This window comes from Burkholderia sp. IMCC1007, from assembly GCF_027257875.1.
GTDB lineage: Bacteria > Pseudomonadota > Gammaproteobacteria > Burkholderiales > Burkholderiaceae > Burkholderia.
This window is the reverse complement of sequence record NZ_JAPVQY010000007.1, coordinates 171,897-227,885: the sequence shown is the minus strand read 5'-3', so window position 1 is coordinate 227,885 and position 55,989 is coordinate 171,897. Positions and strand designations below refer to the sequence as shown.

Here is a 55,989-nt window from a genome sequence, read left to right as displayed (position 1 = left end):
CGTGGCCCCGGCGCGGCAGCCGCGTCGGGCTGGCGCACCTTCACGCCGTCGCCGACGCGCACGCTGACGAGCCCGTTCACTTCGAGCGCGATCAGCGCCTCGCGCACCGACGTGCGCGACACGCCGAACCGTTCGGCCAGTTCGCGCTCGGGCGGCAGATAACTGCCCGGCGGAAAATCGCCGGACTCGATCATGCCAGTGAGCTTGTCGGCGATCTGCTGGTACAGGCGGCGGTTCTGAATCGGCTGGATGGACATACGTTGATACTGGTGAGCGGTTTCGTTGCGAACCGTCTGCCGAATGAAGCGGCAGGCCGTTCGCGCCTATTTTATATGCCGGGTTTCGACTCGCCCGGCACCGCGTAGCAACGCGCGGCCGTGCCACCCCACAATGCGCCGCGCTCGGCCGTCGACAGCCGCGCCGCGGCCCAGCGCTCGACCAGCGACGCCACTTCGTCATACGACGCCGCGAGCAGGCACACGGGCCAGTCCGATCCGAACATCAATCGCTGTGGCCCGAATGCGTCGAGCGCCGCATCGAGGCACTGCTCGATGTGCCGGATGTCCTTCGCACGCAGGCCGCGCCGCCAGTCCGTCTCGGTCACGAGCCCCGACAGCTTGCACACGACATGCGGCAGCGCACCGAGCTCGCGCAATCCGGCACGCCAGCGCGCGAGCGCGGTAGCGTCGCGTTCGAACTCGGCGAGCGCGGGCTTGCCGGCGTGATCGAGCACGAGCCAGTGCGCATCGTGCCGCGCGCAGAACGCGCGCACGTCGCGCAACTGACGCTCGAACACGAGCACGTCGTACACGTAGCCGTTCGCCTGCAACCACGCGATGCCACGATTGAACGCGGGATCCGCGACGAACGCGGCGACGTCGGCTTCGTCCTGCACCTGATGGCGAAAGCCACGCAGCTTCGGGCTCGCCCATTCGGCGATGCGCTCGGCGAGCTCGGGCGCCCCCAGATCTTCCCAGCCGACCACGGCCGCGATGTGCGCGTCGTCGCGGGCGAGCTCGAGCAGGAACGCCGTTTCCTCGCGTCCGGCGCGTGCCTGCACCGCGATCGACGCGCCGAGCGCTTGCGCATGCAGTTGCGGCCACAACATGTCGGGCAGGTAGTCTCGCGCGAGCACGCCCATGCCGCGGCCGATCCACGGATAGTCGGCCGCGCGGTAACGCCAGAAGTGCTGATGGGAATCGATACGCACTGGGCTCATGGTGTCCTCGTTTCCGCCATTGCCCGCGCGTGACATCACGCCACGCTCAGTCGTACAACACCGCCGCGATCTTCGGATCGCCGATGTTGGTCTTGTCGTACCAGTAGAAGCCGGTATCGATGACCTTCGGCAGCTTCTCGCCCTTGACCGCCTTCACGGCCGCCTCGACGGTCCTGTAGCCGATTCCGACCGGGTTCTGCGTGATCGCGCCGGCCATCAGCCCGCTGCGGATCGCGTCCTTCTGCTGCTTGCCGGAATCGTAGCCGACGATCACGACCTTGCGCTTCATCTCCCGCACGCCGTTGACCACGCCGATCGCCGAGCCTTCGTTGGTCCCGAACAAGCCCTTGAGCTTCGGATACGCCTGCAGGATCGACTTGGTCACCTCGGTCGACTTCAGCTGGTCGCCTTCGCCGTACTGCACGGTCACGACCTGCACCTTCGGGTGCGCCGACTTCATCCGTTCGAGGAAACCGTCGCGGCGGTCGATGCCGGTGCGGCTCGTCTGGTCGTGCGCGACCACGGCCACCTCGCCTTCGTCGCCGATCAGCGCGGCGAGCTTGTCGGCGGCGAGCGCGGCGGCGGCCTTGTTGTTGGTCGCGGCGGTCGTGACCGGGATGTCGCTGTCGACGCCCGAGTCGAACGCGATCACCGGAATCTTCTCGGCCTGCGCCTTCTTCAGCAGCGGCAGCGCGGCCTTGCTGTCGAGTGCCGCGAAGCCGAGCGCGGCCGGCTTCTTCGCGATCGCGGCAGACAACATGTCGATCTGCTTGTCGACCATCGCCTCGGTTTCGGGGCCTTCGAACGTCACCTTCACCTTGTAGTCCTTCGCCGCCTGCGTCGCGCCGGCTTTCACGGCCTGCCAGAACTGATGCTGGAAGCCCTTCGAGATCAGCGGGATGTAGGTTTCCTGCGCGTGCGCGCCGGCCGTGACGCCGACGGCGAACGTCAGCCCGACGATCGCATTCAACACCTTGCTCCTGATCACTTCGCGTCTCCTTGGTTGGTATCGACTGAAATGCCGGCCCGGCCGGCGGTGAAGCAGATGCATGCAGGCCCGCGCGTCGACGTCAGCGGCGACGCCGGCGCAGGATGTCCACGTACACGGCGAGGATGATGATCACGCCGGTGACGACCGTCTGCCATTCCTGCGCGACCGACATGATGCGCAGGCCATTGGTCAGCACGCTCATGATGAACGCGCCGATGATGGTGCCGACGATGCTGCCCGCGCCGCCCGACAGCGACGTGCCGCCGATCACGACGGCCGCGATCGCATCGAGCTCGTAGCCCTGCCCGAGCGCCGGCTGCGCGGAATTGAGCCGCGACGCGATCAGCAGCCCGGCGATCCCGCACACCGCGCCGCTGAACGTGTAGACGGCGATCTTCCACGCATCGACGTTCACGCCGGACAACCGCAGCGCTTCCTCGTTGCTGCCGAGCGCGAACGTGTAGCGGCCGAAGATCGTCCGGTTCAGCACGATCGATGCGCCGACCGCGACGAGGAACAGGATCAGCACCGCGTTCGGGATCGGCAGCGCGGGAACCAGGTTGCCGATCAGCGAATCCTGCGCGATCGACGTGAAGCCCGGCGTGTCGTTGAAGTAGATCGGCCGCGTGCCGGAGATCACGAGCGACAGCCCCTTGAGCAGCATCATCATCCCGAGCGTCGCGATGAACGGCGGCACCTTCATCTTCGCGATCACGAAGCCCGACACGCTGCCCGACAACGCGCCGAAGCACAGCGCGGCCAGGATGCCGAGCGGCAGCGGCATCCCCCACTTCGTCAGCACGACGCCGGCCATCACCGCGCAGAACGTCATCAGCGTGCCGACCGACAGGTCGATGCCCGACGTGATGATCACGTACGTGCAGGCCACCGCAAGCACGCCGTTCACCGCGGTGGCCTGCAGGATCGCGACGAGGTTGTCGACTTCGAGGAAGTTCGACGACGCGAAGCTGAAGAACACGATCAGCAGCACGAGGCTCGCGAACGCGAGCAGCTTCTGCCGCGCGGCCGGGTTGAAGAAGCGCGACTTCAGGCTCGATGCGGCGGCCGTCGTGTCGCCGGTGGCAAGAGGCGGAACGGGATGCGTATCGTTGGACATGGTCGGGTAGGCGTCTGAGCGTCTGATTCAGGACAACACGGTCGACTCGCGCTGCGTCGCGAGCTGCATGATCTTTTCCTGGGTGGCGTCGGCCGCGCGCAATTCGCCGGTCACGCGCCCTTCGCACATCACGAGAATCCGGTGGCTCATGCGCAGCACCTCGGGCAGCTCCGACGAGATCATCACGATCGCCTTGCCGCTGGCGGCGAGCGCGTCGAGCAGCTTGTAGATCTCGCTTTTCGCGCCGACGTCGATGCCGCGCGTCGGCTCGTCGAAGAACAGGATGTCGCAGTCGCGCAGCAGCCACTTCGCAATCACGATCTTCTGCTGGTTGCCGCCGGATAGCAGCCGCACGGGCTGCCCCACCGACGGCGTACGGATCGCAAGCTGTCGCACATACGACTGCGCTGTGTCGCGCATCCCGCGGGCATCGAGAAACGCGCCGCGCCGCACGAAGCGGCGCATGCTCGACAGCGCGATGTTGTTCTGCACGTCCATCCCGACCGCGAGCCCGAAATGCTTGCGATCCTCCGACAGATAACCGATGCCATGCCGGACCGCGTCGGCCGGCGTGCGGATCGTCACGGTCTTGCCGTGCACGCGGATCTCGCCCGCATCGACCGGGTCCGCGCCGAATACCGCGCGCGCGACCTCGGTGCGGCCCGCGCCCATCAGCCCCGCGAAGCCAAGGATCTCGCCGCGCCGCAGCGTGAAGCCGACGTCGCGGATCGCGCGGCCGCGCGACAGCCCGCGCACCTCGAGCGCGACGTCGTTGCGCGATGTATCGGGCGGCGTGCGGAACGTCGTATCGAGCTCGCGGCCGACCATCATCGCGATGATCGCGTCCATCGACGTGCCCGCCATCGGCACGGTCGCGACGTACTTGCCGTCGCGCATCACCGTCACGCGATCCGCGATCTGCCGCAGCTCGTCCATCTTGTGCGAGATGTAGACGATGCCGACGCCGTGCGCGCGCAGGTCGCCGATGATGCGGAACAGCTCGGCGATCTCCGCGTCGTTCAGCGCGGCGGTCGGCTCGTCCATGATCAGCACGCGCGAATCGAACGACAGCGCCTTCGCGATCTCGACCATCTGCTGCTTCGCGACCGTCAGCCGACCGACCGGCGTGCGCGGATCGAGATCGAGCCGCATCCGCGCGAAGATCGCGGCCGCGTCGCGGTTGAGTTTCTCTTCGTCGACGAACACGCCGAAGCGGCCGCGCGGCTCGCGTCCGATGAAGATGTTCTGCGCGACGGTAAGGTGGTTCATCAGGTTCAGCTCCTGATGGATGATGCCGATGCCGAGCGCCTGCGCGGCACGCGGATCGTCGATCTCCACCGCGCGGCCGTCCATCCGGATCTCGCCGCCGTCCCGCTGGTACACGCCGGCGAGGATCTTCATCAGCGTCGATTTGCCGGCGCCGTTCTCGCCCATCAGCGCATGCACTTCGCCGGCGCGCAGGTCGAAGCGGCAATCGTCGAGCGCCTGCACGCCCGGAAAGCGCTTGCTCACGCCGGTCAACGCGATCAGCAGGGCGGCGGCGGTCGGGTTCGGATCGGGTTGCATGGCTCGCCGTCCTCAGCCGATCGCACGATCGAGATGCGTATAGCCGCCGTCGACGAACAGCCACTGGCCCGTCGTGTGCGACGCGCGTTCCGACAGCAGGAACACGGCCGTGTCGGCGATCTCGTCGGCCGTCGTGAAGCGCTTGCCGAGCGGCACCTTGCCGGCGATTTCCGCCAGCTTCGCGTCCGGATCGTCGAAACCGGCGATCCAGTGCTGATAGAGCGGCGTCATCACCTCGGCCGGGATCACCGCGTTCACGCGCACGCCGTCGCCGCGCAATGCGACGGCCCATTCGCGCGTCAACGCGAGTTGCGCGCCCTTCGACGCGCAATAGCCGCTCGTGTTGCCTTGCCCGGTCACGGCCGTCTTCGACGAAATGTTGACGATCGCGCCGCGCGTCGCCTTCAGGTGCGGCACGCAGTAATGCGCCATCGCGTAGTAGTGGATCAGGTTGCGCTCGAGCGATGCGACGAACGCGTCGCGCCCGGCGTCGAGGCCGACGCTGTCGTTGATGCCCGCGTTGTTGACGAGGCCATCGATGCGGCCGAAACGCGCGACGGTCTGTGCGACGGCGTCGCGGCATTGCGCATCGTCCTGCAGCTCGACGGACACCCACGCCGCGCGCGGCTGCTTCTGCGTGAGCGCATGCCAGAACGCGTCGTCCGGCGCGTGTCGCGCGAACACCACCGGAATCGCGCGTTCGTCGGCGAGCCGCATCGAGATCGCGGCGCCGATGCCCGATGCACCGCCGGTCACGATCGCGACCTTGTCTTGCAGATTCAGATCCACTTCGCGTCTCCGTCGTTGGTGTCGTCGCCGCGCAGGCCTCGCGCGGCGCATCGTACGTCGTGCTTCGTCGTGCCTCGTCGTACTTTGTGTTGCGTCGTCTTTCAGCCGCGGAACCGATACTGCTCGAGCGATGCGGGCTTCATCTCGATCGAAAAACCGGGCGCCGTCGGCGGCAGGTACGCCGCGCCGCGCACGACGCACGGCTCGACGAAATGCTCGTGCAGGTGATCGACGTATTCGGTCACGCGCCCTTCCTTCGTGCCGGAAATGCACACGTAGTCGATCATCGACAGATGCTGCACGTATTCGCACAGCCCGACGCCGCCCGCATGCGGACACACCGGCAGCCCGTACTTCGCAGCGAGCAGCAGCACCGCCAGAATCTCGTTCACGCCGCCGAGCCGGCACGCGTCGATCTGCACGACGTCGATCGCGCCGCGTTCGATGAACTGCTTGAACAGCACGCGGTTCTGGCACATCTCGCCGGTCGCGACCTGCACGGGCGCGATCGCCTCGCGGATCTTGCGATGCCCTTCGACGTCGTCGGGGCTCGTCGGCTCCTCGATGAACCACGGCTTCGCGAATGCGAGCGCGCGCACCCAGTCGATCGCCTCGCCGACTTCCCACACCTGGTTCGCGTCGATCATCAGCTTGCGGTCCGGGCCGATCACCTCGCGCGCGATCGTCACGCGGCGGATGTCGTCCTCCAGGTTCGCGCCGACTTTCAGCTTCACGTAGTCGAAGCCCGCGTCCACCGCTTCGCGGCACAGCCGGCGCAGCTTGTCGTCGCTGTAGCCGAGCCAGCCGGCGGACGTCGTGTAGCACGGGTAGCCGTCGCGCTCGAGCGCCGCGATCCGCGCGGCCCTGGTCGGCGCCTGCCGGCGCAGCAAGTCGAGCGCTTCGTCCTGCGTCAGGCAGTCGGTCAGGTAGCGGAAATCGACCGCGCGCACGATTTCTTCGGGGCTCATGTCGGCGACGAGCCGCCACAGCGGCTTGCCGACCGACTTCGCCCACAAGTCCCACACCGCATTGACGACGGCGCCCGTCGCCAGATGGATCGCGCCCTTGTCGGGGCCGATCCAGCGCAGCTGGCTGTCCGACGTCACGTGCCGCCAGAAGCGGCCCATGTCCTCGCGGATCCAGTCGAGCTCGAGGCCGACGACGAGATGACGCATCGCGTCGATCGCCGCGCAGCAGATTTCGTTGCCGCGCCCGATGGTGAACGTGAGCCCGTGACCTTCGAGCCCGTCGTGGTCGGTTTCGAGCACGACGTACGCGGCCGAATAGTCGGGATCCGGATTCATCGCATCCGAGCCGTCGAGCTGGCGCGAGGTCGGGAAGCGCACGTCGAGGACGCGCATCGATCGAATGATAGGCATGACGAACGTTCCGTTGAAGGGAATCAGGCCTGCACGGTGCGCTGGCGCTGCTCGCCGAGCCCGTCGATGCCGAGCGTGATCAACTGCCCGGCGCGCAGATAGACGGGCGGCTTCTGCCCGAGCCCAACGCCCGGCGGCGTGCCGGTCGAGATCACGTCGCCCGGCTGCAGGCTCATGAAGCGGCTCAGGTAGCTGATCAGGTGCGGCACGCGGAACACCATCGTCGCGGTCGTGCCGTTCTGGTAGCGGTGGCCGTCCACCTCGAGCCACAGCCGCAGCGCGTGCGGATCGGGCACTTCGTCGGCCGTCACGAGCCAGGGCCCAAGCGGGCCGAACGTGTCGTTGCCCTTGCCCTTGTCCCACGTGCCGCCGCGTTCGAGCTGGTATTCGCGCTCCGACACGTCGTTCACGACGCAGTAGCCGGCGACGTGCGACAGCGCATCGGCTTCGTCGATATAGCGGCCGCCCTGGCCGATCACCACGCCGAGTTCGACTTCCCAGTCGGTCTTCTCGGAGCCGCGCGGAATCTCGACGTCGTCGTTCGGCCCGGAGATCGCGCTCGTCCATTTGCCGAATACGACCGGCTCCTTCGGCACTTCCATGCCCGATTCGGCCGCGTGGTCGGAGTAATTGAGCCCGATGCAGATGAACTTGCCGACGCGGCCGACGCACGCGCCGAGCCGCGGCGTGCCTTCGACGAGCGGCAGCGACGACGGCGGGATGTCGCGCAGCCGCGCGAGCGACGCCGGGGTGAGCGCGTCGCCGGCAACGTCGTCGATCACGCCCGACAGGTCGCGGATCTTGCCCTGCGCATCGAGCAGGCCCGGCTTCTCATGGTGTTTGTCGCCAAATCTCAGCAGTTTCATGGGGTCGTCCGAACGGAAGCGGAAAGTAGTGGGGAGCTCTGTGAGTTTGAAAGGTCAGTTTGACCAGCCGCCATCGATCAGATGGATCGCACCGGTCGTGAACGACGCTTCGTCGGACGCGAGGTACAGCGCGAGCGCGGCCACTTCGTGCGCGCTGCCGATGCGGCCGATCGGCTGGCGCGCGACGAACACCTGGCGCACCTCGTCGGCGGACACGTGGCGCGTGCGCGCCTGGTCCGCGATCCGCTGCTCCAGCGACGGCGACTCGATCGTGCCCGGGCAGATCGCGTTGCAGCGGATGCCGCGCTCGACGAAATCGGCGGCCACCGCCTTGGTCAGCCCGATCACGGCGGCCTTGGTCGTGCCGTACACGAAGCGGTTCGGCACGCCCTTCACACTCGACGCAGCCGACGCCATGTTGACGATCGACGCGCCGCCCGCTTCGAGCATCGCCGGCAACAGCGCGCGGATCAGCCGGTACATCGACGTGACGTTCAGGTTCAGCGAGAACGCCCAAGCGTCTTCGTCGCAATCGAGGATCGAACCGTGGTGGACGGAGCCGGCGCAATTGAACAGCACGTCGAAGGCGCGCTCCTGCGCGGCGAGTGCCGCGATGTCGTGCGCGTCGGTCACGTCGAGCCGCCGCGTGGTCAACCGCGCGCCCGCGCGCTCGGCGTCGGCCTCGAGCCGCGCGAGCGCGGCTTCGTTGATGTCGGTCGCCAGCACGTCGGCGCCCTCGCTCGCGAACCGCAACGCGGTCGCCCGCCCGATGCCCTGCCCGGCTGCCGTGACCAGCGCGTGCTTGCCCTGCAATCTCATGCGCACCTCTCCGATGGAAGCCGGCGAGCCGGCCGATTGGCACAAAGGACCAAAGGTCCAACCAATCATAGGACAGATTCCGGATTTGTCACGGCCGCGCGATTCAGTATTTTCCCGAGCGGGAGAATCGGCTTCGCCGCGACCGATCGGGATGTAATTCGCGCCCCGGACGATCGCCGCCGGATCGCTCAAAGCCAATACCGGCGGGCGTTTCGGCCGGTGTCCGCGATCCATACCACGCCGGCGTGGGCGCGAACCTGACAGAAAAGTCATGTGGCGGTCAGGATCTCAACCGGATGCGCGCGCGATCATCGAGTAACCGGACCGCGCCTCCCGGCACACCGCACCCCGCCCGTCGGCGATCGTCGGCGGGCACTCCGTCCCCCGCGATGGGCCACGTGACTGAGCGAGCAGACACGGCGGCGCGTGCCGATTTTCCGCCCCGGGCGTACGCGTCCGGGGCGTTTTTGTCTGCCCTTTTCCAGGAAAATGCGGATTGATTGTTTCTAAATCGGCAAAAGGTAATTTGAGCCAGACAGGATGTTTTTTCCGGTCACAGACGCTTACATTTAGCGCACCACTCATGGAAACCGCTACGGATTCGCCATCGGGTAGTGACATCCACTGCCAAGGCCGAAACCGCACGAGCTTTAGGAAACGGCAAATGAAGGCCTCTAAATCCCTGCCTGCGCTCGATCCCGCCGACGTCCACGTCGAAATTCTCGAACGTTCCGATACGCTGCTCGTCGTCCGCTGGGTCGAACCCGGCCGCTGTCACTACGGCGAACAGCGCTGGCGCCGCCGCTTCGCGCAGCGCACCGGCACCTGCGCGCTGTCGCGCCAGGTCATCCAGCGCGGCGACGAAGTATTCCGCCCGGCCGAGCGCCCGGCACCCGCGAATGCGGCCGCGATGATCTCTGCCGCCGAAGTGCTCGGCATGGCCGGCGGCCGATAACGCGCACCGACCGCGCGCAGGCCGGCTGCGTAACCCGCAGGCCTGCCTGGAACCGCCGGTCTAATTCCCCTGCTTCGCGGCGTGCCGCGCGCGGCCCGCGACGTGGCCATGGCCGCGCTGCCGTGGGAAACGTCGCAAACCGCGACGGGCGTGCGTTTCCTGAGCGCCGACGCACACGCCGGGCGGCCGCTCGCGAAGCCGTTCGACGCAGCGGCCGGGGCACGCTGAGCGGCTTGCCGTCGGCCCGCCATTCTTCAGACTTATTACGCAGACGGAAATGAAAGGGCGTTGAAAGACTGATTCAAGCCGCCACTGTTACCAACCAGGAAACAATCTATCGTCGAATTCAGCGTTTACCCTGAAGCCCCCGGTGACTAAGATTTAGTCAATCGCTTCAGACATGGTGTCGAACGCGAACCCAATAAAACACCGGAGGTCATCATGAAATCGCTCGTTTCCGCAGTTGTTGCCGCTGTCGCCCTGTCCGCTTCGTTCAGCGCTTTCGCACAAAGCACCGTGACCCGCGCGCAAGTCCGCAACGAACTGGTTCAACTCGAACAAGCCGGCTACAAGCCGGGCCTGTCGAGCCCGTACTACCCGAACGACATCCAGTCGGCGGAAGCGCGCGTTCATGGTGCCGACGCCAGCGGCTACGGCGCACAGCCGGCTCCGGTCGTCCACTCGGGCGCCCCGGCTACCGCAGCGTCGTCGAACGCTCGCGACTCGGTCTTCTTCGGCCAGTAAGCCGACGCGCCCCCGGCGGGCGCACCGCGCATCGCGCAATGAAGCTGTAACCGGACGAGCCCGCTGTGCGGGCTCGTCTTTTTTCATGAAACGCATACCTCCGCCGCCCGGCAGCGGGTGGCTTCGCCCGGGCGCATCGCGTCCGGGCGCTTTTTCGTATTCAGGGAAATAGGGCGATCGGGCGTGAGCGCCCGGTCATCCGCGAGGGGCAAGCAGGAACGCGCCGACCATCCGGTGCATGCGCGCCACCTGCGGGCTGGTGCCGAGCGCGCGCCAGCAGCCGTGCACGAGCCCCTGCCCCATCCAGTAACGCGCGGCGCCGCCGGCCGCACGAATCCGTTCGACGTACACGCGCGCATCGTCGCGCAGCGGATCGTGCTCCGCGCCGATCGCGAGCACGGGCGGCAACGCGTCGAAACGCGATGCGGCAAGCGGCACCGATGCACGCAGCAGCGGATCGTCGTTCGACGCGGGGGCATCCGCATCCACGTCACCCCAGTACAACGCGCGATAGCGATGCACGTCGTCGAGCGTCAGCATCGGCGCGTGGGCTTCCGTTTCGCGCGCGGGTGATTGCGGTTCGAGCCCGAGCAGCGGATAGACGAGCGCGATGCCGTCGACGCTCCCTTCATTCGCATCGCGCAGCGCGGTTGCGACCGCTGCCGCGAGATTGCCGCCCGCGCTGTCGCCCGCGAGCGTCAGCGGTCGTGCGCAGGCGTCGAACGGCCAGTGCGATGCGTCGCGCGCGGCGCGCGTGACGGCCAGGCAATCCTCGAGTGCGGCCGGTACGCAATGCTCGGGCGCGAGCCGGTAGTCGACCGCGATCACGGCCAGCCCCGTGTCGGCGGCGAGTTGCGCGGTGATCAGCGTGTGACTGTCGAGCGAGCCGACGACGAAGCCGCCGCCATGAAAGAACAGCACGGTGCCACGCGGCGCACCGTGCGCGCGCGCATGACGCCGCAGTGCGATCGCGCGTCCGTCCGGCGCGTGCCACACCGCATCGTGCTGTACGACGCCGGCCGGCAACGCGGCGGGCGTCCATGCGGCGGCGAAGCGATCGTAGAGGCGGCGCTGTTCGTCGGGCGAGCGCGCCGCGATATCGGCCGGATACGCCGCATCGACAGCCGCGACGAACGCGGCGATTTCCGGTTCGAGCATCGGGCGCGCTGCCGGCGAAATCAACGGCGCGGCGGCAGGCCGATCACGCGGCCCGCATACGCGGGCGCCGCGCAATCGCGCTGCAACGCGTGAAGCTCGGCCACGCGCGCGGCGACGTCGTCGTCGAACGGCGCCGATTTCGCGCCGTCGCGCGTGTCGACGTGCAGCATCATCTGCTCGCTCGCCGACACCGCGCCGTCGCGCCCGTCCGCGAACAGTTCGAGATACAGGTGCAGCCGCTTCGCGTCATGCGCGAACATCCGCGCATCGACGCGCACGTGCGTGCCTTCCTTGATCTCCTGCAGATAGTTCACATGCGCTTCGAGCGTATAGACCGAGCGGCCCCGCTCGCGACGCGCGGCGTCGTCGAGACCGATGCGGTCCAGCAGCGCATCGGTCGCGAAGCTGAAGATCAGCAGATAGAACGCATCGCGCAGATGGCCGTTGTAGTCGACCCACTCGGGCCGTACGACGTCGCGGTAGATCGTCAGCGGGGTATCGCCGGTCATGTTGTCAGTCCTCGAATCGCATCCCGTGCCGCGCCTTCACCGCGGCGATCGCCTTCAGCACCTCGGTAATGCACTCGTCGCGATAGCGCTCGAGTTCCTTGATGCTGCGCGTGCCTTGCTGCGCGCTCGTGCCTTCGACGACGCTGTCGATCAGTTCGTCGGTGAGCTTCGGCGCGACCAGCTTCGTCCACGGCAGTTCGAGCGCGGGGCCGAACTGCTGCATGAAGTGTCGCATGCCTGCGTCGCCGCCGGCCAGCGTGTAGGTCAGGAACGTGCCCATGAACGACCAGCGGATGCCCGCGCCGAAACGGATCGCGTCGTCGATCTCGCCGGTCGTCGCGACGCCTTCGTTGACGAGATGCAGCGCCTCGCGCCACAACGCTTCGAGCAAGCGGTCCGCGATGAAGCCCGGCACTTCCTTGCGCACGTGCAGCGGCCGCATGCCGAGCGTGCGATAGATCTCCATCGCCGCTTCCACGGCTTCCGGCGACGTGCGAGCGCCGCCGAGCACCTCGACGAGCGGCAGCAGGTAGACCGGATTGAACGGATGGCCGACCACGCAGCGCTCCGGATGCGTCGCCCGCGCGTAGAAGTCGGTCGGCAGCAGCCCCGACGTCGACGACGCGATGATCGCGTCGGGCTTCGCCGCGCGGCTGATCTGTTCGTGCAGTTCGAGCTTCAGCGTCTCGCGCTCCGGCGCGCTTTCCTGGATGAAGTCGGCGTCGGCGACGCAGGCCTCGATCGTCGACGCGAAGCGCAGCCGCCCAGGGTCGGCGCCCGGCGCGAGGCCGACGCGCTCGAGCGCAGGCCATGCATTCGCGACGTTCGCGCGCAGCCGCGCTTCCGCGCCCGGCGCCGGATCCCATACGACCACGTCCAGGCCGTGCGCGAGCGCACGGCAAATCCACCCGCTGCCGATCACGCCGGTGCCGATCGCGGCGAACGTCTTGATGTCGGTCTTCAAAGCCATGTCAACGCATCCTTCAAATCAGGGGAATCGGACGGCGGCCGCGCTCGTGCGCGCGCCGCCGCAATAAAGCTGGATCAGTTGCAAACGCTCACGCGAATTCGGTCACCGCGCGGCGTTCGAGCGGACGCTCGCCGCGCGTCGGCAGGCCGAGCTTGCGACGCCCTTCGGCCGGCGTCAGCACGCGGCCGCCGAGCCGTTCGATGATTTCCCGTGCGCGCTCGACGAGCGTGCCGTTGGTCGCATGCACGCCGCGATCGAGCCAGATGTTGTCTTCGAGACCCACGCGCACGTGGCCCCCGAGCAGCATCGCCTGCGCGACCATCGGCATCTGCATGCGGCCGATCCCGAAGCCGGCCCAGTGCGCGCCCGGCGGCAGGTTGTCGACCATCGCCTTCATCGTGCCGGTGTCGGCCGGCGCGCCCCAAGGAATGCCGAGGCACAGCTGGAACAGCGGCGGATCGTCGAGCAGTCCTTCCTTCAGCAATTGCTTCGCGAACCACAGATGGCCCGTATCGAAGATTTCCAGCTCCGGCTTCACGCCGAGCTCCTGGATGCGCTTCGCACCGGCGCGCAGTTGCGCGGGCGTCGACACGTAGATGTAGTCGCCGTCGCCGAAATTCAGCGTGCCGCAGTCGAGCGTGCAGATTTCCGGCAGCAGTTCCTCGACGTGCGCGAGGCGCGTGAGGCCGCCGACGAGATCGGTGCCCTTGCCGAAGCGCATCGGATCTTCGCCCGGGCCGATTTCCAGATCGCCGCCCATGCCGGCCGTCAGGTTGATGATCACGTCGACGTCGGCCGAGCGAATGCGATCGACCACCTCGCGGTACAGGTTCGGATCGCGGCTGCCGCGGCCCGTCTGCGGATCGCGCACGTGGCAGTGCGCGACCGTCGCGCCGGCCTTCGCCGCTTCGATCGCGGCGGCCGCGATTTCCTTCGGCGTGACCGGAATCGCCGGATGCTTGCCGACCGTGTCGCCCGCACCGGTAACGGCGCAGGTGATGATGACTTCGTGGTTCATGCTGTGAGCCCTCGCTTGATTCGAATGGTGTCGCTCGATTTCCGTCGTACTGCAGATGATTCGTCGCTGCGCGCCGCATACATGCGGCGCGCACGGGCCGTTACAGGCCGAGATAAGCCTTCACGGCGGGCAACCCGTCCTTGCCGTCGAACGTCTTGACGCCGGCGAGCCACGCGTCGAGCACCTGCGGATTCTTCTTCAGATACGCCTTCGCGGCGTCGGCCGGTTTCGTCTTGTTCATCACCGACTGCATCAGCTGGTTCTCGAGCTGCGTCGAGAAACGCAGGTTCTCGACCAGCTTGCCGGCATTCGGGCAGCGCGAGATGAAGTCGGGCGCGGTCAGCGTGTACACGCGCGCTTCGCCGTAGTTCGGACCGAACGACGCGTCGCCGCCGGACAGGTAGTTCATGCTGATCTGGATGTTCATCGGATGCGGTTCCCAGCCGAGGAACACGACCCACTTCTTCTCGCGGATCGCGCGCTCGACCGTGACGAGCATCCCCGCCTCGCTCGATTCGACCAGCTTGAAGCCGCCGAGCCCGTACTGGTTCGTGTCGATCATCTTCTGGATCGTCGCGTTCGCGCTGCTGCCCGGCTCGATCCCGTAGATCTTGCCGTCGAGCTCCGCGCGGTGTTTCGCGATGTCCTCGAAGGTCTTCAGGCCGGCCTGGTATGCGTAGCTCGGCACCGCGAGCGTCGCCTTCGCGCCCGACAGGTTCGGCGGTTCGACGACGTTGATCGACTTGCTGTCGAGGAACGGTTGAAGCTGCTTTTGCTGCACCGGCCACCAGTAGCCGAGCGACACGTCGAGCTGCTTGCTCTTCAGGCCGGCGAACGAGATCGGCACCGACGCGATGGTCGTCGTCGGCTTGTAGCCGAGCCCTTCGAACACCGTCGACGCGAGCGCCGTGGTGGACGTGATGTCGGTCCAGCCGATATCCGCGAAGCGTACGTTGCGGCAGGTCGCGGCATCCGTTTCGGCCTGCGCCACGGTCGCGAATGCGCCGGTCGCCAGCACGGCCGCGACGAACGCGGCGATCTTTGTCGACTTCATGGTTTCTCCCGGTTGGACCGATGTGCAACGGTGCGCGGAGTGCGTCCCGGCCTGCATCGTGGGAGTAAAAGTAACGAGCCATATTGGTCGCAAGACGACCGGCGGCGACCTGTTCTTGACTATTTGCGACTATGGGTGGAAACCACTACGAACGGGCTATGGCTTGTGTGACGGGCGTTTGAGACGACCGTCGGCGGGGACGGGTTTGTCCGGATGCGGCGTGGGCGTTGCCGCTCCGGAGCGGGAGTGCGGGCGGATGGAATGCGGCGTCCGGTTCAGCGAGCGCGCGAGCGTAACGGCACGCACGCACCGGCGACCGAGCGCTATCGCGGCACGTCGACATAGGTCTCCTTGCAGATCTCGCGCAGCGCCTGAACGAGCAGATCCCGCGCCGGCGAATGCGATTCGGCGGAGCGCGTGAACAGCGCGATCGGCGGCAGCGTCCAGATCAGCGAGTAAGGCACGATCGCGACGCCGGCGATGCGCACCAGTTCCTCCGCGATATCGGCCGGCACGATCGACACGGCCTCGTCGCTCGACGCGATCATCTCGCCGATCAGCTTCGACGAGTAGCTTTCGACGATCGGCACCGGCGGCGCAATGCCCGCCGACAGAAACAGGTCGGCCACCTGCTCGCGCATCGGCGTGTGCGGCGCGCCGAGAATCCAGTCCAGCGCGTGCAGCTTCTCCCAGTCGAGCCGCGTGCGGGCCAGTTTCGCGGCGAGCCGCCGGCTCGCGATCATCCGCGGCTGCTGCTGATACAGCACCTCGAACGACACCTGCCCCAGATCGACCGCCGACGACGCACGCCCGATCACGAGATCGACGCTGTGGTCGCGCAGTTGCAGCAGCAACTGGTCGCTGGTGCCTTCGTGGATCGTCACCGTCAGGCGCCGCTCCATTCGCGATTGCAGCCGCTTGAGCGCCGCCGACAGCATCTGGCCCGAAATGAACGGGATCACGCCGATATGCAGGTGCGCCGCGTGGCCGGCCGCGACCGCCTCCATCTCGCGAGCGAGGTGATCGAGATCCTTCAGCATCGCCTTGGCCCGCTCGAGCACCACCGCGCCCAGCGCGGTCGGCCGCATGCCGCGCGACGAACGCTCGAACAGCGGCGTGCCGAACATGCTTTCCAGCTCCGACAGCGCGTTCGTCACCGCCGGCTGGCTGCTGGCCATGTGCTCCGCGACGCGCGTCAGCGACCCGTGCTGTTGGATCTGCAGCAGCAGCATCAGGTGGCGCATCTTCAGGCGGGCGCCGAGCCGCCTGACCACGTCGTTCGCGTCGAATGTCATTGCCTGGTCAACCATGCATCATAAAAAAGTGATGGACCGATAGTAAAACAAAATCATCTCCTTATAGCCGCTGCCTAGAATCACATCTCATGGATCGCGTCGGGACTGGCCTGGCGCGCACGCCCGGACCCGAGAACATGAAACAGACAGAGACTCAGCAACAGGCAGCGTTCGACTATCACGAGTTTCCGACCCCGGGGAAGATCTCCGTCGTCGCCAGCAAGCCGCTCGTGACCCAGCGCGATCTCGCGCTCGCGTACACGCCCGGCGTCGCGAGCGTCTGCGAGTCGATCGCCGCCGAGCCGCTGAACGCGCACCGCTTCACGAGCCGCGGGAATCTGGTGGGCGTCATCACCAACGGCACCGCGGTGCTGGGTCTGGGCAACATCGGCGCGCTCGCGTCGAAGCCGGTCATGGAAGGCAAGGCCGTGCTGTTCAAGAAGTTCGCGGGCATCGACGTGTTCGACATCGAGATCAACGAGACCGACCCGGACAAGCTCGTCGACATCATCGCCGGCCTCGAACCCACGTTCGGCGGGATCAACCTCGAGGACATCAAGGCGCCGGAATGCTTCACCGTCGAGCGCAAGCTGCGCGAGCGGATGAAGATCCCCGTCTTCCACGACGACCAGCACGGCACCGCGATTACCGTCGCCGCCGCGTTCATCAACGGGCTGAAGGTGGTCGGCAAGTCGATCAAGGAAGTGAAGGTCGTGACGTCGGGCGCCGGCGCCGCGGCACTGGCCTGCCTCGACCTGCTCGTCGACCTCGGGCTGCCGATCGAAAACGTATGGGCGACCGATATCGAAGGCGTCGTCTATCGCGGCCGCACCACGCTGATGGACCCGGCCAAGGAACGCTTCGCGCAGGAAACCGATGCGCGCAAGCTCGCCGATGTGATCGGCGGCGCGGACGTGTTCCTCGGGCTGTCGGTCGGCGGGATCCTGAGCGCCGAGATGCTGAAGGCGATGGGCCCGCGTCCGCTGATTCTGGCGCTCGCCAACCCGACGCCGGAAATCTTCCCGGAACTCGCGCATGCGACGCGCGACGACGTCGTGATCGCGACGGGCCGCTCGGACTTCCCGAACCAGGTCAACAACGTCCTGTGCTTCCCGTACATCTTCCGCGGCGCACTCGATGTGGGCGCAACCACCATCACCCGCGAAATGGAAATCGCCGCGGTGCACGCGATCGCCGGCCTTGCTCAGGAAGAGCAGAACGACATCGTCGCGGCAGCCTACGGTGGCGACGAAGTGTCGTTCGGTCCGCAATACCTGATTCCGAAGCCGTTCGATCCGCGCCTGATCGTGCGTATCGCCCCGGCCGTGGCCAAGGCGGCGATCGAAGGCGGCGTGGCGACGCGCCCGCTCGCGGATCTCGACGCATACGTCGAGCAGTTGCAGCAGTTCGTCTATCACTCGGGCGCGTTCATGAAGCCGCTGTTCGCGGCCGCGCGTCAGCTCGTGCGTGACGGCGGCAACGCGCGCATCGTGTTCACCGAAGGCGAAGACGAGCGCGTGCTGCGCGCGGTGCAGGTCATCGTCGACGAGAAGCTCGCGCGCCCGATCCTGGTCGGCCGTCCGGAAGTGCTGCTCGCGCGTATCGAGCGGTTCGGCTTGCGCCTGCGGCTCGGCGAGGACGTCGAAGTCACCAATCCCGAATACGACGAACGCTTCCCGCAATACTGGACGACGTACTGGGAACTGCGCTGCCGCGACGGCATTTCGAAGGAGATGGCGCGCGTCGAAATGCGGCGTCGGCTGACGCTGATCGGCGCGATGATGGTGCGGCTCGGCGACGCGGACGGGATGATCTGCGGGACCGTCGGCGAGTATCACAATCACCTGCGCTTCGTCGACGAAGTGATCGGCAAGAAGCCCGATGCGTCGACCTACGCGGCGATGAACATCCTGTTGCTGAATCAGCGCACGGTGGCGCTGGTGGATACGCACATCAACGACAACCCCGATGCGGAACAGATCGCGGAATACACGATCGCCGCGGCGCGCCAGATGGAATGGCTGAACCTGACGCCGAAGGCTGCGTTGCTGTCGCGGTCGAACTTCGGGTCGGGCAGCGCGGCGTCGGGCGTGAAGATGCGCAAGGCGCTGGACATCATTCGCGCGCAGGCGCCGGATATCGAGGCGGATGGCGAGATGCACGGCGATTGTGCGCTCGACGAAGCGCTGCGCTTGCGACTGCTGCCGATGTCGCCGCTGAAGGGCGCGGCGAACCTGCTCGTGTGTCCGAACGTCGATGCGGGGAACATCGCCTATAACCTGCTGAAGACCGAGGCCGGCAGCAACGTCGCGGTCGGGCCGTTCCTGCTCGGCGTGAATGCGCCGGTCAACATTCTGACGTCGAGCGCCACCGTGCGACGGATCGTCAACATGACCGCGTTGACGGTGATCCAGGCGAATCGCAACGTGGCCGGCTGATCGATTCTTCGCGGCAAAGTCGTTCGTCGAGCGGCGGATAGCCGGATCCGGAAGGGTTCGGTTCGGCACTTCCAGCGTTGCTGCTCGATCTTTAACGCGTTCGCCGCTTTTCTGGGAAGCCGCCGAGTCACACAGTGCAGGCGGCGCATTCAGTGGCGCCGAACAACCCGGCTCGCCACTTCATGCGCCGCCATTCTCTCTTTCAGAGAGAAACGTTCTATAGAACACGCTCCAGCGCGCTCGCAAACCTCGCGACCGCGGCATCGACATCATTCAGTTTGTCGAGACCGAACAAGCCGATCCGGAACGTCTTGAAATCCGCCGGCTCGTCGCATTGCAGCGGCACGCCGGCCGCGATCTGCATGCCGACGTCGACGAATTTCTTGCCGGACCGGATGTCGTCATCGTCCGTGTAGCAGACCACGACGCCCGGTGCTTCGAAGCCCTTCGCCGCGACGCTCCTGAAACCCTTTTCGGCCAGCAGCGCGCGGATGCGCGTGCCGAGTTCGAGCTGCTCCGCCCTCACCTTGTCGAGGCCGTACGCTTCCGTTTCCTTGATGACGTCGCGCAGCGTCGCGAGGCTGTCCGTAGGCATCGTCGCGTGATACGCGAAGCCGCCGTCCTCGTACGCTTCCATGATCTGCAGCCACTTGCGCAGATCGCATGCGAAGCTCGTGCTGGTCGTCGCATCGATACGCTCGCGGGCGAGCGGGCTCAGCATCACGAGCCCGCAGCCGGGCGATGCGCTCCAGCCCTTTTGCGGCGCGCTGATCAGCACGTCGACGCCGCTCGCCTCCATGTCGACCCAGATCGTGCCGGACGCGATGCAATCCAGCACGAACATGCCGCCGACCGCATGCACGGCGTCGGCCACCGCGCGCATATAGCCGTCGGGCAGCATCATCCCGGACGCGGTTTCGACGTGCGGCGCGAAGACGAGATCCGGCTTGTGTTCGCGAATCGCCGCGACGACTTCGTCGATCGGGGCCGGCGCAAAGGCGGACTGCCTTCCCGATTCGACGGGACGCGCCTTCAGCACGATCGATTCGGACGGAATGCTGCCCATGTCGAAAATCTGCGACCAGCGGAAGCTGAACCAGCCGTTGCGGATGACCAGGCACTTCTTGTTCGTCGCGAACTGGCGGGCGACGGCTTCCATGCCGAACGTGCCGCTGCCCGGGACGATCGCCACCGCCTTCGCGTTGTAGACCTTTTTCAGGGCGGCGGAAATGTCGCGCATGACACCTTGAAAGCGCTGCGACATATGATTGATCGACCGATCGGTGTACACCACCGAATATTCGAGCAGCCCGTCTCGGTCGACATCGGGAAGTAATCCTGGCACGTTCGCCTCCGGTAAAGGATGAACCATGTAATGAGAGCGAGCGGGATTCGTGGTGGACACCGCTGCGCTCATGCAAAGCTGCGTTTTTTGCTTGGACGACGACCGATTCTAACGAAAGCGACGGGAGGTCGGGTTTTGGGGGTTTTGTGCAGTGCGTGAAACCTGGCTGTGCCGTGTAGCGGCAGTCGGCCATTTCGTGCGGTTCACGGGCCAACGTCGGTGCGTCCGGTACCTGCCCCGGTGCGGCCCGTGCGATGATGTGCGATGACCAACTTGAGGGATGCAATGACGACTCAATTCGACGAGGCGACAACGGCGGCGATCGCCGCGTTTGCCGAACTGGATTTCTACACGGCTGTGCAAGCGATGCGCGCCGAGGCCGATTACGACCACGAACGAGACCAGTGGATCTCGCGCTACATCGATGAACACGGCGGCGGCGCGGACGATGCAGCCTACGACGCGTTGCATGCGCAAGCGCAGGCAACCCCGGAATACGCGGAGTTCATCGACGCGGTTCGGCGGGAAATCCTGGACTACTTCGGCGTCACCGACGATCAACTGGACTGGATGGTCGTGCTGCGCGAGGACGACAGCGATGAGCTTTGGGCGGAAGTCAACCGCCAGCGGACCGCGCTGGGAACCGGTGAAGCGCGCGGAGATCTTTGAGCATTGCTTGTCGTTGGAGTCGCGAGTCGCTGCAACCGATCCGCCAAGGGAAAGCCACGCTTTCGGATCGTCGGAAACGGGTGGCCGTTGGGCTCTGACACCCCGTCCTCGGCGTGCAACGGCTCATCACCGGACGAAGATCGTGAAGAATGTTCTAGCCAATCTCGTTGCTGCAGCTGTCGCCCCACTGATTATTCCGTTCACGAGCGGATGGCTGTTCTTCGTGCTGCATGAGTGGTTTTACCCTTCGGTGTGGGGCCTGCCGCCGCTTCAGTCACTCATCGGCGTCTCGATCAACAGCACGGCCGTTGGTTATGTCTTCACTTGGTTTTACGGGCTGCCGCTGGCAGCCATTCTTCAGTGGATGAACCGGTACCAAATCCGCTATCTATTGGTTGCCAGTTCACTGCCAGCGCTGAGCCTTCCCTTCTGGCAGACGGAATGGACAATTTCCGTTCTCCCCGTATGGATTGCCGGCGCTTCGACCGCGTATGTCTTCTGGCTTTTGACGCGCCGTAAAGCCCGACGAGGTCCTCCGTCCGACACCCTCGCTTCACGGGCTCACGGCTGAGCCGGTCGGCGAGGGCCCGCGCTTGCAAGTAGCAACGGGTGTTAGGGGGCGGATACAGCCGGCCGCGTCAGGCGGCAGCCGGCCAGGAAGGGGCATTCACTCGCATCGTCCTCCAGACGTTCAGGTGTCGGCTACTGTTTTAGAAGCAGTCGCTGAGATCAGGACGCAGTCTCGTGCTCCCGAACTCGTATTGGACCAAAGTTCCAATATTGCAAATCCGACAACTACGGCAAATTGCAGGGTGGGCACTCCCGGGGCGATCCGTTTGTTTCGGGGAACAAGGTTGGAAGCAAACCGCCCCGCGCGACATGATGAGTTAAAGTGCCCAACACTCCGCATGCGTCCTTTGCGGGCCGGGCGGAGCCGACAGGCAGTTGTGCCTGTCACGCGAACGGCTTCGTACCCAGAAATCCGGGGGAGCCCAACTCGGCCTGGGTACTTTATTGGCGATCACTGGCCGTCACTGGCACACCAGTACCACCAGTACCCTCGGATTCAGGCCATGCGCCCACACAGTGCGTTGCTCTTTCTCGTTGGTACCCTGCTTACCGCAGGTGGATACGGGGCGACCTTTTTGCTGTCGATGCGCTTCGGGTCGATCGGCGGAAGCGATCTCGATACCGGTGTGGCCCTCGCCGGAGCGATGGGCGGTACGTTTATCGGCGTGCCGCTCGTCGGCTGGTTCTCGCAGCATATCGGCGCCACGCGGATGAGCGCCATTGCGGCGCTCTGTGTCGGTGCCGGCGTCGCGGGGTTTGCGCTCGTCGGGCGTGCAGGCATCGTCGGTCTTTTGCCCGGGTTCCTCGTCGGATTCGGCTGGGGTACGTTCCATCTTGCCGCACCAATGTCGCTCGCCGAACGAACGAGCAACAGGGATCGCGGATTGTGGTTTTTCCGTTTTTCGACAATTCAAATGGCGGGTATTGGCGCAAGTCCGGCGCTTGCCGCTTTCGCCATTCGCTCGCTGCACTGGTCGATTAGCGGCGCGCTCTATGTCATTGGAGGACTGTGCGTGATCGCGTCGCTGACACTCGAGATATTCGGCCGACTTTCTCCGCACTTGCCCGTATCTCCCGCGCGAGAACGATGGCTGCGCGACATTGGCGCAATCGCCCGTACCCGTGCGATGTTTCCGATTGCGATGATCGCGCTCGGCGCCTGCGTGTTCTCAGGCTTGATGACGTTCCAGATGTCTCTCGTGCAAGGCACTCAGGCCCGCGCAGGCACCTTCTTCAGTCTGTACACGATAACGGTGGTCGCGGCCCGCTGGGTGCTTTCGCGATTTGTCGTTAGCATGCGCCCGGAAGTTGCGACAAAGGGATTGCTCGTGATGATGGTGCTCGGCATCGTCGCGATGTTCGGCGTGCCGTACCACGTATCGTTTCAGTCTGCGGCTGCGGTATTGCTTGGCGCGGGGTACGGTCTCGTGTATCCGGTCATTCAGGCGCAGGCGGTCAACGATTCCGCAGACATGCACCGTCGCGCCGCGTTGACGTGGTTCGTCACATCGTATTTCATCGGCGTGTTTGGCTTCCCGTCGATCGGCGGCTGGGTGCTGGTCAATATCGGCAGGGCCGCGTTGCTGACGCTCATTGCGGTGTGCGGCCTCGCGGCGCTGATGCTTGCGATCCTGCAAGACAGGCCGGTATCGATGCGCGCACAGTAGGCGCATCGCGGTATGGCCGCATCGCAAATCGCAATTCATCGCCGAATCGATTGGCTCGCGCCCGAAAGGTAGCCGAGGATAGCCGCAAACGTGTACCGACGCCCGCCTTCAGGGCGGGCGTCGGTCTTCCGGGTCAAAATCTGTCGACGTCGATCACCGCCTGCGCAAACGCTCGCGGCGCCTCCTGCGGGAGATTGTGGCCAATGCCGCCGGTGAGCGTGCGATGTTCATATTTGCCCGTGAACTTCGGCGCGTAGACGCCCGGCGGCACATGAAAGGCGCCGTTGGCATCGCCCTCCATCGTGATGCTGGGAACGGTGATTGGCGGCGCCGACGCAAGCCGCTGCTCGTATTCGTCGTATTTCGCCTCGCCCGTGGCGAGACCTTGTCGCCAGCGATAGTTGTGAATCGTGATCGCGACGTGGTCGGGGTTTTTGAAAGCCGGTGCGCTTCGCTCGAAGGTGGCGTCGTCAAAGTTCCATTTCGGAGAGGCTTGCTTCCAGATGAGCTTGATGAAGTCGTGTGTGTATTTCTCATAGCCCGCGCGCCCGCGATCCGTTGCGAAATAGAACTGATACCACCACTGCAACTCGCCCTCCGGTGGCAGCGGCTTCTTTCCCGCCTCCTGATTGCCGATCAGGTAGCCGCTCACCGAAACAAGTGCCTTGCATCGTTCCGGCCACAGCACTGCGATTATGTCGGCGGTACGCGCGCCCCAGTCGAACGCGCCAAAGACAGCCTTCTGGATGCTGAGTGCATCCATCAGCGCGATGATGTCGAGCGCGACGGCCGTTGGCTGACCGTTGCGCATGGTCTGGTCCGACAGGAAGGACGTCGTGCCGTAACCGCGCAGATAAGGGACGATCACCCGGTATCCCCTCGCGCCGAGCGCCGGTGCAACGTCGACGAAGCTGTGTATGTCATACGGCCAGCCATGCAGAAGCATGACGGGTGGCCCGTCCGCCGGACCGACCTCGGCGTAGCCAATGTTTAGGAGCCCCGCATTCACCTGCTTGATCGACGTGAACGACGTGTGAGCGCCCGGGTGGATTCGCGGAATCGATGGGGTTTTCGAAGATGGATTCTGGGCCTGGGCGGATCGCAGTACTTCGAATTGCGCCGCAACGAGCGCACCGGCCGCCATGCACGCGAAGCCACGCCGACGTGAGTCAATCTCTTGTGGCATTTTCTTCTCCCTGGTCGATTCGGCTAACGGACGAACGGCTGGACGAGTGTGCCTTCGCCAAATGTTAGTCGATCCGTAAAGGGTTGCAAGCTCAATCGAAACGAACACAAACCCGTCACGATTGCAGGACGCAAGATGACGATGCGGGTGTGTCATACAAGCGGTGCAAGGTGAATTGCGCAGTCACCGTCACTGTACCTGTTTGGATATTCTTGAATCAGGTCAACAATCCGGTACGAGCCGTTACACGTAAGACAAACACCCGATAACAACCAGCTACGCTACGGCGGCCCCGAGCGCCAGAGCGCTAAGGGGCGGTGCGACGCGACGAACTGAACTCCTTCGACACGGCTTTGCGCCTGATTGATGGGGTGTCCTAGTGACCGAGTGTAGCCATCATTCCGGACGAATAGCGCTCGCCAGCTGCAGCGCCGAACGGAGCGGCTGCATCCAAGGCGTTCATCTCCTCCTGGGTCAGCGTGATAGCGACTGCGCCGACGTTCTCTTCGAGATACCTGATGCGTCGCGTTCCCGGAATGGGCACCGTTCCGGTACTCGTCACCCACGCAAGGGCGAGCTGCGACGGCATGACGCCCTTTGCTTCAGCGAGCTCGGTGATGCGGTCGACCAACAGTAGATTGGACTGGAGGTTCTCTCCCAGGAAGCGTGGATCGAACCGGCGGAAGTCGGTCGGGTGCAGGTTATCCAGATTCTTCAGCGCACCGGTCAAGAAGCCACGGCCGAGCGGCGAGTAGGAGACAAAACCGATTCCCAGCTCTCGGACGGTCGCCAGCACATCGTTGTGCTCGACGCCACGCTCGAACAGGGAATATTCCATTTGGACGGCCGTGAGCGGATGAACCGCGTGGGCTTTCCGGATCGTCTTTGCCGATGCCTCCGAAAGGCCGAGGTAGCGGATCTTGCCTTCGTGCACGAGGTCGGCCAGCGCGCCGATCGTCACTTCGATCGGCGTTGCTGGATCGATGCGATGCAGGTAGACGAGGTCGATGACGTCGGTCCTCAGGCGACGCAGCGATCCTTCGATCGACTGTCGGATATGCGACGGATCGCCCGTGACCAAGGGCTTCTCACCTTCCATGGCGATCTTGCCGTGCTCGGTGAAGCGGAATCCTGCCTTGGTCGACAGGATGACCTTGTCGCGCTTGCCTATAAAGGCCTTGCCGAGAAGCTCCTCGTTCATGAATGGGCCGTAGACCTCCGCCGTATCAAAGAACGTCACACCGAGGTCGAGGGCTCGCGTGAGGGTTGCAAGGCCTTCCTGCTCGTCGCTAGGCCCGTAGGTGGTGCTCATTCCCATGCATCCAAGGCCTTGCGCGCTAACCGCCATGCCTTGGCTCCCGAGTGATACTGTTCGCATGTTTTTTCTCCTGGCTAAGTTGCCATAGTGGTTGGTGATAAGCGCGACTGGTTGTCCCGAGTCGCATCGATTTGCTCAATCCAGCGTCGCGCCCGTTAGCTGTTCGCTGAGCTGCCACAAGCGGCCGGCGGAGATGGGGTCGATGGCACGGGGAGTGACGCCGTGCATTTCAGCGCTCCCGTCGCTGGGAAGCGCGATGGCGATGTCGCAATCGGCGCAGTAGACGCCGCCCATGCCGGCTAGCTGGGGGCTCGTCGCGCACCACACCGAGGTGGCGGCCCCCTGCTCGGGCGTCTTCTTGTTGTTTTCCGGATCAATGACCGGCTTGCCCTCCGCATCGAAGATCTGGCTCGCCTCGATCTCGGAGGGCAGCATGTGGCGCGCTAGCGGGGTGGCAATGCCACCGGGATGGACGGCGAATGCGCGCACGTTCCAGTGGCGGCCGATTGAATCCAGCGCGACGGCGAACAAGGCGTTCGCGGTTTTGGCCTGGCCGTAGGCTGCCCATCGGTTGTATTCACGCCGCTCGAAATGAGGGTCGCGAAAATCGATGCCGGCGCGGCGATGTCCGTAGGAGCTGAGCGCTACGACGCGAGCCCCCTCCGCACGCACGAGTGCGGGCCATAGCCGGCAAGTGAGTTGGAAATGGCCGAGGTGATTGGCCGCGAACTGCATTTCGTAGCCGCGCGCATCGCGTGTCAGCGGTGCGGCCATGACTCCAGCATTGTTGACAAGAATGTCCAGCTTGTCCGTCAGCGACAGAACGCGACTGGCGAATCGGTCGATCGCTGTAGGCTCCAGCAGGTCCATAGCTTCAACGATGACGTCAGGCATGGTCGCGAGGGCTGCTTTGGCCTTGGCTGTATCGCGGGCCGGCACGATGACCCCGGCGCCTGCGGAACGGAATGCGCGAACGGTCTCGATTCCGATACCTGAAGCGCCACCGGTTACCACGACGGTCCTGCCTGTAAGATTGATGCCACGGATGACCTCGTCGGCGGTCGAGGCGGGGCCGAAGCCTGACCCGATTGGTTTTTGAGGGGTATGCGTCATACGGTTTCCTCGTTCAATTCTGCGTTTGGGACGCTCCATTGAATCGCAGGGACCGTTCGCGGCGGTAGCGCGATGCCGCCAATTTCTTGCACAATCCTATCGATTGGTGTTTCCGGAGCGGGTGCACTCTGAGGCGTCTGGAGGCAGGCTTGGACCACTTGTATGAACTTCGCGCGCTGGTCGAGCGCCATGGCCAGGAAGGCCCGACTGAAACCGCTGTTGGCGGGCTGACGCTTTATGTCGAGACGGATCTCTCGGTGGTCACCTACGTGGTCCACCGGCCGGTTCTGGCCCTGATCCTCGGTGGGGCAAAGCGGACGGTGCTCGGCGCCCGGATATTCGACATCGTACCGGGCGACTACGTAACCGTTTCCGTGGACCTGCCAGCGACAGGACAGGTCACACAGGCGCCATACTCCGCCGTCACGCTGGACCTGGACTTAGGCATGCTCGCGAGCTTGATCGCCGAGCCCATGATGCCTCAGGGGGGCGCCGCCGGCGTGGAAGTCAACCACGCTGGGCCCGATTTGCTTGATGCGATGTGGAGATTGGTCAGGTTGCTCGACCGGCCGGAGGACATTGCAGTCCTTGCGCCCATGAGCCGGCGCGAGGTGTTCTGGCGGATTCTGCAAAGCCCGTGTGGCCCCATGGTCCGTCAGATGGCCAAGGCGGACAGTCGCCTCTCGCAGGTGAGCCGTGCCATCACATGGCTGCGCACCAACTTTTCGGAGTCGGTGCGGGTCGAACGCTTGGCCGCGTTGGCAGGGATGAGCCCGGTATCTTTCCACCGCCATTTCAAGGCGGCAACCGCCATGAGCCCGCTTCAATATCAAAAGCAAATCCGCCTCCAGACCGCTCGCGCCCGACTTTTAGCGCAACAAGGAGATGTCGCAGGCGTCGGTTTTAGCGTGGGATATGAAAGCCCGAGTCAATTCAGCCGTGAATACGCACGCTATTTTGGAGCGTCTCCCGCGCGTGACATGGCCCGGTTCCGCGGGGCAGGAGAGCGCGCCCATTGCGTTGCAGACTAGCGATGCCAAAGGTTTCTCCCGTTCGAATCTTCCTCCAGGGGCATGTGGCCCGCAGCGGATACCGATCAGCTTTACTACAACGTATGGAATGACGGTAACGATCTGATACCCGCCATTGGAACTCCAGCGGTCGACCGGCAGCAACGGGTCGACTCGGTCCGCTGATGATCTGCGAGCGCGAGCACAGATTAGGGGTGGGCTTGCCCAATCGCGCTCGCATGGGCGCGACCACCACGGCTGCGATCACTCCCGAAAGGACGGATCAAGCCCCTCGACCAATCGCATCAGCGCATAAAGTGCCCTTGCTTCAGGACCCGCGTGCAAGTGCTCGAACTGTTGCACCGCGTGTCCGATGTCGCATCCTGGCGGCCTGCCCGGATTACTACTCCCTGCGGTAATGGCCTACACTACAATTTACACGTTCTGCGGGCTCGGTTGCAGTTTTGATGCAATGCAGTGTTGCCGCCTGGCCGAATGAAGCGAGCGACTGGCGATACCACGTGCAACGCCGGAGTTATCTGCTGCCTGAGCGCATCTGGAACCGACGTTCAAGGAGGAGTTCATCATGTTGCAAGCCAGTGAAATCCAAAAGCGCTTTACCCATCTGCAGCAAACCGTGAGCGAGGCATCACGTACCTGTCACGCCGACAGGACGATTCCAAAGGACCTGATCAACTGGGTGGATGAGTTGGACAAGGAATGCAAATCGGCGAAGAAGCTCATGGCGTCCAACGATGAAGATCGTATGCGGCAATGCGTCGACGATCTCGAACGAATCGGTGATCGTGCAGAGCGCGCTTGCCAACAGGCCGGCAGTCTTGATGCCAAGATCATGAATGCAGTAAGTACGATGCATTCGGAACTTTCCGATCTAAAGCGACAACTGCATTGACGTACCCGACAGCCCCGGTTTCATGTATGTTTCACGCCGGGGCTGTTTGCCCTTCGGCCCGCACTTTGCACGCCGATAGGCAATATCAACGACAGGACCTTACCGGCACCCGCTGTTTGTGACTCCTGACCCCGAATACGCATTGCCTTGGATGCGGACTCGTCGTCCCATCGGTAAGCGATCGTCCGAGTGCTTATCCCCTGCTCATTGCGTGCGTTTGCGCGGGAAGTGACGCACTTTTGATTGCGGCCGGGTCCCGAGGTCTCGCTGCAGCGGTGTCACGCAGCCCAAGCCTTCTATCCGTCGCGTTTCTTGGCGGAATCGTCTATCTCGCATGCAATGGACTGATCGCGCTGCGCTCCGCGATTCGCAGAAAGAGTGTCGATGACATTGAAGCCGCGGTTGGTCAGTCGCTCCGTCGAACTCTGCTCGCCACGGCGGCCGTTTCTTTACTCAATCCCTATGCCTGGATCGACACGGTGCTGGTATTCGGTTCGATCATCGCAAACCGGCCGGCCGACTCGCGTCTATCGCTCGCAGTCGGTGCCGTGCTGGCATCGCTGACGTGGTTTTTATTGCTGACTTACGGTGCCCGGTCTTGCAGATCACTCTTCGCTCGCGCTATCGCATGGCGGATGCTCGACGCGTTCGCAGCGGCGATGATGCTAACTTTGGCGGTCCATCTAGCGATCTCCAGACTTTGAAGCTGGATCGCCGCATCCAAGTTCGACTGCAATCCCGGATGTCTTCATGACGGATTCGCAAGCCGCGCTAGAAGGGTTCTTGTAGCCCGACAAACAACGATGTCACGGCAGACGGCAAGGCAGGAAAGGAACGACTGTTGTGACCCGTGATCCGTCGTCAAAGCACTGCGCCGTCGAACGGCGCTTACGGGTCGGCCCCCGTCATCCCCTGTCGCCTATGCGGTGTGACTGCATCGTCGGGCTGCGCTTGGCCCGCGCCATTTCAACGGCGGTGGCGATGCAATGCGTTCCGCGTGTTCCTGTCATGGTTCGAACGCATCGATGATTGCTTGTCCATGTGCCGCGATTTGGCTTTCAAGCAGAGACCAGGTTTCAAGCCACTCCCTGTAGCTCGCGTAATGAAACGTCACTGCGTCACCTGCAACCGCTTCTGCAAAGCTGGCAATTTCGTCCCGGTGCCGGACGAGGTTATCCGGTGCGATGGCAAGACCGCCTCGCGCCGCGGGTTCAGCGAATACATAGAACAACGCGGGTGCCCGGTTGCGTCGGCCGCCTTCGGTCACCAAACCGAACGCGTGTTTGACCAGTTGCGCGGCATCGAGGTGCACATACCTCACATCTCCGGAGCGCAATCGGTCTCGCATCCTTTCATAACCTTTCATATTGGCGCCCCACACGGGCCGATCATAGGCGTCTGACAGGCTGACCGATTTCGCGTCGCGGAAGGGCTCGAAACGCTTGCTCTCGATTCCGATGAGACACCTGGGCGTCTGCACGATGGCGTCGAGCCAAGGATGGCGCCCTCCCGCCCAGGGAAATCGCGCACAAAATTCGATGTCTACCAGCTCCGGAACGCCTGCGTCCTCGACGCCTTTCAATGGCGGCAGCTGGTGAGGTCGCTCAATGAACCAGCCAAAACAATTGACTGCGAGTGCCGCGGAGCTTTCCGGGCTCGAAAACTTGCCGGATTCAATCTCTTTGCCTCCGGCTTTTGCGAGGCGGTCAAGCACATGATTGACGGGAATTCCGGGTAGAAATGGTTGGCCGTGCATGCATCCCCCCGCATCGGATTGACGAATATGGCAAACGACCGAGCCAACAAGGCACTTGCGAATCGATTCAGCCAAATGTACTGCTCGACGCCCAACACTCGGCCTTCGAGCGGGACGAGCATGCGATTGCTCTGCGCGAAAGCTGTCAACTCCGCCTGCCGTACCGAAACCCGCCGCGCCCAAGTCGTCGACATGCCGGAAGATGCTACATAGGGAGCGAGTCGACCGCAATGGCCATTGCGTCTTGGAAGCGGTCGTCGCAGCGGTGGAGGCGCGAATGACGGCAGTGGGTCGGGAAGCGACGCCCACGGAAATCCACGAAGAACCATTTTCTTGGATAGCCCAATGCGAAGAGCCGCACACCCGCGCGATCGTCGCGCGACCAGCGCTACCTAGTCATTGCTATGCAAGTTCGTATTCAGCCCGCCCCACCGGGAAGAATCGGTGGGCAGCACTTCGACCGCACCCGTCTGGCTGTTTCGGCGAAACAGCAAGCCGGACTGCCCCGACAACTGGCGCGCCGCCACGACGCGCCCGTCGGGCATCTTCACCTTCGTACCGGCCGTCACGTAAAGGCCTGCTTCGACAATACACTCGTCACCGAGTGAAATGCCTATGCCGGCGTTCGCACCGAGCAGGCTGCGCTCCCCGATCGAATTGCGGGTTTTACCGCCGCCGGACAGCGTTCCCATGATCGATGAACCTGCGCCGACGTCCGAATTCTTGCCGACCGTCACACCGGGCGTCACCCGGCCTTCGACCATCGACGGGCCGAGCGTGCCCGCGTTGAAGTTGACGAAACCTTCGTGCATCACGGTCGTGCCGCTTGCCAGGTGCGCGCCCAGCCTCACGCGATCGGCATCGGCGATGCGCACGCCTTCGGGCACCACGTAATCCGACATCCGCGGAAATTTGTCGACGGACGGTACGGTCAGGTGATGATATTCGGACGCGACCCGATCCCGCAGATCCTCGACGCTGCCGGGAAACACCGGGCCCGCGGACGTCCACGCGACATTGGGCAACAGTCCGAAGATGCCATCGAGATTGATTTCATTCGGCTTGACCGATCTTTCGGAGAGCAGGTGTAGCCGCAGGTACGCATCCTCCGTCGAAACGGGTGGGGTATCGAGCGAGTCGATCGTCACTTCAACGAAATCGCCGGAAATGAGCCCGACCTTTTCGGCGAGGCAGCTACGCTTCTTTCCGCTTCCGTCTGCTGGAAACCAGACGTCGATCGTTTTGCCCGAATCAGTATCACGGTACCGGTGGCCGGTTCGCACGATAGCCATCGAAATGTCCTCTATTCGAAACACGAAGGTTGAACTGGAAACATCCGCTGAGCGCTCATACTCGGCGCCCATCGCTCGCCCATCATAGTCGAACATGTGCGCGACACCGACTGCCCGCGTATGACGAATCGCTGCGCCGACCGCCGGTCAAGCTCCGCAACCGGTAAGCAGTCGCTACTCGCGCACGTCGGCAGCATGCGCATAAACGGCGACCGGCGCTCGCGTGGAATCGTCCGCAGCCGGCTATCGACACATCATGGCCACTCCCGCATTTCGTGAGACATGGTCCTGGTCATTGAGTATGGGCGGGCTTACCGTATCTCCCTCGCGGCGCGCAGCCTGATCGAACCGCCGCCCTCCTCGCCTACCGCTGCCTCGCGCGCACCGCCGACCCGCGATACACATCCGCTGCACCCACCTGCGGGCCATCCGCCGCCGCGATCTCATCGAGCGAGCGATGATTGGTGCGCGGCCCGAACACGCCGATCGACAGCACCACGACCACCATGCTGGCGCCGATCAGCACGAACACGCCCGGCGCTCCCACATGCTCGAGGATCAGCGCGACGACATAGCTGCTCGCCACACCGGTCAACCGCCCGAACGAATGCACGAAGCCGAGCGCGCGGCTGCGGATCGCGGTCGGAAAGACTTCCGCCTGATAGGCGGTGGCATTGCTCGCGAGCGTCGTGTTGCAGAACGTGATCAGGATTCCGAAGCCAATCACCGCCGCGGCCGACGACGACAGCGCGAACGCCGTGCCGAACAGCGCGACGCCGATCGCGGCCGCGACGATCAGCCACTTCCGCTCGATACGATCGGCCATCGCGCCGGCGACGAACGGCGACACCGGATACGCGAATGCAATCACGAACGCATACAGCAGGCTCTTCGTCACGGGTGTGCCCTGCGCGGCCAGCAGGCTCGGCAGCCACTGGCTGAAGCCGAAGAAGCCGATGCTCAGGCACGCGTTGAACGCGATCAACGTCAGCGTCCTGCCGCGATAACGCGCATCCCACATCGACGCCGCACGCGCGTTCGCCGCTTCGATCGTCACGACCGGCGGCACGTCGGGCAACGGCTGGCCGTGATCGCGCGCGACGCGCGCCTCGATGGTCTGCAACACCGATTCGGCTTCGTCCGTGCGGCCGCGCATCGCGAGCCAGCGCGGCGACTCGGGTAGCCACGATTGCAGCCACCAGACGATCACCGCGCCGCTGCCGCCCGCGAGTATGATCCAGCGCCAGCCTGAGATGCCGAACGGCGCGCGCGGCATCAGCAACCACGACGCGAGTGCGAGCACCGGCATCGCGAGATAGCCGATCGCGAAGCACACGGCGAACGCGCGGCCGCGCATGCCCTTCGGCACGAGCTCCGTGAGGAACGCACCGATCGCGATCAGCTCGGCACCCACGCCGATGCCGGCGATCAGCCGACACAGGTGAATGCCCGCCGCGGTGTTCTGCGCGCACATCGCGAGGCTCGCCGCCGTATAGAGCAGCAGCGCCCCGGTGAAGACGGTGCGCCGGCCAAAACGGTCGGCCAACGGCGCAACGCCGATTTCGCCGATGAAGAGGCCGATGAACGTGGCCGCGCCGAGCGTCGCCTGATCGGACAGGCCGAACAGGCCCTTCGCGCCGACGTGGAAGATGCCGTCGCGAACGAGGCCGGCCGGCAGGTAGGTCATCTGAAACAGATCGTAGACCTCGAAGAATCCGCCGACGCTCAGCATCAGCACGAGGCCCCAGATGGTGGCCGTCGGCGGCAAACGGTCGATGCGCGCCGTCACGGCAAGCGCGTATGGATTGGACATGCTGTCTCCGCAAAGAATGGAATGTCGAGCCAGGCCAACAGGCCGGCTCAGACCGTGGCGACCGGATTGACCGGCGAGCCGACGAGGCCGCGCAGATGCAGCGGCGGCGCGGTCAGCAGGAAGCGGCTGCGGCCGTGCGCGCGCAGCCAGTCGGCGAGCGGCGTCAGGTGCCACAGCTCGCCGAGATGGATGCCGAGCTTGAACAGGCAGAGTTCGTGCAACGGCATCAGCGGCCCGCGCACCGCGCGCGGGCCCGGTTGCTGCGGGCGCGCTTCGACCGCATGGTTGTCAGCCACGAGCGCCGCGAGCCCGGACACGTCGATCCACTCGAGCAATTGCGGATCGTCTCCGTCGAGCACGCAGCAGGCGCGCTGCACGTCCGTTCGCTCGGCCGTCGGCGTCGCCGCTTCGGCGAGCAGCAGCTGCGCAAAGCCGGTATGCAGGCAAACGATGTCGCCGCGCTCGACCACGACGCCGTCGGCCTCCATCACCGACATCAGATCCGCGTAGCCGACCTTGCGGCGCGCATCGCCGAAATGATGGCGCAAGTCGATCATCACGCCACGCCCCTGCACGCCGCACGACGCCATGTGCTCGATCCCGAGCGCGTGCGCACCGCCCACTTGCGCACCGGCCTCCGGCACGCGCACGTGCTCGCCCATCCGGTAGCCGTTGTAGAACACGGCCTCCGCTTCGCCGTCGCCGTCCGCGTCGAACAGCGCGCCGACGTGCGACAGCGCATCCCATTGCGTCGAGAACTGCGAGTGCATGCAGAACGCGTCGTCGCAGACGACGTCGGTTGCAAGCGCAACCTGCTCGTCGGCGCGGTAGCCGAAGTACGGCCGCTCGTGCAGCAGCGCGGGCATGATCGCGGGCGGACGCCGCCGCGCGTTGAGGCCGCCGCCGCGCGGCACGTCGAGCGGCAGGCTGAGCGAAAACACCCGCCCTTCGCGTACTTCGCGCACGCCCTCGAGCGTCTTCTGCGGCGTCAGCCAGTTGAGGCGGCCCTTCTGGTCGTCGGCGCCGAAATCTCCCCAGTTCGAGCCGGGCGGCCGCTGTGTCCAGCGTGGCTTCATGTCGAATGTCTCCTTGCTTTTAGTTGTCGCGGATCGCGCGGGCGCGGCGTTCGCCGTCATCCGTGGCAGATCACCCCGCGTTCGGCCAGACGCGCGAACGCGTGCTCGCCGAGCAACGGGGCGAGGATCTCGCGATTGTGTTCGCCGAGCCGCGGCGCAGGCCGCCGGAACGTGCCGGGCGTATGCGAAAAACGCGGCGCGATGTTGTGCATCGGCAGCGAGCCGACATCGTCATCGGGCAGATTCACGAGGGCCTCGCGCTCTATCACATAGTGGTCCTGAACGATTTGGCTAACATCATGGATCGGGCCGGCCGTGACACCCGTTTCCTCGAAGAACGCGAGATTCTCGGCGAGATCGCGCGCGGCGATGAATTCGCCGACGATCTCGTCGAGCGCCTGCGCATGCTGCACGCGCAACACGTTGGTGCGATAGCGCGGGTCGTCCACCAGATCGGGCCGGCCGATCGCGCGGAACAGTCGTTCCGCCATCGTCTGCGTCGAACTCGACAGGCACAGCCACTTGTCGTCGCGGGTGCGATACGCGTTGCGCGGCGCCGTGTTGGTCGAACGGCTGCCGGTGCGCGGCTTGATCGTGCCGGTCAGTGCATAGTTGGCCGCGGACGGCCCAAGAATCGAAAGCAGCGGCTCGAACAACGACACGTCGATGACCTGGCCCGGCGCATCGTTGGCATCGCGCGCCCACAGCGCCACCATCACGGCGATCGCGCCGGAAAGGCCTGCCGTCATGTCGCCGAGGAACATCGGCGGCAGCACCGGTTCGCGATCGGCAAAGCCGTTGATGGCCGCAAAGCCGGCGTAGCCTTCCGCGAGCGTGCCGAAGCCCGGCTTGTGACGGTACGGGCCGGTCTGCCCCCAGCCGGAAATGCGGGCGATCACGAGCTTCGGGCGTGCCGCCAGCAGCACGTCGGGGCCGAGGCCCATCTGTTCGAGCACGCCCGGCTTGAAGCTCTCGATGAAGACGTCCGCGTCGCGCACGAGCGCAAGGACGATCTCGATGCCTTCGGGCGTGCGCAGATCGACGCACACGCTGCGCTTGTTGCGCGCGTATACCTTCCAGTTCGTGCTGATGCCGCCGGCGCCGACCGCACGCAGCGTATCTCCCTGCTCCGGCTCGACCTTGATCACGTCGGCGCCGAAATCCGCGAGCTGCACGCTCAACATGTTGCCGGCCATCAGGCGCGACAGGTCGATCACGCGTACGCCCGCCAGCGGCCCCTGCGCGCCGGCGTCGAACTGATGGTCGTGAAGCGGACCGATGCGCGCCGCCTGGCGCGCGGCTTCGGTGCCGGATTGTGCTGCGGGTTCGAACATTCCTGCCTCCTCGTCAATTATTCGTGCAACTCGCCCTGCGGGCTGATCGTCGCGGGCACGGCGCCCGCCGCCGGCAGATCGCCGCCCAGCGTATGCGTGAGCTCGCTCGCCGCGGCCTGCACGCGCGGCAGGTAGTCGGCGAGCACCTTCTTGTTGAAGCGGTAGCGCGGCACGCCCAACGAAATCGCGCCGGCGACCGAGCGGCCCACGCCGAACACCGGACACGCGATCGCCGCGCTCTCCGGATCGCGTTCCGCGATCGACACCGCATAGCCTTGCTCGGCGGCCTTGTCGTAATCGCCGCCGCGCGTGCCCGAGAACGCGAGCAGGACGCGCCCGGCCGCGCCGACGTCGAGCGGGAAGCGGTCGCCTTCGCGCACATTGGTGTGCACGGCACGCTGCGCATACGCGCGGTACAGGCACACGCGCTCGTCGCCGTCGCGGACATAGAACGCGGCCGTCTCGCCGGTTTCCGCGGACAGTCGCGTCAGCAGCGGAACGGCGTGCTCGCGCAGCTGGAACGATTCGCGATACATCATGCCGAGGTGGAACGTCGCGGGCCCGAGCACGTAGCGGCCGTCGGGCATGCGCTTGACGAACTGGAACATTTCGAGCGATTCGAACAGCCGCAGCAACGTGCTCATGTTGAGCCCCGTCGCCTCGCTCACCTGCGCGAGCATCAATCCGTTCGGCGCATCGCCGAACGCCAGCAGCGCCGTCAGCGCGCGGTTGACGGCGGACACGCCGCCATCTGCCTGAGCATTCATACCTACCTCGCAAAGAGAAACAGCGGGCGACCGATACGGCAGGACACCCACCAAAAACAAAAGTCACTTTCATTTTTGTCGATCACTCGCTTCGTGTCAACAAGGATCGTCGACGCTATTGCGCTTCGCCGTTGTCGAGACCCATATATTTCAAGGGTAAACATCGATCTTGACGAGTCCAGCTGGCCAGCATAAAAATGAAAGCGACTTTCATTTTACGGAAAACGATGAAAACCACTCTCCAGAACGAACCGGTGTGGCGATCGCTGCTGTACGTGCCGGCCCATGTTCCGCGCTTCGTCGAAAAAGCGGCCGGATGCGGCGCCGACGCGCTGCTGCTGGATCTCGAGGACAGCGTGCCGGCCGACCGGAAGGATCTCGCCCGCAGCGCGCTGGCTGCCGCCGTGCCGACGCTGAAGAACGCCGGGAACGACGTGCTCGTGCGCGTGAACGGTCCGTTGCAACTGCTGGTGCCCGACCTGCGGGCGGCCGTTGCCGCCGGGGCGAATGCCGTCGCGATACCGAAGGTGCTCGGCGCGTCGCACGTCGAGGCCATCGACGCGCTGCTCGGTGAACTGGAAAACGAATACGGCGTCGCGCATCGCACCACCCGCGTGATCGCGATGATCGAGACCCCTGCCGCTTTCGAGGCGCGCGCCCGCATTGCGCGCGCGTCGGCACGCGTCGTGGCGATGATGCTCGGCGGCGGCGATTTCGCGCTGCACTGCGAAAGCGACGCGAGCCCGGAAGTGCTCAACCTCCCGAAGCAGTTGCTGGTGATCGCCGCGCGCGCGGCGGGCGTGCTACCGCTCGGCCTCGTCGGCACGCCGGACGCGCTCGACGATCTCGACGCGTTCGAACACATGGCGCGCCGCTCGAAGGCGATGGGCTTCGCGGGCGCGACCTGCATCCATCCCGCGCAGGTGCCGCGCCTGAACCGCGCATTCGCGCCGTCCCACGACGACGTGCAGGCGGCGCGGGCACTGATCGATGCGTACGAGTCAGCACGCGCCGAAGGACGCGGCGCGCTGCGCGTCGACGGAAAAATGATCGACGCGCCAGTCGTCGAGCGTGCACGGCGCGTGCTGGCCGTGCACCGCGACGTAGCGTCGCGCGGCTGACCCAGCAGACCCACCGGCGCACGTCGCGCAACGTGGCGCCGATCAGCTTCATCGATTCGCACGACTAACACAACAACAGCTGTAGCCAGGAGACAGGCAATGAAAGGAAAACTGCTCGCGATGTGCGGGCTCGGGATGGCATCCGCCGCCGCGAACGCCCAGAGCAGCCTGACGCTGTACGGCGTCGCGGACGTCTATATGGAATACCTGACGCATCAGCAGGCGGCGGCGCCCGGCGGTTCCGCGCCGCTCGTGCGGATGGGTTCGGGCGGCAAGAGCGGCTCGCGGTGGGGGCTGAAGGGTGCGGAGGATCTCGGCGGCGGCTGGCAGGCCGTGTTCCGGCTGGAAAGCTCGATCAACATCAACAACGGGTCCGGCTCGGCTTCGGGCGGCTTCGACCGCTCCGCATGGGTCGGGCTGCAGCACGACACCTGGGGCACGCTGCGCGTCGGCCGCCAGTACACGACGCTCTTCGACGTCATGGAGCACTACTCGCCCACCATCGCATACTCGACGATCTACGAGCCTGCCGGTGCGATCGTCGGCGTGAACTTCCGCGAAAACAACATGGCGAAGTACCGCGTCGCGTTCGGGCCGGTCGCGGTGCAGGCGCACTACGCGTTCGGCGGCACGCCGGGCGCGTTCCGCAGCGGCGCGGCGTCGGGCATCGGCATCGAGTACACCGGCGCGGCGCTGTCGCTCGCCGCCGCGTACGACAACGTCAACGGCACGCTACCCGCCGACTACACACACTTCCGACGCTATGCGGCGTCCGCCATTTACACCTTCGGCACCGCGCAGTTCATCGCGGGGCTCGTCCATGCGAACGGCAATGTCACCACGCCCGGCGTCGTCACGCGCTTCAATTTCTACTGGCTCGGCACGCGCTACCAGATCACGCCGGTGCTGCAGGTCATCGGCGCGTTCTATTACGAAGACCTCGGCAAGCTGAACCCCGCGCAGGGCCAGGCAGCCCCGGACCCCGCCAATCCGAAGCAGATCACCGTGCAGTTCAACTATGCGGTGTCGAAGTCGACCACGCTTTATCTGACCAGCGGCTACGCATGGCGCGCCGCGCTCGACTTCGACAACTACAACTACCACTTTCTCAACTATTCGCTCGCCGCCAATCGCGGCGGCTCGCTCGGCCTCGCGATCGGCATGCGCAAGGCGTTCTAGCGCGAGCCGGCATTCGTCTTGTCCTTCCGTTATCCCGCTCAATTCCCGGAGTATTTTCAGCATGAACCGACGCCACTTCCTGTCGACCTTCGCAGGCGCCGCCGCAGCGGCCGCCCTGCCCGGCCTCGCGCACGCGCAAACGGCGCCAGCGACCGCGGCCGCCCCGACGCCAGCCGGCTCGCCCGACACGCTTGCCGGCCAGCTCGCCGACTACGCCGCGTCGCTTCGCTACGCGGACCTCGACGCGGCCACCATCGAGACCGTCAAGTCGCACTGCCTCGATGCGCTCGGCTGCGCGATCGCCGCTCACGACGAAGGCCCGGTCCGCATCGCGAGACAGGTCGCGCTCGCGGCCACCGGCGGGCCGTCGACGATCATCGGCACCACGCGCCGCACGAGCGCCGACCTTGCGGCCTTCGCGAACGGCGCCGCACTGCGCTACTTCGACCTGAACGACGCCTATGCCGGCAAGGAGACCGGGCATCCGAGCGACAACGTCGCGCCGTGTCTCGCGGTGGCCGAGGCACAGCGCAGCAGCGGCCGCGACCTGATACTCGCGATCGCGCTCGCGTACGAGATCAACTGCCGGTTGATGGATGCGGCCGCCATCAGCCCGCGCGGCTGGGATCACACGTGCTACACCCTGCCGGCGGTCGCGCTCGCCGGCGGCAAGCTGATGGGGCTGACACGGCCGCAGCTCGTGCAGGCCGTCAATCTCGCGCTCGACGGCCACGTGGCGCTCAACCAGACACGGATCCAGGAACTGTCGAACTGGAAAGCGCTCGCCGACGCGGATGCCGCACGCAACGCGATCTTCGCGACGATGCTCGCGCGCGACGGCTTGACGGGGCCGTCACCGATCTTCGAAGGCAACGCCGGATTCTTCCGGCAGGTGTCGGGCACATTCGCGCTCGACCCCGCCGGCTTCGGCGGACGCGGCGGGCGCTTTCGCATCAACGACTGCATCGTGAAGTACTACCCGGCGCAGGGGCTCACGCAGACGGCCATCCCCGCGGCCATCGACGTCGCAGCGAAGATCGGCGACGTGTCGCGCATCCGCAGCATCGAGGTCGCGACGACGCGCGTCGGTTACGTCACCGCCGGCAAGGACCGGCAGAAGTGGGCGCCGGAGACGAGCGAGACCGCCGATCACAGCCTGCCGTACATCGTCGCGCGCGCGATGATCGATGGCGACATCACGACCGTGAGCTACACGCCGGCGGCGTTGCGCGACCCGAAGCTGCGCGCGTTGATCGAACGGATCACGGTCGTCGAGGCGCCGGAGTTGACCGCGCGCTACCCGCAATACGCGCCGAACCGCGTGACTGCCGTGACCGACGACGGCCGCCGTTTCTCGAGGGAGATCGACGACCTGCCGGGCTTCCCGCGTCACCCGATGACGCGCACGGATTTCGAAACCAAGTTCGGCAAATGCGTGCGCGGCTACTGGAGCTCGGCACAGACGCGCCGCGTCACGGACTGGCTGTGGGATCTCGACGAACAACCCGACGTGTCGAAGCTGCCCGCGCTGATGGCGATTCCGGCCTGAACAGTGGCTTCGTCTCGGGGCGGAGTCCGTCGCTCGAGTCGACAGTGAGGCCTCTGATAACTGACAATTTGCGGGCAGCCGCGATGCGTCAACCACGTCGATCGCCTGGCTCGGCTTCGGTGCGCTTCGCCGCCGCACGCGCAAACTGCAGCTGATATTCGCTCGGCGACAGCCCCGTCTTGCGCTTGAACAACTGCCGGAACGTGCTCACATCGCCATACCCCACGCGCTGACTCACGTCTTCGAGCCCGATCGGCCGCGTTTCCAGCAGACGCTTCGCCACCTCGACCCTCAGATTCTGCAGATACGTCAACGGCGCGAGCCCGACGGCTTCCTTGAACCGACGATTGAGCGTGCGTTCGCTGACGGCCAGCGATGCCGCCAGATCGCCGAGCCGGAATCCTTGCTGCAAGGTCGCTTCCATCCGCTGCTGGGCGGGCGCGACGAGCGTATCGGTATGGCCGTGTTCGTCGACAAGCGTGGCAAAGGACGCCTGCGAGGTCCGGTTCATGTCGATCAATAGCGCCTTTGCGGTCATCGTCGCAAGCGCTTCACCGGCGCATGCCTCGACGAGGTGCACGGCGAGATTCAGATAGGACGTCACGGAGCCGCCCGAGATGATTCCGTCTTGCGCGAGCAGCAGTTCGCTCGCGCGGACCTCCACACGCGGATAGCGGCGCGCGAAATCCGCCGCTCTGGCCCAGTGCGTCGTCGCAGCGCGGCCATCCAGCAGGCCTGCCTCGGCAAGCAGATAGTTGGCTGTGCAATAGGCGGCGAGCATCGCGCCTGCCTTGCGTTGGCGTCTGAGCGCGGAAGTCAGTTCATTCAACTGCTCGCGACGTCCGATGAACGCGTCGATCTGCGAAAAGAACGGCGCCGTCAGCAGCACCGCATCCGCGCGTTTGCGCGGGTCGATCTTGCCGTCGACAGGAATGATCTGACCTGACGCCGCCTTGACGGGCAGCCCGTCAAGCGACTCCACGCGCCATACGAACATCGGCGCGGATGGCGTGCCCGGCGCCGCCCTGCGCGCATGGAACTGGTTCGCGGCACTGAATACGTCCACCGGGCCCGCGACGCCGGACGCGAGAATGCCGTCGTAGACCCAGATGCGGATGATTGCCATGGCATGTCCGAATTTCCTCGAATAGTGGCGATGCTGCCACTTTCTGGCGTGCGAGTAAACCGCGACGATGGCGACATCCAATCAACTGAAAACAGGAGTACGCCATGCCGATGATCGACGCCATGTGGCCCGAACACGCATTGACACCCGACGGTGAGGCGCGCCTCGTCAGGGAGCTGACCGACATCCTGATCCGGGCGGAAGGGTACGATCCCGCGAACCCGCTGGTTCAGCGCGTCACCGTGGTTCACCTGCACCGACCGGCCGCGATCTACATCGGCGGCGAGCGTGCCGATACGGTGCGCTACCGGATCATTCCTTCGGTGCCCGAAGGACAATACACCGACGAATCGCGCCGCTCGCTCGTCAGAAACGTCACGGATGCCGTGGCGCGCGCGGAAAACCGCCCGTTCGACGATGTCGCGCCGCGCGTGTGGGTTTTCCCGACCGAAATACCGGACGGCGCGTGGGGCACCCGCGGCGCGATCTGGACGCTGCCCGATATCCACGCGCTGCTCGCGGGCGAAGCCGAGCGTGGCGCCGGCGTCGAGCGTCTTGCGCGGCGGCGCCGGCAGAAAGCGCGCATTGCGCTGGCAGCCGCGCTCGATGCAGCGAATGCGGGCAAGGAGTAACCAGCATGAAATTCAATGACACGGCCCTCGCGATGACGCCCGCTGACGCTCCGCCGCTGTGGCTCGCGACCCTCGCCGACAACGCGACGCTGGAAGCCACCGTGCTGAAGCGCCCGATCGACGGGCGAGCCGACATTCTCTCCGTGATCAAGCATGCGGTCTCGCTCTACGAATTCCAGCAGCATGCGTACAAGGGCATGGTCGGAAGCCATCTTTATCTGGAATCCTATCGGTCAAGCATCCGGGGCGTGCCGATCGAGACCGTCGTCGTCGCTCACATGAATGATCAGGGCCAGACGGATCCCGTCGTCATCAATCACCGTCCGCTCGATGCAGCGCTGCTGTTCTCGGCATCGATGCGCGAGCGCGTCGATGAGCGCTTCCGCGCTTTCTATCTGTCGGAATCGGAAGCCGCCGCGCTGCACACGGCATCCGTGCCACCGGCCCGCCCGGCGTCGCATGATGACACGCCCTCTTCTTGAATTGACGACAGCCTTCTTGCTGCTCGCTACCGCAGGAGTCTCCATGGCCCATTCAGCACCGATGCCAACCACGCCCACCACGAAGATACTGGCGATTGGCACCTTTCCGCCGGGTACGGACATGCAACGCGTCCAAACCATTCTTCCGATCGAAGCGCGCGAGACGGCCCAGCTGTATCTCGAGGGCAAGATCGAGCAGTGGTATTCGCTGCAAGACCGCGCCGGGGTGGCGTTCATCCTGAACGTGACCGACGTCGGCGAGGCCCATGAAATGCTGGACGCATTGCCGTTGGGACAGGCGCACCTGATGACGTTCTCGCTACTGCCGATCGGCCCACTGAAGCCATTGAGCAAATTCACGGATGATATGGCGCAAGGGTGGGACGGCGACGTGACGGCGGCGGATGCATTCTTCCACTACTACGCGCGTTTCACGCGAGACCAGGATTACTTCGAAGCCAATATGGCGCAGCTGAAAGTCCCCGTGAAGGTCGTGTGGGGCGAGAAGGATATCTACATCAAGAAGGAAATGGGCATCGAGTACGCGAACCGTAACGGTATGAAGATCTCGATCCTGTCGGGGCTCGGCCACTTTCCGCATCTGCAGGCGCCTGACCAGACGGTGAGCGAGGTGCGGGCCGCGTTCCGCGCGGCGGACGATTGCGGGACCAAATAGAGCGCGCCGTCGCGGCAGATCCGTGGGCTGCTTCGACGATGATCGACGCCCACGAAATCGACCTGAGATGCGCGGTGCGCGGCATGCGCATGACCGCACAAGCCGCGCCCTTGCACGGGAAGCCGATGTGCAACACGTTCGGAACGACACATCTGCCCGGCGAACCGATGGCGGACTCGCGGCCGACCGGTCACTTCGGCCATCGCCACGACGGATCGGACAGGTGTTCGGCGAAGTAGTCGGACAGTGCAGCCACCTTCGCCGGACGTGCGCGCGCGGACGGCGTGACGAAATAGAGGCCGCCGTTCGTCAGCGACCAGTCGGTCAGGATCGTTTCAAGACGGCCATCGGCGAGGTATTCGCCGGCGATGAACTCGGGCAGTTCGGCGATCGCCAGCCCCGCGAGCAGCGTCGGCAGCAACGCATCGGCATTCGTCACGCGCAGCGGACCGTTCGGCATGACGGGCTCCTCGTCGCCCGCGTCGTTCGTGAAGCGCCACACATCGCTATGCGCACGAAACGCGTACGACAGGCACGGCCGCTCCGCCAGCTCGCGCGGATGCGCGGGCCGCCCTTCGCGCTTCAGATAGTCCGGCGACGCCACCACGTATTGCGTGACCGCGCACAACCGCCGCGCGACCAGCGATGAATCCGGCAACGCGGCGATCCGCAATGCCGCATCGAAACCGTCCGCGATCAGGTCGACGGAAGTATCCGACAGATGCAGGTCGATCGACACCTCCGGATACGCATGAAAGAAACCCGGCAGCAGCGGTGCGACCCAACGCAACCCGAACGACATCGGCACGGCGACGCGCACGAGCCCGCGCGGTTGCACGGCCATCTCGCGCGCGGTGTTTTCGGCTTCTTCAGCGTGGCGGTACACCTCGCCGGCCTTTTCACAGATCGTCCTGCCGAATTCGGTGAGCGCGAGTTGCCGCGAAGTCCGGTTGAACAGCCTGCCGCCGAGGCGGTCTTCCAGGCGCGCGACGCCGCGCGAAACCGTCGCCACGGACACGCCCATCGTGCGCGCCGCGGCCGCGAACGAGCCCTCCTCGGCAACCTTCGCGAACATCGCGAGCCCTTCGAAGTCAGGCAGCTTGGCCATTTCCCCTCATCTTTTCATTTTTGCAACGTTTGATTGCGATCAATTCTATTTCGAAAAGAAGGCTGCGTCGATATTCTCCTTACATCGCAGCACGCGACACCGAACACCGTCATCCACGTACCGAACCAAAGGAGCAACACCATGGCACGCAAGCTCGACAACAAGATCGCACTCGTCACCGGCGCAACCAGCGGCATCGGCCTCGCCACCGCACAGCGCTTCGCCGCCGAGGGCGCACACGTGTACATCACCGGCCGCCGTCAGGCCGAACTCGCTGCCGCGGTCGACGCGATCCGCGCAGCGGGCGGCAACGCGACGGGCGTGCGCGTCGACTCCACGAAGCTTGACGAACTCGACGCGCTGTATGCGCAGATCAACGAAGAACAGGGGCGCCTCGACGTGCTGTTCGCGAACGCCGGCGGCGGGTCGATGCTGCCGTTCGGCAGCATCACGGAAGCGCACTTCGACGACACCTTCAACCGCAACGTGAAAGCCGTGCTGTTCACGGTGCAAAAGGCGCTGCCGCTGCTCGCCGACGGCGCATCGGTGATCCTCGCCGGCTCGACGGCCGGCAGCGCGGGCACCGCGGCATTCAGCGTGTATTCGGCTTCGAAGGCGGCGGTGCGCGCGTTTGCACGCAGCTGGATTCTCGATCTGAAGGAACGCCGCATCCGCGTGAACACCATCAGCCCGGGCGCGACCCGCACGCCGGGCCTGCTCGACCTCGCCGGTCAGGACGATGCGCAACGGCAAGGTCTCGCCGATTACCTGGCTTCGCTGATCCCGATGGGGCGCCTCGGCGAGCCGGAGGAGATCGCAGGGGCGGCGCTGTTCCTCGCGTCGGACGACGCGAGCTTCGTGAACGGGATCGAACTGTTCGTCGACGGCGGCCAGCAGCAGATCTGAACGCAGCGCGACGCATGCCGGGCGCGGAGGCGGTCCTGAACGATCGCGTCGGCGCCCGGCGCGCCCGCGGGTTCGAGGCCGGCGCGTCGAAACGCAACATCGTGAAACCGCGCTTGCGCTCCGACGACATGCGAACGTAATCTGAACGGCACGGGCGGACGTGGCGAACGATTCGCCCGGATTTCTTGATGCCCTGCGATGAACATCAAAAGCCGTGCCCGCCGGCACACGGCCCAACCGCCCCGCCAGCCCGCCGCCGGCCCGCTGCGGTGGATCAACGGACTCGCCGTCGTGCGTGGCTATCGATTGCCGTGGCTGCCGCACGATCTGCTCGCCGGCGTCGCGCTCAGTGCCGTCCTCGTGCCCGCCGGCATGGCGTACTCCGAAGCGGCCGGCCTGCCCGCCGTCAACGGGCTCTATGCATCGTTCGCCGCGATGCTGGCGTATGCGCTGTTCGGCCCGAGCCGCATCCTCGTGCTCGGCCCCGACTCCGCGCTGGTCGCGTTGATCGCCGCCAGCATCGTGCCGGTCGCGCACGGCAACGCCGCGCAAGCACTGGCCCTGGCCGGCGCGCTCGCGGTGCTGTCGGGCGCGATCTGCATCGCGGTCGGCGCGCTCAGGCTCGGATTCGTCACCGAGCTTCTGTCGCTGCCCATCCGGTACGGTTTTCTGAACGGCATCATGCTGACGATCAGCATCGGACAGTTGCCCAAGCTGCTTGGGTACAAGGGCAAGGGCGAATCGTTCGTCGAGCAGGTGCGCGACGTCGTCGAAGGCATCGCGGCGTCGAAGGTCAATGCGACGTCGCTCGCACTCGGCCTCGCCGCACTCGTGCTGATACTCGTCTGCAAGCGACTCTGGCCCAAGGTGCCGGGCGTGCTGCTCGCCGTGGCGGCCGCGACGGTGGCGGTGATGTGGTTCGATCTGTCCCGGCGCGCCGGCGTCGCGACTGTCGGCGCAGTTCCGCAAGGGCTGCCCGTGCCGCGCATCCCGCAAGTGAGCGTCGCCGACTGGCTGCATCTCGCGGGCAGCGCAGCGGCGATCGCGCTCGTTTCGTTCACGGACATCAGCGTGCTGTCCCGTACCTACGAATTGCGCAACGACACGCGCGTGGACCGGAACCAGGAATGCATCGCGCTCGGGCTGTCGAACCTCGCCGCCGGCCTGGTGCAAGGGTTCGCGGTGAGCGCGAGCAGTTCCCGCACGCCCGTCGCGGAGGCGGCGGGCGCGAAGACGCAGGCGACGGGTGTGGTGGCTGCCGCCGTCGTTGCCGCGCTGCTCCTGTTCGCGCCGCACGCGCTGTCGCACACGCCGCAATCCGCACTGGCCGCCGTCGTGATTGCGGCATGCATCAACATGATCGAGGTGCGCGGCATCGTACGGCTTTATCGGCTGCGCAAAATCGAGTTCGTGCTGGCGGTGGCGTGCTTCGCCGGCGTCGCGGGCCTCGGTGTCGTGAACGGCATTGCACTCGCGCTTCTGCTCACCGTGCTGGCGTTTCTGTGGCGCGCGTGGCGGCCTTACGACGCCGTCCTCGGACGGGTCGACGGCAGGAAGGGCTATCACGACGTGTCGCGCCATCCGGAAGCGCGGCGCGTGCCCGGGCTCGTGCTGCTGCGCTGGGATGCCCCGCTCTTTTTCGCCAATGGTGAGATCTTTCGCGAGCGCGTGCTGCGTGCCGTCGACGAGTCGCCCGAGCCGGCGCGCTGGATCGTCATCGCAGCGGAGCCCGTGACCGATATCGATCTCACGGCCGCCGATGTACTCGAACGGCTGCACGGCGAGCTGGCGGCGCGGCAGGTCAGGCTGATCTTCGCGGAACTGAAAGGCCCCGTGAAGGATAGCCTCAAGCATTACGGGATGTTGAGCATGTTCGGCGACGACAACTTCTTTCCGACGATCGGCGAGGCGGTAAGCGGGTATCTGAAAACGCATCGGATCGAGTGGCACGACTGGGAAGACGAAGCCCCGGGGTGAGAACGCATCGCCATCGCCGGCGAGCGCGTGCGTGTGCGCGTGCAACGGAAAGGGGACGATTCGGCGCACGAAGTCGCGCCCGGTGCGCGCATGCGATCGACGCGCACGCGTGACTCGGCCGGCGTCGGCAACCTCGTCGATCCGGTGTAGTCTGATAGTCATGCGCGACATCGGAGGCGGTATGGAACGAGAGTTGAAGCTACGGGTTTCCGGCAGGGATCTGGACAAGATTCGTCGCGCACCATTGCTCGCGCACGCCGACGGCGCACAGGCACGTCAACTGCTAACGAGCACATACTTCGATACGGCTGCGCATGCATTTCACCGCTGCGCGGCTTCGCTGCGAGTACGCGCGGTCGGCAACGACAGGATCCAGACGTTGAAGCGGGAAGGATCGACACAGGCCGGCCTGTTCGACAGGGATGAGTTCGAGATGTCCGTCGACGGCGACGTCCCCGATCTGACGCTGCTGCAGGCCGAGATTCCCGCGGATGACGATTTGGGCAGGCTGATTCGCGACGACGCGACGGCATCGCGGCTCCAGCCCGTGTTCGTCACGCGGATCACGCGTACGGTTATACCGCTGCACTTGCCGTCCGGCGATGAAATCGAGGTTGCGCTCGACAAGGGGACGATCGACGCGGGATCGAAATCGCTCCCGATCGCCGCCGTCGAACTGGAGCTGAAACACGGTCGACCTGAAAGCCTGTACGGCATCGCACTGGAACTGCTGGAGATGGCGCCATTGCGCATCGATCGCGACAGCAAGGCCGATCTCGGCTACGGCTTGCTCGTCGACGAACACCGCCAGGCCGTCAAGGCGCAACGGGTGCAATTGACGAAACGCGATTCGATCGAATCCGCCTTCTGCGCGATCGCGCGCAATTGCCTCGACCAGGTGCACGCCAACGAGCGCGGCGTCCAGTCCGGCGATGATCCGTCGAGTGTCCATCAGATGCGTGTCGGGCTGCGTCGCTTGCGTTCGGCGCTCGACCTGTTCGAGAAGGCGATTCCCGCGTTTGCCGGCCTTGACGACGAGCTGCGCTGGATTGCGTCCGAACTCGGCGCGGCGCGTGACTGGGAGGTGCTTGCGGGAACGACGCTCGACCATGCCGGCACGAACGGCTCGCCGGACGAGATCCGTGCGGTCCGCGACGCGTGCGAGCACATTGCCGTCGACAACCGGCAGCGCGCGGCGGCCGCGGTCGAGTCGGTGCGCTACACGCGGCTCGCGTTGCAGCTTGCCTCATGGTTGAACCGAAAGGGTTGGCGAGACGAGATGTCGGATGAACAGCGCGACGCGATCATGCGGCCCGCGAAACCGTTTGCCGAGGATGTCCTGCGCCGCCGGCACCGCAAGCTGATCAAACGCGGCAAGCGGCTGGCCGATCTGGACGATCACCGTCGTCACCGTGCCCGCATCGCGGCGAAGAAGGTCCGATACGCGACGGAATTTTTTGCGTCGCTGTGCAGCAAGCGCGCGGTCCGATCGTATGTCGACGCGCTGACCGCGCTTCAGGACGATCTCGGGTGGCGCAACGACGCCGTTGTCGCGGAGCGGTTTCTGAAGACCCTGCCTCGTACGGCACCCGACACCGCGCCGGGCGCGAGTTTTGCTCGCGGCTTTCTGGCAGCGCGCGTCGCAGCCGATCATCAGCCATTGAAGAAGCGCTGGAAGCGCTTCAAACGCCTGTCGCCGCCGCACTGAATCGGCACGAGGATGACATCGAAGGGCTGACATCGATGGCGCGATATAACCATCGCGCATGCGGGCGTCGGCATCGGTGATGCAACATCAGTTCAGCGCGTTCCGCATCGCCGGCGCGACCTGCTTGATCTTCGGCGTCGTGCTCATTCGTGCGTGACCACGCGGGAACACCGCGCCGTCACGCTCTTCGAAATCGGTCACGCTTCGTTCCGACGCTGCGTTGCAACCCTCGATCAATACCGCTCCGACACACCGTCGATCCCGCGCTCATGCAGCGCGCGGACCAGGCCGGCACGCACGGTCGCGACATCGGAAAACGCCGGCCGCCGATGCGCGGCGATCTCGGCCGCCGTATAAGGCTTGAAATCGCGCGGCAGCGCATCGCGGTTCATCGTCGTGAGCACCCAGTTGAGCACGTCGGCGAGATCCTGATCCGACAGCGCCGAGTTCGACGCGCCGGGCAGGCGCATCACGTACTCGCGCCCGGCCGGCAGATGCGTGAAGTAACCGAGCGAATTCGCGAGCGGCGGCACCTTGCCGGGAATGCCACCGCCCGTCGCCGTGTGGCAGCCCATGCAGTTGAGCACCCAGTGCTGCCGCGCGAGCGTCGCGTCGGTCACGCCGTCGGCATGCGCGGGAACGGCAATCGCGCATGCGGCGGCTACGACGAGCATCGACGACAGGCAGCGCGAGTTGAACGAGCCGATCCACCACGCGGCCGCACGCACGCCACGGCGTCGAACGCGACCGGCATTCACAACCCCAGCCCCTTCGTCACGACCGCGCGTTGCGCGTGAACGGCCGTACCGTCCATCTCCTTCGCACGCGCCGCGCGGATATCGGCCGCGGTGAACGGCTTCGCGTCGCCATGCTTGTCGTTCAGATCGAACACGACGTAGTTGAGCACGTTCGCGATGTCGTCATCGCTCGCACTTGCGAACGACGGCATCTTGAAGTTGTAGCGCTTGTCGTGCACCTTGATTTCGCCGAACATCCCGTGCAACAGCGTCGCGACGAGTTGCGCACGGCCCGCGTCGGCCGTTGCGTACTTGCCCGGATACTCGGTCAGCGGCGGCGCAAGGCCGTCCTGCCCCTTGCCGCCCACCTGATGACACACCGCGCACTGCGCGTCGAACAGGCTCTTGCCCGCGGGGTAATGGACGGCCTGCTGCGCAGCGGCCACGCCCGGCAGCACCAACAACGCGCCGGCCGCCGCCATGCATGCGACCACGATCTTTCCAGCTTGCTTCACTTTCATTGCTTTGCCGCCCCCAGCAGGACCGAAACCGAACAGTGGTAATTCGAATTGCCGTTCGCCATGCACCAGTTGATGTCGTTGTTCAACGACAGCTTGTACAGCGGCTTCTCGCGCTCGTTGCGATTGCAGAAGCATTTGCCGCAGGACGTCTTGCCGCAGCAATCGTTGTACGACACGATGTAGTCCGAACCGTCGTGCGGATTTCGGCAGGTACCGATCCACGTGATCGGCGACGGTGTCGTGCCCGGCGGGCAACTGCTCGACGTGCCGCCGCAGCAGCTGCACAGCCAGCCGTCGATCGCGCAGTACTTCCAGTAATCGCAGCTCGTCGGATCGTCGCTCGCGCCCGACGCGGCGGCGCCGGATGCCGCCGATGCGCCGGACGCCGCGTCGGCCGCATACGCGGTGCGATCGACGGGCAGGAGCGGCAGTATCGCCGATCCCACCAGCACCTTGCCGAGCTTCGCCATCGCGCTGCGCCGCGAACTGTGCTGCGCGACGCCGCGCGCCGACCGTTCGAACCATGAATCAAACAGGCCCATGTCGTTGTTCTCCATTGACGTTGAAAGAGAGTCGACCGCTCACGCGTGCTGCGCGTGCTTCGCGTGCGTTTCGTGGCCGCCGTGGTCGTGATCGCCGTGCACGAACTGCTGCAGCGACGCGACGCCACGCTCCTTCGCTTCGAACAGGCTCTCGAGATGCTCGCGGGTATTGACGAGGCCCTTCGCGCGCACGGTGCCGGCTTCGTCGAGCAGCACCGCGTACGGCAGCTTGCCGATCTGGTACGCGAGACCGAGCTCCTGCGACAGCACGTACGGGAAGCGCGCGAGGTTGTGCTTCTGCGCAAAGCGCGTGTGTTCGTCGAGATCGCCGTCGCTCGCGAGCACGATGTTCACCGGCGTCGATTCGCTTGCCTGCAGCGACGGCAACAGCGGCAGCAGCTTCTTGCAGACCGGGCACGTCGGCGACAGGAAGAACAGCAGCGTCGCCTTGCCCGACGCATCGATGCCGCCGACCTTCACCTGCGCGCCGCGAATGTCGGTCAGCTCGAACATCGGCGCGATCGCGCCGACTGCCGGCCCCTTGTCGATCATCAGCGCGCCGGCGGGCATGATGCGTTCGTACAGGATGCCGATCTGCCGAACGAGCGCGAGACAGATCGCGCCGAGCGCGAGCACGGCAACCCACAGCAAGGCGGTGGAAACGGTGAGAGCGGTTTGCATCATGAATTCCTCAGGTGGGAAAGGCGCGGTACGTTCGCGAGCAGCACGTCGACGGTGAGCAGCGCGCAAACGATCAGCAATACGCAAGAAAACAGCGTCAGGTAGTCGAACCACACGACGGCACGGCCGCCCGGATCGACGAGCGCGGTCGCGGCCAGCGCGACGAGCAGCAGCACGCGCGCGACGTGCAGCCAGCCGATGCCGCGTGGCGCATCCGCGCGTGCTGACGCGAAGCCGGAGCAACCGCAATCGATGTCGGTATGGCCGCGCACGATGTTGATCGTCATGCCGGCAGCGAACACGAGCAGCAACGCGATCAAGCCGAGCGCACCGGCCGTGCGCGTGTCGGGAAACAGCAGCGCGGCCGCGCACAGCGCTTCCGCGAGCGGAATCGTGAATGCCGCCGGCGCGGTGAGCGCATCGGGCAGCAGTCGATAGCCGGCGAGCGCGTGCCGGAATGCAGCGGGCCGGCGCATCTTCGCGAAGGCGCCGAGCAGCACGACGACGGCCGCGCCGGCCTGCGCGCTGGTGGCGAGTACGGGATCGAGCGTCATCGCGGCCTCACGGGTTCACGAGCAGCGTAGACGTACTGCCGATCTGCTTCTCGACGTGCTGCAGCTTGCCGGTGCGCGCGTCCATCACGACGAGATCCGACGTGCCGGTCAATCCGTAGAACAACGGCTTGTCGTCGTCGCTGACCTGGATCGATACGAGCGGATCGACCTTCTGCTGCGCGAGATCCCAGCGCGCGACGCGCTGCTTCGTCTTCAGGTCGTACACCCACACCTGCGTGCCGGGATCCTTGTGCGAGCCGTCGCTGCCCTTGTGCATCAGCACGTAGTAGCGGTGCTGCTTCGCCTGCACGGCCGTCTGCTGCATGCCGCCGGGGCGCCAGCCTTCGGCGCGCTCCGCGCCCGTCAGGAGCGACCACGACTTGCCGAACGTCGCCTTGTCACCGCTGAAAGTCGCGCTGCGCACGTTGCCGTGATACGTCGTGAACAGATAGCCGCCGTCGTAGCGCGACGCGTTCACGAAGGCCGGATCCTGGTCGACGTCGATGAACGCATCCGACATCGTGCGCTTCACTTCCTTGCCGTTCGCGTCGAGCGTGATGGTCAGCGCCTTGCCGCTTTCGCACAGCGCGGTGAAGCGGTCGTTGCCCGACGGATATGCGAGCACGCACGCCGCGGTATCGATTTCCGACAGCACCTTCTTCGATACCGCATCGATTACCGTCACCGACGCGGCCGGCGTGATGTTCGCCACATACAGCCGCTTGCCGTCGGCGCTGAACGCGGTGTTGTACGGCGACGGCACGTGCTGCCCGTGCTTCGCCGGAATCACGATCTCGCCCGTGTGATCGAGCGTCGTGTTGTCCGTCATCTCGACGACGTCGGTGCGCGTGCCGTGCGAGCCGCGCGAGAAATACGTCGTCGCGATGAAGCTCGTCTTGTGGTCGGGCGAGATCGCGAGGCCGGGCGCGAAGCCGCCGTCGATCTGGCCGAGCAGCTTTTTCGCGTCGGCGTCGTACACGTAGATGCGCCCGTCGGTCATGTTGGGCATCGCGATATCGACGACGTACACCTCGTGCGGATGCCACGGCGGCATCTTCTGTACGACCAGTTCCTCGGGCTTTTCCGTCGCGTACGCGCTGCCGGCCCACGCCGCCGCGCACGCTAGCGTCGCCGCGCATGCCGCGGTTCGTCGCCTTGTCCTCATGTCGCCTCCAGTTGGGAATCACGTTATGTGGGGCGACTGTAGTTCGACAATAAATCCGCTCAGCACCAGGACCGGCAACGCGTGCGTGCCGATTCGGGATATTGGAAAAGCGCCTGAAAGCCACGGGAAACGCTCCCCTTCCGGCCCCTGAAAAACCCCTGCCGAATAGCGCTCGTCCGTATTGCGCCGACCGTGTGGTCGGTTTATTCTTGCGCCGTCCGAACGATCGCCGGAGGCGCCGTGCTCGTGTTTCACCAGATGTTCGACGACGCAGACCGGCATGCCGAGGCGTTGCGCGGCTGGGATCAACGTTACGACCAGATCGGCGCTGGCTCGTATCGCAGCGCGGTCAAGCACGTCGAACTCGACGGCGTGCAACTGTTCCAGGAAGCGGCGAACGTGCGCACCATCCAGCGTGGACAATTGCCGTCCGGCCATACGGTGTTCGGGATGCCGCTCACCGGCTCCGGCACCTTCGCGTTCGGCGATGCGCGCATCGACCGCGGCACGGTCGTGATGGCGCGCGGCGGCTCGCCGTTCGAACTCCATTCTCCCGACGACATGTCGCTGATGGGCGTGGTCGTCGACCCCGAGCTGATGCAGCAGATCGAGGACGCGGCCGACGTGCGGGTGGACGAACGCGCGCTGCGGCGCGGTGTCGTCGACGTGCCGGTCGCCGCGCGCGAACGCGCGAGCGTGCAGCTCGCGACGCTGCTCGAACGCGTGCTGACGGGGCCCGATACGTTCGATGCCGCGCGTGCGCAGTGCGACCTGCGCGGCGCCGTCGCGAACGTGCTCGTCGATCTCCTCACGTACCGGATGCCCGAGCCGTCCAACCGCCTCACGCACGCGTGCCACGCCGACATCGTGCGCCGCGTGCACGACTACGTGATCGAGCACCCGGAAGCGCCCGTCGACATCCTCAGCCTGTGCACGCAACTGCGCGTGAGCCGGCGCACGATGCAGAACAGCTTTCAGTCGGTCGCGCAGACGAGCCCGCTGAACTACACGCGCTCGCTGCGCCTGTCGCAGGTGCGCCGCCTGCTGCTCGACACGCGGCAAGCCGATCTGCCGATCAGCGAAGCGGCCGCGCGCTGGGGCTTCATCCACCTCGGGCATTTCGCGAACGCGTACAAGGCGCAGTTCGGCGAACTGCCTTCGACCACCGCACGCCGGTCGGCGCGTCGCTCGAAAACGCGCTGAGCGTCGGCAAAACCCGCGATAATCCGGTGTTGAACGTTCGGCTCGCGCGAGCCGGGCGCGGTGTGTGCGCCTGCCGGACCGCGTGCCGGACCGCGTGCCGCGCCGAGCCGCATCGCGCGGCACGCGACAACTACCCCGATTCCACCCCCACGCTCCGATGCCAGAGGATTTCCACTTCCTGTTGCTGCCCGGCTTCTCCGCGCTCGGCTTCATGTCCGCGGTCGAGCCGTTGCGCGTCGCGAACCGCTTTCGCAGCGAGCTGTACCGCTGGCACGTCATCAGCGCGGACGGCGCGCCCGTGGCCGCGAGCAACGGGATCCCGGTCGCGGCCGAAGCCGCATGCGCGGACGTCGCGCAGGTCGAGACCGTGTTCGTCGTCGCCGGCTTCGATCCGCTCGTGTGCTACGACCGCGCGCTCGCCGACTGGCTGCGCCGCCAGAACCGGCACGGCGCGACGCTCGGCGGCATCGACACCGGCAGCTTCGTGCTCGCGGAAGCCGGGCTGTTCGAGCCGTCGCAAACGCTCACGCTGCACTGGGAAGCACTCGCCGCGTTCCGCGAACGCTACCCGCGGCTCAACGCGACGCAGGAACTGTTCGAGATCGACGACCGGCGCATCACGTGCGCGGGCGGCACCGCGTCGATCGACATGATGCTCGACCTGATCGGCCGGCGGCACGGCGCCGAGCTCGCTGCGGCGATTTCCGAGCAGTTCGTCGTGAGCCGCATCCGGCAGCGCTCGGACAGCCAGCGGCTCGAGATCGCCGCGCGCTACGGCGTGCACAACCGCAAGCTGATCCAGGTGATCGGCACGATGCAGCGGCACATGGAGAATCCGCTCGGCTCCGATGCGCTCGCGCAGGACGTGTCGATCACGCGGCGCCAGCTCGAACGGCTGTTCAGCGCGACGCTGAACGACACGCCGACGCGCTTCTACCTGAACCTGCGTCTCGATCGCGCGCGCGAGCTGCTGCAGCAGACCGACATGAGCATCACGTCCGTGTGCGTCGCGTGCGGGTTCGAATCGCCGTCGCATTTCTCGCGCACGTACCGTTCGCGGTTCGGCGTGAGCCCGCGCAGCGACCGCCGGCCGACGCGCTGAATGTCGCCGATTTGGCGTGCAAGCCGGCGCGCCATACTGCGGCGATCGAGCCTCCTTCCCGGAAACCGACCGCGCCCGCGTGCCCGTGCGGGCGCGTGTGCCGTTCCGGCTAGAATCGCCGTTCGCTCACTTCCGCAACACGGTGAACCGCCATGAAGGATTTCTCCCGCTCCGTCGACGAGCTCTCGCCCGAGCGCGTCACGACCGCATTCGACCTGCCCGGCCATGCGACCGTCCGCTCGCTCGGCGTCGCGCAGGGCATCATCGTGCGTTCGCGTTCGATCGTCGGCTCGTTCGGCGCGGG

At 65.4% G+C, this 55,989-nt stretch carries 54 protein-coding genes (2 of these 54 running past the window's edge); 21 read left to right on the top strand and 33 right to left on the bottom strand.

Annotated features, from left to right (window positions below; all coding sequences use genetic code 11):
- The 9 genes from O1Q03_RS09960 to O1Q03_RS09920 all read right to left on the bottom strand — a co-directional run.
- Positions 1-257 carry the 5' end (the start) of a FadR/GntR family transcriptional regulator gene (locus O1Q03_RS09960; protein WP_269503105.1) on the bottom strand. Its footprint begins 505 nt before the window's first position, so 257 of the gene's 762 nt are visible here — the first part of the coding sequence; the start codon lies at positions 255-257; its stop codon lies off the left edge, out of view.
- A 71-nt stretch (positions 258-328) separates the two neighbouring features.
- Positions 329-1,219 carry an amidohydrolase family protein gene (locus tag O1Q03_RS09955; RefSeq protein ID WP_269503104.1) on the bottom strand — a complete coding sequence of 297 codons (891 nt, stop codon included), beginning with the start codon at positions 1,217-1,219 and terminating at the stop codon, positions 329-331.
- 46 nt (positions 1,220-1,265) lie between these two features.
- Positions 1,266-2,207, bottom strand: a complete 942-nt coding sequence (locus tag O1Q03_RS09950; RefSeq protein WP_269503102.1) for an ABC transporter substrate-binding protein — start codon at positions 2,205-2,207, stop codon at positions 1,266-1,268.
- Between the two features lie 82 nt (positions 2,208-2,289).
- The gene (locus O1Q03_RS09945; RefSeq protein WP_269503100.1) at positions 2,290-3,327 is read right to left on the bottom strand and encodes an ABC transporter permease; all 1,038 of its coding nucleotides are present in this window, start codon (positions 3,325-3,327) and stop codon (positions 2,290-2,292) included.
- 27 nt (positions 3,328-3,354) lie between these two features.
- Complete coding sequence (locus O1Q03_RS09940; RefSeq protein ID WP_269503099.1) at positions 3,355-4,893, bottom strand: sugar ABC transporter ATP-binding protein; 1,539 nt, start codon at positions 4,891-4,893, stop codon at positions 3,355-3,357.
- Between the two features lie 12 nt (positions 4,894-4,905).
- A complete protein-coding gene (locus O1Q03_RS09935; protein ID WP_269503098.1) occupies positions 4,906-5,682 on the bottom strand; it encodes an SDR family oxidoreductase in 777 nt (258 codons plus the stop codon).
- Between the two features lie 101 nt (positions 5,683-5,783).
- A complete protein-coding gene (locus O1Q03_RS09930; protein WP_269503097.1) occupies positions 5,784-7,061 on the bottom strand; it encodes an L-fuconate dehydratase in 1,278 nt (425 codons plus the stop codon).
- Positions 7,062-7,084: 23 nt separating this feature from the next.
- Positions 7,085-7,927, bottom strand: a complete 843-nt coding sequence (locus O1Q03_RS09925; RefSeq protein ID WP_269503096.1) for an ureidoglycolate lyase — start codon at positions 7,925-7,927, stop codon at positions 7,085-7,087.
- A gap of 54 nt (positions 7,928-7,981) precedes the next feature.
- The gene (locus O1Q03_RS09920) at positions 7,982-8,746 is read right to left on the bottom strand and encodes an SDR family oxidoreductase (protein ID WP_269503095.1); all 765 of its coding nucleotides are present in this window, start codon (positions 8,744-8,746) and stop codon (positions 7,982-7,984) included.
- 664 nt (positions 8,747-9,410) lie between these two features.
- On the opposite strand from O1Q03_RS09920, the gene O1Q03_RS09915 reads away from it, so the two are divergent.
- Both O1Q03_RS09915 and O1Q03_RS09910 read left to right on the top strand, forming a co-directional pair.
- Positions 9,411-9,701, top strand: a complete 291-nt coding sequence (locus O1Q03_RS09915; RefSeq protein WP_124826959.1) for a DUF3331 domain-containing protein — start codon at positions 9,411-9,413, stop codon at positions 9,699-9,701.
- A 441-nt stretch (positions 9,702-10,142) separates the two neighbouring features.
- Positions 10,143-10,445 (top strand): DUF4148 domain-containing protein, encoded by a 303-nt coding sequence (locus O1Q03_RS09910; RefSeq protein WP_269503093.1) that lies wholly within the window; start codon positions 10,143-10,145, stop codon positions 10,443-10,445.
- 195 nt (positions 10,446-10,640) lie between these two features.
- On the opposite strand, the gene O1Q03_RS09905 is transcribed toward O1Q03_RS09910, so the two are convergent.
- The 6 genes from O1Q03_RS09905 to O1Q03_RS09880 form a co-directional block, all read right to left on the bottom strand.
- Positions 10,641-11,603: an alpha/beta hydrolase gene (locus O1Q03_RS09905; protein WP_269503091.1), complete on the bottom strand. Its 963-nt coding sequence runs from the start codon at positions 11,601-11,603 to the stop codon at positions 10,641-10,643.
- Between the two features lie 20 nt (positions 11,604-11,623).
- A complete protein-coding gene (locus O1Q03_RS09900) occupies positions 11,624-12,112 on the bottom strand; it encodes a thioesterase family protein (protein ID WP_269503090.1) in 489 nt (162 codons plus the stop codon).
- Between the two features lie 4 nt (positions 12,113-12,116).
- Positions 12,117-13,082, bottom strand: coding sequence for an L-carnitine dehydrogenase (locus O1Q03_RS09895; protein ID WP_269503089.1), 966 nt, complete (start codon positions 13,080-13,082; stop codon positions 12,117-12,119).
- 88 nt (positions 13,083-13,170) lie between these two features.
- Positions 13,171-14,100, bottom strand: coding sequence for a 3-keto-5-aminohexanoate cleavage protein (locus O1Q03_RS09890; RefSeq protein WP_269503088.1), 930 nt, complete (start codon positions 14,098-14,100; stop codon positions 13,171-13,173).
- Positions 14,101-14,200: 100 nt separating this feature from the next.
- The gene (locus tag O1Q03_RS09885; protein ID WP_269503087.1) at positions 14,201-15,154 is read right to left on the bottom strand and encodes a choline ABC transporter substrate-binding protein; all 954 of its coding nucleotides are present in this window, start codon (positions 15,152-15,154) and stop codon (positions 14,201-14,203) included.
- 323 nt (positions 15,155-15,477) lie between these two features.
- Complete coding sequence (locus tag O1Q03_RS09880; RefSeq protein WP_269503086.1) at positions 15,478-16,449, bottom strand: LysR substrate-binding domain-containing protein; 972 nt, start codon at positions 16,447-16,449, stop codon at positions 15,478-15,480.
- 137 nt (positions 16,450-16,586) lie between these two features.
- Here O1Q03_RS09880 and O1Q03_RS09875 point away from each other — a divergent pair, with 137 nt between their 5' ends.
- On the top strand, positions 16,587-18,887 hold the full coding sequence (locus O1Q03_RS09875) for an NADP-dependent malic enzyme (RefSeq protein WP_269503085.1): 2,301 nt from the start codon (positions 16,587-16,589) through the stop codon (positions 18,885-18,887).
- 217 nt (positions 18,888-19,104) lie between these two features.
- Here O1Q03_RS09875 and O1Q03_RS09870 read toward each other — a convergent pair whose 3' ends face one another.
- Positions 19,105-20,232 carry an aminotransferase class V-fold PLP-dependent enzyme gene (locus tag O1Q03_RS09870; protein WP_269503084.1) on the bottom strand — a complete coding sequence of 376 codons (1,128 nt, stop codon included), beginning with the start codon at positions 20,230-20,232 and terminating at the stop codon, positions 19,105-19,107.
- Positions 20,233-20,517: 285 nt separating this feature from the next.
- Here O1Q03_RS09870 and O1Q03_RS09865 point away from each other — a divergent pair, with 285 nt between their 5' ends.
- The 3 genes from O1Q03_RS09865 (at position 20,518) to O1Q03_RS09855 (ending at position 23,138) form a co-directional block, all read left to right on the top strand.
- Positions 20,518-20,901 carry an ATP-dependent protease gene (locus tag O1Q03_RS09865; protein WP_269503083.1) on the top strand — a complete coding sequence of 128 codons (384 nt, stop codon included), beginning with the start codon at positions 20,518-20,520 and terminating at the stop codon, positions 20,899-20,901.
- Between the two features lie 142 nt (positions 20,902-21,043).
- On the top strand, positions 21,044-21,472 hold the full coding sequence (locus O1Q03_RS09860; protein WP_269503082.1) for a hypothetical protein: 429 nt from the start codon (positions 21,044-21,046) through the stop codon (positions 21,470-21,472).
- Between the two features lie 502 nt (positions 21,473-21,974).
- The gene (locus O1Q03_RS09855) at positions 21,975-23,138 is read left to right on the top strand and encodes an MFS transporter (protein ID WP_269503081.1); all 1,164 of its coding nucleotides are present in this window, start codon (positions 21,975-21,977) and stop codon (positions 23,136-23,138) included.
- 133 nt (positions 23,139-23,271) lie between these two features.
- Here O1Q03_RS09855 and O1Q03_RS09850 read toward each other — a convergent pair whose 3' ends face one another.
- The 3 genes from O1Q03_RS09850 to O1Q03_RS09840 all read right to left on the bottom strand — a co-directional run bounded on the left by O1Q03_RS09850 (position 23,272) and on the right by O1Q03_RS09840 (position 26,755).
- Entirely contained in the window at positions 23,272-24,324 is a 1,053-nt protein-coding gene (locus tag O1Q03_RS09850; protein WP_269503079.1) for an alpha/beta fold hydrolase, read from the bottom strand.
- Positions 24,325-24,700: 376 nt separating this feature from the next.
- Entirely contained in the window at positions 24,701-25,672 is a 972-nt protein-coding gene (locus O1Q03_RS09845; protein ID WP_269503134.1) for an aldo/keto reductase, read from the bottom strand.
- Positions 25,673-25,777: 105 nt separating this feature from the next.
- Positions 25,778-26,755: an oxidoreductase gene (locus O1Q03_RS09840; RefSeq protein WP_269503076.1), complete on the bottom strand. Its 978-nt coding sequence runs from the start codon at positions 26,753-26,755 to the stop codon at positions 25,778-25,780.
- A gap of 149 nt (positions 26,756-26,904) precedes the next feature.
- On the opposite strand from O1Q03_RS09840, the gene O1Q03_RS09835 reads away from it, so the two are divergent.
- From O1Q03_RS09835 to O1Q03_RS09825, 3 genes are all read left to right on the top strand, one after another.
- On the top strand, positions 26,905-27,786 hold the full coding sequence (locus tag O1Q03_RS09835; RefSeq protein WP_269503075.1) for an AraC family transcriptional regulator: 882 nt from the start codon (positions 26,905-26,907) through the stop codon (positions 27,784-27,786).
- Between the two features lie 565 nt (positions 27,787-28,351).
- Entirely contained in the window at positions 28,352-28,678 is a 327-nt protein-coding gene (locus tag O1Q03_RS09830) for a hypothetical protein (protein WP_012371965.1), read from the top strand.
- Positions 28,679-28,803: 125 nt separating this feature from the next.
- Positions 28,804-29,382, top strand: coding sequence for a LysE/ArgO family amino acid transporter (locus O1Q03_RS09825; protein WP_332112523.1), 579 nt, complete (start codon positions 28,804-28,806; stop codon positions 29,380-29,382).
- Positions 29,383-29,684: 302 nt separating this feature from the next.
- On the opposite strand, the gene O1Q03_RS09820 is transcribed toward O1Q03_RS09825, so the two are convergent.
- From O1Q03_RS09820 to O1Q03_RS09795, 6 genes are all read right to left on the bottom strand, one after another.
- On the bottom strand, positions 29,685-30,509 hold the full coding sequence (locus O1Q03_RS09820) for a PGN_0703 family putative restriction endonuclease (protein ID WP_269503073.1): 825 nt from the start codon (positions 30,507-30,509) through the stop codon (positions 29,685-29,687).
- Positions 30,510-30,826: 317 nt separating this feature from the next.
- Positions 30,827-31,822, bottom strand: coding sequence for a DapH/DapD/GlmU-related protein (locus O1Q03_RS09815; RefSeq protein ID WP_269503072.1), 996 nt, complete (start codon positions 31,820-31,822; stop codon positions 30,827-30,829).
- A 268-nt stretch (positions 31,823-32,090) separates the two neighbouring features.
- Positions 32,091-33,539 (bottom strand): MFS transporter, encoded by a 1,449-nt coding sequence (locus tag O1Q03_RS09810; protein ID WP_269503070.1) that lies wholly within the window; start codon positions 33,537-33,539, stop codon positions 32,091-32,093.
- 47 nt (positions 33,540-33,586) lie between these two features.
- The gene (locus O1Q03_RS09805) at positions 33,587-34,615 is read right to left on the bottom strand and encodes a cyclase family protein (RefSeq protein ID WP_269503069.1); all 1,029 of its coding nucleotides are present in this window, start codon (positions 34,613-34,615) and stop codon (positions 33,587-33,589) included.
- 56 nt (positions 34,616-34,671) lie between these two features.
- Entirely contained in the window at positions 34,672-35,949 is a 1,278-nt protein-coding gene (locus O1Q03_RS09800) for a CaiB/BaiF CoA transferase family protein (protein WP_269503068.1), read from the bottom strand.
- 17 nt (positions 35,950-35,966) lie between these two features.
- The gene (locus tag O1Q03_RS09795; RefSeq protein ID WP_269503067.1) at positions 35,967-36,716 is read right to left on the bottom strand and encodes an IclR family transcriptional regulator; all 750 of its coding nucleotides are present in this window, start codon (positions 36,714-36,716) and stop codon (positions 35,967-35,969) included.
- Between the two features lie 227 nt (positions 36,717-36,943).
- On the opposite strand from O1Q03_RS09795, the gene O1Q03_RS09790 reads away from it, so the two are divergent.
- From O1Q03_RS09790 to O1Q03_RS09780, 3 genes are all read left to right on the top strand, one after another.
- The gene (locus O1Q03_RS09790; RefSeq protein WP_269503066.1) at positions 36,944-37,837 is read left to right on the top strand and encodes an HpcH/HpaI aldolase/citrate lyase family protein; all 894 of its coding nucleotides are present in this window, start codon (positions 36,944-36,946) and stop codon (positions 37,835-37,837) included.
- A gap of 99 nt (positions 37,838-37,936) precedes the next feature.
- The gene (locus O1Q03_RS09785) at positions 37,937-39,016 is read left to right on the top strand and encodes a porin (protein WP_269503065.1); all 1,080 of its coding nucleotides are present in this window, start codon (positions 37,937-37,939) and stop codon (positions 39,014-39,016) included.
- A gap of 61 nt (positions 39,017-39,077) precedes the next feature.
- On the top strand, positions 39,078-40,565 hold the full coding sequence (locus O1Q03_RS09780) for an MmgE/PrpD family protein (RefSeq protein ID WP_269503064.1): 1,488 nt from the start codon (positions 39,078-39,080) through the stop codon (positions 40,563-40,565).
- An 88-nt stretch (positions 40,566-40,653) separates the two neighbouring features.
- Here O1Q03_RS09780 and O1Q03_RS09775 read toward each other — a convergent pair whose 3' ends face one another.
- Positions 40,654-41,691 (bottom strand): GlxA family transcriptional regulator, encoded by a 1,038-nt coding sequence (locus O1Q03_RS09775; protein WP_269503063.1) that lies wholly within the window; start codon positions 41,689-41,691, stop codon positions 40,654-40,656.
- Between the two features lie 104 nt (positions 41,692-41,795).
- Between O1Q03_RS09775 and O1Q03_RS09770 the strand changes: the two genes are divergently transcribed.
- From O1Q03_RS09770 to O1Q03_RS09760, 3 genes are read left to right on the top strand one after another with little or no spacing between them, the layout of a single operon-like run.
- Positions 41,796-42,323: a tautomerase family protein gene (locus O1Q03_RS09770; protein WP_269503062.1), complete on the top strand. Its 528-nt coding sequence runs from the start codon at positions 41,796-41,798 to the stop codon at positions 42,321-42,323.
- A gap of 5 nt (positions 42,324-42,328) precedes the next feature.
- Complete coding sequence (locus tag O1Q03_RS09765; protein WP_269503061.1) at positions 42,329-42,805, top strand: hypothetical protein; 477 nt, start codon at positions 42,329-42,331, stop codon at positions 42,803-42,805.
- A 43-nt stretch (positions 42,806-42,848) separates the two neighbouring features.
- Positions 42,849-43,481: an alpha/beta fold hydrolase gene (locus tag O1Q03_RS09760; RefSeq protein ID WP_269503059.1), complete on the top strand. Its 633-nt coding sequence runs from the start codon at positions 42,849-42,851 to the stop codon at positions 43,479-43,481.
- A 190-nt stretch (positions 43,482-43,671) separates the two neighbouring features.
- Here the strand turns inward: O1Q03_RS09760 and O1Q03_RS09755 are convergent, their stop codons facing one another.
- Positions 43,672-44,589: a LysR family transcriptional regulator gene (locus O1Q03_RS09755; RefSeq protein ID WP_269503058.1), complete on the bottom strand. Its 918-nt coding sequence runs from the start codon at positions 44,587-44,589 to the stop codon at positions 43,672-43,674.
- A gap of 141 nt (positions 44,590-44,730) precedes the next feature.
- Here O1Q03_RS09755 and O1Q03_RS09750 point away from each other — a divergent pair, with 141 nt between their 5' ends.
- From O1Q03_RS09750 to O1Q03_RS09740, 3 genes are all read left to right on the top strand, one after another.
- A complete protein-coding gene (locus O1Q03_RS09750) occupies positions 44,731-45,495 on the top strand; it encodes an SDR family NAD(P)-dependent oxidoreductase (RefSeq protein ID WP_269503057.1) in 765 nt (254 codons plus the stop codon).
- A 198-nt stretch (positions 45,496-45,693) separates the two neighbouring features.
- The gene (locus O1Q03_RS09745) at positions 45,694-47,472 is read left to right on the top strand and encodes a SulP family inorganic anion transporter (RefSeq protein ID WP_269503056.1); all 1,779 of its coding nucleotides are present in this window, start codon (positions 45,694-45,696) and stop codon (positions 47,470-47,472) included.
- 181 nt (positions 47,473-47,653) lie between these two features.
- Positions 47,654-49,180, top strand: a complete 1,527-nt coding sequence (locus O1Q03_RS09740) for a CYTH and CHAD domain-containing protein (protein ID WP_269503055.1) — start codon at positions 47,654-47,656, stop codon at positions 49,178-49,180.
- 233 nt (positions 49,181-49,413) lie between these two features.
- Here O1Q03_RS09740 and O1Q03_RS09735 read toward each other — a convergent pair whose 3' ends face one another.
- The 6 genes from O1Q03_RS09735 to O1Q03_RS09710 all read right to left on the bottom strand — a co-directional run bounded on the left by O1Q03_RS09735 (position 49,414) and on the right by O1Q03_RS09710 (position 53,380).
- Positions 49,414-49,854 (bottom strand): c-type cytochrome, encoded by a 441-nt coding sequence (locus O1Q03_RS09735; RefSeq protein ID WP_269503132.1) that lies wholly within the window; start codon positions 49,852-49,854, stop codon positions 49,414-49,416.
- Positions 49,855-49,934: 80 nt separating this feature from the next.
- Positions 49,935-50,438 (bottom strand): c-type cytochrome, encoded by a 504-nt coding sequence (locus tag O1Q03_RS09730; RefSeq protein WP_269503054.1) that lies wholly within the window; start codon positions 50,436-50,438, stop codon positions 49,935-49,937.
- Positions 50,435-50,980: a methylamine dehydrogenase light chain gene (locus O1Q03_RS09725; RefSeq protein ID WP_269503053.1), complete on the bottom strand. Its 546-nt coding sequence runs from the start codon at positions 50,978-50,980 to the stop codon at positions 50,435-50,437. The genes O1Q03_RS09730 and O1Q03_RS09725 overlap by 4 nt, the downstream gene beginning before the upstream one ends.
- Before the next feature lie 39 nt (positions 50,981-51,019).
- Positions 51,020-51,664, bottom strand: coding sequence for a methylamine dehydrogenase accessory protein MauD (mauD, locus tag O1Q03_RS09720; protein WP_269503051.1), 645 nt, complete (start codon positions 51,662-51,664; stop codon positions 51,020-51,022).
- Positions 51,661-52,215, bottom strand: a complete 555-nt coding sequence (locus O1Q03_RS09715) for a MauE/DoxX family redox-associated membrane protein (protein WP_269503050.1) — start codon at positions 52,213-52,215, stop codon at positions 51,661-51,663. The genes mauD and O1Q03_RS09715 overlap by 4 nt, the downstream gene beginning before the upstream one ends.
- A 7-nt stretch (positions 52,216-52,222) precedes the next feature.
- On the bottom strand, positions 52,223-53,380 hold the full coding sequence (locus tag O1Q03_RS09710; protein ID WP_269503049.1) for an amine dehydrogenase large subunit: 1,158 nt from the start codon (positions 53,378-53,380) through the stop codon (positions 52,223-52,225).
- 240 nt (positions 53,381-53,620) lie between these two features.
- Here O1Q03_RS09710 and O1Q03_RS09705 point away from each other — a divergent pair, with 240 nt between their 5' ends.
- From O1Q03_RS09705 to O1Q03_RS09695, 3 genes are all read left to right on the top strand, one after another.
- A complete protein-coding gene (locus O1Q03_RS09705; protein WP_269503047.1) occupies positions 53,621-54,583 on the top strand; it encodes a helix-turn-helix domain-containing protein in 963 nt (320 codons plus the stop codon).
- Between the two features lie 157 nt (positions 54,584-54,740).
- Positions 54,741-55,685 (top strand): GlxA family transcriptional regulator, encoded by a 945-nt coding sequence (locus tag O1Q03_RS09700; protein WP_269503046.1) that lies wholly within the window; start codon positions 54,741-54,743, stop codon positions 55,683-55,685.
- 152 nt (positions 55,686-55,837) lie between these two features.
- A protein-coding gene (locus O1Q03_RS09695) for a YbjQ family protein (RefSeq protein WP_269503045.1) crosses the window boundary here: on the top strand, positions 55,838-55,989 show its 5' end (the start). It continues 211 nt past the right edge of the window; only the first 152 of its 363 coding nucleotides appear in the window; its start codon is at positions 55,838-55,840; its stop codon lies off the right edge, out of view.

Excerpts from the sequence above, each read along its gene's own strand:
- O1Q03_RS09810 (WP_269503070.1), bottom strand. The coding sequence starts at position 33,539 with ATGTCCAATCCATACGCGCTTGCCGTGACGGCGCGCATCGACCGTTTG.
- mauD (WP_269503051.1), bottom strand. The coding sequence starts at position 51,664 with ATGATGCAAACCGCTCTCACCGTTTCCACCGCCTTGCTGTGGGTTGCC.
- O1Q03_RS09750 (WP_269503057.1), top strand. The coding sequence starts at position 44,731 with ATGGCACGCAAGCTCGACAACAAGATCGCACTCGTCACCGGCGCAACC.
- O1Q03_RS09905 (WP_269503091.1), bottom strand. The coding sequence starts at position 11,603 with ATGCTCGAACCGGAAATCGCCGCGTTCGTCGCGGCTGTCGATGCGGCG.
- O1Q03_RS09770 (WP_269503062.1), top strand. The coding sequence starts at position 41,796 with ATGCCGATGATCGACGCCATGTGGCCCGAACACGCATTGACACCCGAC.
- O1Q03_RS09775 (WP_269503063.1), bottom strand. The coding sequence starts at position 41,691 with ATGGCAATCATCCGCATCTGGGTCTACGACGGCATTCTCGCGTCCGGC.
- O1Q03_RS09925 (WP_269503096.1), bottom strand. The coding sequence starts at position 7,927 with ATGAAACTGCTGAGATTTGGCGACAAACACCATGAGAAGCCGGGCCTG.
- O1Q03_RS09910 (WP_269503093.1), top strand. The coding sequence starts at position 10,143 with ATGAAATCGCTCGTTTCCGCAGTTGTTGCCGCTGTCGCCCTGTCCGCT.
- O1Q03_RS09790 (WP_269503066.1), top strand. The coding sequence starts at position 36,944 with ATGAAAACCACTCTCCAGAACGAACCGGTGTGGCGATCGCTGCTGTAC.
- O1Q03_RS09730 (WP_269503054.1), bottom strand. The coding sequence starts at position 50,438 with ATGAAAGTGAAGCAAGCTGGAAAGATCGTGGTCGCATGCATGGCGGCG.
- O1Q03_RS09700 (WP_269503046.1), top strand. The coding sequence starts at position 54,741 with ATGCCAGAGGATTTCCACTTCCTGTTGCTGCCCGGCTTCTCCGCGCTC.
- O1Q03_RS09780 (WP_269503064.1), top strand. The coding sequence starts at position 39,078 with ATGAACCGACGCCACTTCCTGTCGACCTTCGCAGGCGCCGCCGCAGCG.
- O1Q03_RS09900 (WP_269503090.1), bottom strand. The coding sequence starts at position 12,112 with ATGACCGGCGATACCCCGCTGACGATCTACCGCGACGTCGTACGGCCC.
- O1Q03_RS09880 (WP_269503086.1), bottom strand. The coding sequence starts at position 16,449 with ATGACATTCGACGCGAACGACGTGGTCAGGCGGCTCGGCGCCCGCCTG.
- O1Q03_RS09785 (WP_269503065.1), top strand. The coding sequence starts at position 37,937 with ATGAAAGGAAAACTGCTCGCGATGTGCGGGCTCGGGATGGCATCCGCC.
- O1Q03_RS09740 (WP_269503055.1), top strand. The coding sequence starts at position 47,654 with ATGGAACGAGAGTTGAAGCTACGGGTTTCCGGCAGGGATCTGGACAAG.
- O1Q03_RS09915 (WP_124826959.1), top strand. The coding sequence starts at position 9,411 with ATGAAGGCCTCTAAATCCCTGCCTGCGCTCGATCCCGCCGACGTCCAC.
- O1Q03_RS09930 (WP_269503097.1), bottom strand. The coding sequence starts at position 7,061 with ATGCCTATCATTCGATCGATGCGCGTCCTCGACGTGCGCTTCCCGACC.
- O1Q03_RS09755 (WP_269503058.1), bottom strand. The coding sequence starts at position 44,589 with ATGGCCAAGCTGCCTGACTTCGAAGGGCTCGCGATGTTCGCGAAGGTT.
- O1Q03_RS09855 (WP_269503081.1), top strand. The coding sequence starts at position 21,975 with ATGCGCCCACACAGTGCGTTGCTCTTTCTCGTTGGTACCCTGCTTACC.
- O1Q03_RS09920 (WP_269503095.1), bottom strand. The coding sequence starts at position 8,746 with ATGAGATTGCAGGGCAAGCACGCGCTGGTCACGGCAGCCGGGCAGGGC.
- O1Q03_RS09940 (WP_269503099.1), bottom strand. The coding sequence starts at position 4,893 with ATGCAACCCGATCCGAACCCGACCGCCGCCGCCCTGCTGATCGCGTTG.
- O1Q03_RS09800 (WP_269503068.1), bottom strand. The coding sequence starts at position 35,949 with ATGTTCGAACCCGCAGCACAATCCGGCACCGAAGCCGCGCGCCAGGCG.
- O1Q03_RS09890 (WP_269503088.1), bottom strand. The coding sequence starts at position 14,100 with ATGAACCACGAAGTCATCATCACCTGCGCCGTTACCGGTGCGGGCGAC.
- O1Q03_RS09765 (WP_269503061.1), top strand. The coding sequence starts at position 42,329 with ATGAAATTCAATGACACGGCCCTCGCGATGACGCCCGCTGACGCTCCG.
- O1Q03_RS09745 (WP_269503056.1), top strand. The coding sequence starts at position 45,694 with ATGAACATCAAAAGCCGTGCCCGCCGGCACACGGCCCAACCGCCCCGC.
- O1Q03_RS09955 (WP_269503104.1), bottom strand. The coding sequence starts at position 1,219 with ATGAGCCCAGTGCGTATCGATTCCCATCAGCACTTCTGGCGTTACCGC.
- O1Q03_RS09735 (WP_269503132.1), bottom strand. The coding sequence starts at position 49,854 with ATGCTCGTCGTAGCCGCCGCATGCGCGATTGCCGTTCCCGCGCATGCC.
- O1Q03_RS09840 (WP_269503076.1), bottom strand. The coding sequence starts at position 26,755 with ATGACGCATACCCCTCAAAAACCAATCGGGTCAGGCTTCGGCCCCGCC.
- O1Q03_RS09725 (WP_269503053.1), bottom strand. The coding sequence starts at position 50,980 with ATGGGCCTGTTTGATTCATGGTTCGAACGGTCGGCGCGCGGCGTCGCG.
- O1Q03_RS09945 (WP_269503100.1), bottom strand. The coding sequence starts at position 3,327 with ATGTCCAACGATACGCATCCCGTTCCGCCTCTTGCCACCGGCGACACG.
- O1Q03_RS09850 (WP_269503079.1), bottom strand. The coding sequence starts at position 24,324 with ATGCCACAAGAGATTGACTCACGTCGGCGTGGCTTCGCGTGCATGGCG.
- O1Q03_RS09815 (WP_269503072.1), bottom strand. The coding sequence starts at position 31,822 with ATGTTCGACTATGATGGGCGAGCGATGGGCGCCGAGTATGAGCGCTCA.
- O1Q03_RS09895 (WP_269503089.1), bottom strand. The coding sequence starts at position 13,082 with ATGGCTTTGAAGACCGACATCAAGACGTTCGCCGCGATCGGCACCGGC.
- O1Q03_RS09805 (WP_269503069.1), bottom strand. The coding sequence starts at position 34,615 with ATGAAGCCACGCTGGACACAGCGGCCGCCCGGCTCGAACTGGGGAGAT.
- O1Q03_RS09760 (WP_269503059.1), top strand. The coding sequence starts at position 42,849 with ATGGCCCATTCAGCACCGATGCCAACCACGCCCACCACGAAGATACTG.
- O1Q03_RS09865 (WP_269503083.1), top strand. The coding sequence starts at position 20,518 with ATGACGACTCAATTCGACGAGGCGACAACGGCGGCGATCGCCGCGTTT.
- O1Q03_RS09795 (WP_269503067.1), bottom strand. The coding sequence starts at position 36,716 with ATGAATGCTCAGGCAGATGGCGGCGTGTCCGCCGTCAACCGCGCGCTG.
- O1Q03_RS09715 (WP_269503050.1), bottom strand. The coding sequence starts at position 52,215 with ATGACGCTCGATCCCGTACTCGCCACCAGCGCGCAGGCCGGCGCGGCC.
- O1Q03_RS09885 (WP_269503087.1), bottom strand. The coding sequence starts at position 15,154 with ATGAAGTCGACAAAGATCGCCGCGTTCGTCGCGGCCGTGCTGGCGACC.
- O1Q03_RS09845 (WP_269503134.1), bottom strand. The coding sequence starts at position 25,672 with ATGGCGGTTAGCGCGCAAGGCCTTGGATGCATGGGAATGAGCACCACC.
- O1Q03_RS09875 (WP_269503085.1), top strand. The coding sequence starts at position 16,587 with ATGAAACAGACAGAGACTCAGCAACAGGCAGCGTTCGACTATCACGAG.
- O1Q03_RS09710 (WP_269503049.1), bottom strand. The coding sequence starts at position 53,380 with ATGAGGACAAGGCGACGAACCGCGGCATGCGCGGCGACGCTAGCGTGC.
- O1Q03_RS09830 (WP_012371965.1), top strand. The coding sequence starts at position 28,352 with ATGTTGCAAGCCAGTGAAATCCAAAAGCGCTTTACCCATCTGCAGCAA.